The organism is Lactiplantibacillus daoliensis, from assembly GCF_005405005.1.
Lineage (GTDB): Bacteria > Bacillota > Bacilli > Lactobacillales > Lactobacillaceae > Lactiplantibacillus > Lactiplantibacillus daoliensis.
The window spans coordinates 57,672-115,342 of record NZ_BJDH01000005.1 but is presented as its reverse complement, the minus strand read 5'-3'; the positions used below and the strand labels follow the sequence as shown (position 1 = coordinate 115,342).

58 protein-coding genes, 1 pseudogene and 1 other annotated feature (2 of these 60 cut by a window edge) are annotated in these 57,671 nt (G+C 44.2%); of the genes and pseudogenes, 11 read left to right on the top strand and 48 right to left on the bottom strand.

The features are described 5' to 3' along the window. The 6 genes from FFM64_RS07745 to FFM64_RS07720 all read right to left on the bottom strand — a co-directional run. Window positions 1-372, bottom strand: the start of a protein-coding gene (locus FFM64_RS07745) for a HAMP domain-containing sensor histidine kinase (RefSeq protein WP_137607437.1). 1,278 nt of this gene lie to the left of the window's left edge; 372 of the gene's 1,650 nt are visible here — the first part of the coding sequence; its start codon is at window positions 370-372; the stop codon falls past the left edge of the window. Beyond that, complete coding sequence (locus tag FFM64_RS07740) at window positions 372-1,058, bottom strand: response regulator transcription factor (RefSeq protein ID WP_137607436.1); 687 nt, start codon at window positions 1,056-1,058, stop codon at window positions 372-374. Before FFM64_RS07740 ends, FFM64_RS07745 begins: the two co-directional genes overlap by 1 nt. A gap of 211 nt (window positions 1,059-1,269) precedes the next feature. After that, window positions 1,270-2,607: a replication-associated recombination protein A gene (locus tag FFM64_RS07735; protein ID WP_137607435.1), complete on the bottom strand. Its 1,338-nt coding sequence runs from the start codon at window positions 2,605-2,607 to the stop codon at window positions 1,270-1,272. A gap of 65 nt (window positions 2,608-2,672) precedes the next feature. Continuing rightward, complete coding sequence (locus FFM64_RS07730; RefSeq protein WP_137607434.1) at window positions 2,673-3,092, bottom strand: hypothetical protein; 420 nt, start codon at window positions 3,090-3,092, stop codon at window positions 2,673-2,675. Between the two features lie 126 nt (window positions 3,093-3,218). Next, complete coding sequence (locus FFM64_RS07725) at window positions 3,219-4,571, bottom strand: MFS transporter (RefSeq protein ID WP_137607433.1); 1,353 nt, start codon at window positions 4,569-4,571, stop codon at window positions 3,219-3,221. 138 nt (window positions 4,572-4,709) lie between these two features. Beyond that, a complete protein-coding gene (locus FFM64_RS07720) occupies window positions 4,710-4,997 on the bottom strand; it encodes an ArsR/SmtB family transcription factor (protein WP_137607432.1) in 288 nt (95 codons plus the stop codon). Between the two features lie 110 nt (window positions 4,998-5,107). Between FFM64_RS07720 and FFM64_RS07715 the strand changes: the two genes are divergently transcribed. Further along, entirely contained in the window at window positions 5,108-5,410 is a 303-nt protein-coding gene (locus FFM64_RS07715) for a bacteriocin immunity protein (protein ID WP_137607431.1), read from the top strand. A gap of 83 nt (window positions 5,411-5,493) precedes the next feature. Here FFM64_RS07715 and gndA read toward each other — a convergent pair whose 3' ends face one another. From gndA to FFM64_RS07660, 11 genes are all read right to left on the bottom strand, one after another. Then, entirely contained in the window at window positions 5,494-6,930 is a 1,437-nt protein-coding gene (gndA, locus tag FFM64_RS07710; protein WP_137607430.1) for an NADP-dependent phosphogluconate dehydrogenase, read from the bottom strand. A gap of 234 nt (window positions 6,931-7,164) precedes the next feature. Further along, window positions 7,165-7,344 carry a 50S ribosomal protein L32 gene (rpmF, locus tag FFM64_RS07705; RefSeq protein WP_137607429.1) on the bottom strand — a complete coding sequence of 60 codons (180 nt, stop codon included), beginning with the start codon at window positions 7,342-7,344 and terminating at the stop codon, window positions 7,165-7,167. 61 nt (window positions 7,345-7,405) lie between these two features. After that, a complete protein-coding gene (locus FFM64_RS07700) occupies window positions 7,406-7,957 on the bottom strand; it encodes a YceD family protein (protein ID WP_137607428.1) in 552 nt (183 codons plus the stop codon). 124 nt (window positions 7,958-8,081) lie between these two features. Continuing rightward, on the bottom strand, window positions 8,082-9,233 hold the full coding sequence (locus FFM64_RS07695; RefSeq protein ID WP_137607586.1) for a nucleotidyltransferase: 1,152 nt from the start codon (window positions 9,231-9,233) through the stop codon (window positions 8,082-8,084). Window positions 9,234-9,244: 11 nt separating this feature from the next. After that, window positions 9,245-9,982 (bottom strand): class I SAM-dependent DNA methyltransferase, encoded by a 738-nt coding sequence (locus tag FFM64_RS07690; RefSeq protein WP_137607585.1) that lies wholly within the window; start codon window positions 9,980-9,982, stop codon window positions 9,245-9,247. Beyond that, window positions 9,979-10,335, bottom strand: a complete 357-nt coding sequence (gene rsfS / locus FFM64_RS07685) for a ribosome silencing factor (protein WP_137607427.1) — start codon at window positions 10,333-10,335, stop codon at window positions 9,979-9,981. Before rsfS ends, FFM64_RS07690 begins: the two co-directional genes overlap by 4 nt. A gap of 23 nt (window positions 10,336-10,358) precedes the next feature. Beyond that, complete coding sequence (yqeK, locus tag FFM64_RS07680) at window positions 10,359-10,982, bottom strand: bis(5'-nucleosyl)-tetraphosphatase (symmetrical) YqeK (RefSeq protein ID WP_137607426.1); 624 nt, start codon at window positions 10,980-10,982, stop codon at window positions 10,359-10,361. Beyond that, entirely contained in the window at window positions 10,960-11,601 is a 642-nt protein-coding gene (locus FFM64_RS07675) for a nicotinate-nucleotide adenylyltransferase (protein ID WP_137607425.1), read from the bottom strand. The genes yqeK and FFM64_RS07675 overlap by 23 nt, the downstream gene beginning before the upstream one ends. 13 nt (window positions 11,602-11,614) lie before the next feature. After that, window positions 11,615-11,929, bottom strand: a complete 315-nt coding sequence (yhbY, locus tag FFM64_RS07670; RefSeq protein ID WP_137607424.1) for a ribosome assembly RNA-binding protein YhbY — start codon at window positions 11,927-11,929, stop codon at window positions 11,615-11,617. A gap of 9 nt (window positions 11,930-11,938) precedes the next feature. Next, window positions 11,939-13,075: a ribosome biogenesis GTPase YqeH gene (gene yqeH, locus FFM64_RS07665; RefSeq protein ID WP_137607423.1), complete on the bottom strand. Its 1,137-nt coding sequence runs from the start codon at window positions 13,073-13,075 to the stop codon at window positions 11,939-11,941. Beyond that, window positions 13,075-13,602, bottom strand: coding sequence for a YqeG family HAD IIIA-type phosphatase (locus FFM64_RS07660; RefSeq protein ID WP_137607584.1), 528 nt, complete (start codon window positions 13,600-13,602; stop codon window positions 13,075-13,077). The genes yqeH and FFM64_RS07660 overlap by 1 nt, the downstream gene beginning before the upstream one ends. 365 nt (window positions 13,603-13,967) lie before the next feature. On the opposite strand from FFM64_RS07660, the gene FFM64_RS07655 reads away from it, so the two are divergent. The 3 genes and pseudogenes from FFM64_RS07655 (at window position 13,968) to FFM64_RS07645 (ending at window position 16,428) form a co-directional block, all read left to right on the top strand. Then, window positions 13,968-14,486: a hypothetical protein gene (locus FFM64_RS07655; protein ID WP_137607422.1), complete on the top strand. Its 519-nt coding sequence runs from the start codon at window positions 13,968-13,970 to the stop codon at window positions 14,484-14,486. A gap of 3 nt (window positions 14,487-14,489) precedes the next feature. Continuing rightward, window positions 14,490-15,791 (top strand): annotated as a pseudogene (locus FFM64_RS07650) (glycosyltransferase family 2 protein). Between the two features lie 301 nt (window positions 15,792-16,092). After that, the gene (locus FFM64_RS07645; protein ID WP_137607421.1) at window positions 16,093-16,428 is read left to right on the top strand and encodes a ribonuclease G; all 336 of its coding nucleotides are present in this window, start codon (window positions 16,093-16,095) and stop codon (window positions 16,426-16,428) included. Window positions 16,429-16,610: 182 nt separating this feature from the next. Here FFM64_RS07645 and rplT read toward each other — a convergent pair whose 3' ends face one another. The 15 genes from rplT to ytpR form a co-directional block, all read right to left on the bottom strand. Next, a complete protein-coding gene (gene rplT, locus FFM64_RS07640) occupies window positions 16,611-16,970 on the bottom strand; it encodes a 50S ribosomal protein L20 (protein ID WP_137607420.1) in 360 nt (119 codons plus the stop codon). Window positions 16,971-17,005: 35 nt separating this feature from the next. Then, window positions 17,006-17,200: a 50S ribosomal protein L35 gene (gene rpmI / locus FFM64_RS07635; RefSeq protein ID WP_024623797.1), complete on the bottom strand. Its 195-nt coding sequence runs from the start codon at window positions 17,198-17,200 to the stop codon at window positions 17,006-17,008. A gap of 21 nt (window positions 17,201-17,221) precedes the next feature. Next, window positions 17,222-17,722: a translation initiation factor IF-3 gene (gene infC / locus FFM64_RS07630; protein ID WP_171000332.1), complete on the bottom strand. Its 501-nt coding sequence runs from the start codon at window positions 17,720-17,722 to the stop codon at window positions 17,222-17,224. A gap of 43 nt (window positions 17,723-17,765) precedes the next feature. After that, window positions 17,766-17,891, bottom strand: a sequence feature (ribosomal protein L20 leader region). A gap of 44 nt (window positions 17,892-17,935) precedes the next feature. Then, window positions 17,936-19,900, bottom strand: coding sequence for a threonine--tRNA ligase (thrS, locus tag FFM64_RS07625; protein WP_137607418.1), 1,965 nt, complete (start codon window positions 19,898-19,900; stop codon window positions 17,936-17,938). A gap of 324 nt (window positions 19,901-20,224) precedes the next feature. Continuing rightward, window positions 20,225-21,160: a primosomal protein DnaI gene (gene dnaI, locus FFM64_RS07620; RefSeq protein ID WP_137607417.1), complete on the bottom strand. Its 936-nt coding sequence runs from the start codon at window positions 21,158-21,160 to the stop codon at window positions 20,225-20,227. A 3-nt stretch (window positions 21,161-21,163) separates the two neighbouring features. Further along, a complete protein-coding gene (locus tag FFM64_RS07615) occupies window positions 21,164-22,561 on the bottom strand; it encodes a replication initiation and membrane attachment family protein (protein WP_137607416.1) in 1,398 nt (465 codons plus the stop codon). An 18-nt stretch (window positions 22,562-22,579) separates the two neighbouring features. Then, complete coding sequence (gene nrdR / locus FFM64_RS07610; RefSeq protein WP_137607415.1) at window positions 22,580-23,101, bottom strand: transcriptional regulator NrdR; 522 nt, start codon at window positions 23,099-23,101, stop codon at window positions 22,580-22,582. A gap of 46 nt (window positions 23,102-23,147) precedes the next feature. After that, window positions 23,148-23,744, bottom strand: a complete 597-nt coding sequence (coaE, locus tag FFM64_RS07605) for a dephospho-CoA kinase (RefSeq protein WP_137607414.1) — start codon at window positions 23,742-23,744, stop codon at window positions 23,148-23,150. Window positions 23,745-23,752: 8 nt separating this feature from the next. Beyond that, window positions 23,753-24,577, bottom strand: coding sequence for a DNA-formamidopyrimidine glycosylase (gene mutM, locus FFM64_RS07600; RefSeq protein WP_137607413.1), 825 nt, complete (start codon window positions 24,575-24,577; stop codon window positions 23,753-23,755). A gap of 11 nt (window positions 24,578-24,588) precedes the next feature. Continuing rightward, on the bottom strand, window positions 24,589-27,237 hold the full coding sequence (polA, locus tag FFM64_RS07595) for a DNA polymerase I (protein WP_137607412.1): 2,649 nt from the start codon (window positions 27,235-27,237) through the stop codon (window positions 24,589-24,591). Between the two features lie 132 nt (window positions 27,238-27,369). Beyond that, window positions 27,370-28,089, bottom strand: a complete 720-nt coding sequence (locus FFM64_RS07590) for a Bax inhibitor-1/YccA family protein (RefSeq protein ID WP_137607411.1) — start codon at window positions 28,087-28,089, stop codon at window positions 27,370-27,372. 314 nt (window positions 28,090-28,403) lie between these two features. Then, a complete protein-coding gene (locus FFM64_RS07585; RefSeq protein ID WP_137607410.1) occupies window positions 28,404-29,348 on the bottom strand; it encodes a ribonuclease H family protein in 945 nt (314 codons plus the stop codon). A 66-nt stretch (window positions 29,349-29,414) separates the two neighbouring features. Beyond that, window positions 29,415-30,728, bottom strand: coding sequence for a UDP-N-acetylmuramate--L-alanine ligase (gene murC, locus FFM64_RS07580; RefSeq protein ID WP_137607409.1), 1,314 nt, complete (start codon window positions 30,726-30,728; stop codon window positions 29,415-29,417). 61 nt (window positions 30,729-30,789) lie between these two features. Beyond that, a complete protein-coding gene (locus FFM64_RS07575) occupies window positions 30,790-33,363 on the bottom strand; it encodes a DNA translocase FtsK (protein ID WP_137607408.1) in 2,574 nt (857 codons plus the stop codon). A 33-nt stretch (window positions 33,364-33,396) separates the two neighbouring features. Next, window positions 33,397-34,038, bottom strand: coding sequence for a YtpR family tRNA-binding protein (gene ytpR / locus FFM64_RS07570; protein WP_137607407.1), 642 nt, complete (start codon window positions 34,036-34,038; stop codon window positions 33,397-33,399). 167 nt (window positions 34,039-34,205) lie between these two features. Between ytpR and FFM64_RS07565 the strand changes: the two genes are divergently transcribed. Then, complete coding sequence (locus FFM64_RS07565) at window positions 34,206-34,529, top strand: PepSY domain-containing protein (RefSeq protein ID WP_137607406.1); 324 nt, start codon at window positions 34,206-34,208, stop codon at window positions 34,527-34,529. A 165-nt stretch (window positions 34,530-34,694) separates the two neighbouring features. Here FFM64_RS07565 and trmB read toward each other — a convergent pair whose 3' ends face one another. The 4 genes from trmB to FFM64_RS07545 all read right to left on the bottom strand — a co-directional run bounded on the left by trmB (window position 34,695) and on the right by FFM64_RS07545 (window position 38,284). Beyond that, window positions 34,695-35,351 (bottom strand): tRNA (guanosine(46)-N7)-methyltransferase TrmB, encoded by a 657-nt coding sequence (gene trmB, locus FFM64_RS07560; RefSeq protein ID WP_137607405.1) that lies wholly within the window; start codon window positions 35,349-35,351, stop codon window positions 34,695-34,697. A gap of 91 nt (window positions 35,352-35,442) precedes the next feature. Further along, the gene (locus FFM64_RS07555) at window positions 35,443-36,228 is read right to left on the bottom strand and encodes a phosphotransferase family protein (protein ID WP_137607404.1); all 786 of its coding nucleotides are present in this window, start codon (window positions 36,226-36,228) and stop codon (window positions 35,443-35,445) included. 120 nt (window positions 36,229-36,348) lie between these two features. Beyond that, entirely contained in the window at window positions 36,349-37,554 is a 1,206-nt protein-coding gene (locus FFM64_RS07550) for an ABC transporter permease (protein WP_137607403.1), read from the bottom strand. Further along, window positions 37,547-38,284: an ABC transporter ATP-binding protein gene (locus FFM64_RS07545; protein ID WP_137607402.1), complete on the bottom strand. Its 738-nt coding sequence runs from the start codon at window positions 38,282-38,284 to the stop codon at window positions 37,547-37,549. Before FFM64_RS07545 ends, FFM64_RS07550 begins: the two co-directional genes overlap by 8 nt. A 164-nt stretch (window positions 38,285-38,448) precedes the next feature. Here FFM64_RS07545 and FFM64_RS07540 point away from each other — a divergent pair, with 164 nt between their 5' ends. The 3 genes from FFM64_RS07540 (at window position 38,449) to FFM64_RS07530 (ending at window position 40,376) form a co-directional block, all read left to right on the top strand. Next, window positions 38,449-38,901 carry an HIT family protein gene (locus tag FFM64_RS07540; RefSeq protein ID WP_137607401.1) on the top strand — a complete coding sequence of 151 codons (453 nt, stop codon included), beginning with the start codon at window positions 38,449-38,451 and terminating at the stop codon, window positions 38,899-38,901. A gap of 12 nt (window positions 38,902-38,913) precedes the next feature. Beyond that, on the top strand, window positions 38,914-39,252 hold the full coding sequence (locus tag FFM64_RS07535; RefSeq protein WP_137607400.1) for a hypothetical protein: 339 nt from the start codon (window positions 38,914-38,916) through the stop codon (window positions 39,250-39,252). A 227-nt stretch (window positions 39,253-39,479) separates the two neighbouring features. Then, a complete protein-coding gene (locus tag FFM64_RS07530; RefSeq protein ID WP_137607399.1) occupies window positions 39,480-40,376 on the top strand; it encodes a peptidylprolyl isomerase PrsA in 897 nt (298 codons plus the stop codon). A gap of 82 nt (window positions 40,377-40,458) precedes the next feature. On the opposite strand, the gene FFM64_RS07525 is transcribed toward FFM64_RS07530, so the two are convergent. The 9 genes from FFM64_RS07525 to FFM64_RS07485 form a co-directional block, all read right to left on the bottom strand. Next, window positions 40,459-41,433 (bottom strand): 3'-5' exoribonuclease YhaM family protein, encoded by a 975-nt coding sequence (locus FFM64_RS07525; RefSeq protein WP_137607398.1) that lies wholly within the window; start codon window positions 41,431-41,433, stop codon window positions 40,459-40,461. Window positions 41,434-41,448: 15 nt separating this feature from the next. Then, entirely contained in the window at window positions 41,449-43,965 is a 2,517-nt protein-coding gene (locus FFM64_RS07520) for an ATP-binding protein (RefSeq protein ID WP_137607397.1), read from the bottom strand. Continuing rightward, on the bottom strand, window positions 43,955-45,181 hold the full coding sequence (locus FFM64_RS07515) for a metallophosphoesterase family protein (protein WP_137607396.1): 1,227 nt from the start codon (window positions 45,179-45,181) through the stop codon (window positions 43,955-43,957). The genes FFM64_RS07520 and FFM64_RS07515 overlap by 11 nt, the downstream gene beginning before the upstream one ends. A 69-nt stretch (window positions 45,182-45,250) precedes the next feature. Then, window positions 45,251-45,595, bottom strand: a complete 345-nt coding sequence (locus FFM64_RS07510; protein ID WP_137607583.1) for a YlbF/YmcA family competence regulator — start codon at window positions 45,593-45,595, stop codon at window positions 45,251-45,253. A gap of 71 nt (window positions 45,596-45,666) precedes the next feature. Then, window positions 45,667-47,802, bottom strand: a complete 2,136-nt coding sequence (locus tag FFM64_RS07505) for a transglycosylase domain-containing protein (RefSeq protein ID WP_137607395.1) — start codon at window positions 47,800-47,802, stop codon at window positions 45,667-45,669. Between the two features lie 194 nt (window positions 47,803-47,996). Next, entirely contained in the window at window positions 47,997-48,119 is a 123-nt protein-coding gene (locus FFM64_RS12460) for a hypothetical protein (RefSeq protein ID WP_137607394.1), read from the bottom strand. A gap of 98 nt (window positions 48,120-48,217) precedes the next feature. Next, a complete protein-coding gene (argR, locus tag FFM64_RS07495; protein ID WP_137607393.1) occupies window positions 48,218-48,685 on the bottom strand; it encodes an arginine repressor in 468 nt (155 codons plus the stop codon). A gap of 139 nt (window positions 48,686-48,824) precedes the next feature. Next, window positions 48,825-49,946, bottom strand: a complete 1,122-nt coding sequence (locus FFM64_RS07490) for an aminotransferase (RefSeq protein WP_137607392.1) — start codon at window positions 49,944-49,946, stop codon at window positions 48,825-48,827. A 68-nt stretch (window positions 49,947-50,014) separates the two neighbouring features. Then, the gene (locus FFM64_RS07485; protein WP_137607582.1) at window positions 50,015-50,623 is read right to left on the bottom strand and encodes a LysE/ArgO family amino acid transporter; all 609 of its coding nucleotides are present in this window, start codon (window positions 50,621-50,623) and stop codon (window positions 50,015-50,017) included. A gap of 152 nt (window positions 50,624-50,775) precedes the next feature. Between FFM64_RS07485 and FFM64_RS07480 the strand changes: the two genes are divergently transcribed. From FFM64_RS07480 to FFM64_RS07470, 3 genes are all read left to right on the top strand, one after another. Next, complete coding sequence (locus FFM64_RS07480; RefSeq protein ID WP_137607391.1) at window positions 50,776-52,278, top strand: aminotransferase-like domain-containing protein; 1,503 nt, start codon at window positions 50,776-50,778, stop codon at window positions 52,276-52,278. Beyond that, window positions 52,241-52,612 (top strand): nuclear transport factor 2 family protein, encoded by a 372-nt coding sequence (locus FFM64_RS07475; RefSeq protein ID WP_137607390.1) that lies wholly within the window; start codon window positions 52,241-52,243, stop codon window positions 52,610-52,612. Before FFM64_RS07480 ends, FFM64_RS07475 begins: the two co-directional genes overlap by 38 nt. Before the next feature lie 63 nt (window positions 52,613-52,675). Continuing rightward, on the top strand, window positions 52,676-53,140 hold the full coding sequence (locus FFM64_RS07470) for a VOC family protein (protein WP_137607389.1): 465 nt from the start codon (window positions 52,676-52,678) through the stop codon (window positions 53,138-53,140). Window positions 53,141-53,225: 85 nt separating this feature from the next. Here the strand turns inward: FFM64_RS07470 and FFM64_RS07465 are convergent, their stop codons facing one another. The 3 genes from FFM64_RS07465 to argS form a co-directional block, all read right to left on the bottom strand. Beyond that, window positions 53,226-55,220 carry an ABC transporter ATP-binding protein/permease gene (locus FFM64_RS07465; RefSeq protein WP_137607388.1) on the bottom strand — a complete coding sequence of 665 codons (1,995 nt, stop codon included), beginning with the start codon at window positions 55,218-55,220 and terminating at the stop codon, window positions 53,226-53,228. 254 nt (window positions 55,221-55,474) lie between these two features. Beyond that, entirely contained in the window at window positions 55,475-56,545 is a 1,071-nt protein-coding gene (locus FFM64_RS07460; RefSeq protein WP_137607387.1) for a hypothetical protein, read from the bottom strand. 137 nt (window positions 56,546-56,682) lie between these two features. Next, window positions 56,683-57,671 carry the 3' portion of an arginine--tRNA ligase gene (argS, locus tag FFM64_RS07455; protein ID WP_137607386.1) on the bottom strand. Its footprint extends 700 nt past the window's final position, so the window shows 989 of its 1,689 coding nt (coding positions 701-1,689); its start codon lies off the right edge, out of view; it ends in the stop codon at window positions 56,683-56,685.

The following is a 57,671-nucleotide window of genomic DNA, read 5'->3' as shown; positions in this document are numbered from 1 at the left end:
TGTAACCGCTAAATTAGTCCGCGACAACGCTGTTAATTCAGAGTCGGAAAAAATCTTCGTTTGTAAGGCACCATGCTTGCGGGCTTCCATTCCATCCGCCGGTTCAACATTCGCCTCTGGTTGAAGTTTTGCCGCTACCGATTTAATGGTGAGTCCCGTTGATTCAGTGCGCAACGATTGCTGAATCGTAGACACCGCACTTGCAACATCGCGTTGTTCTTGCCGGATCAAGAGGTTCGTGAAGCTCTTATACACCAACAATGAAAAACAAATAAAAATGAGCGCGGTCCCAATTGCGGTCCCGAGCGCCCATTTCCATTTCAACGACCAACGTTTACGTTGCGTTGTGTTCGTTTGATTTTCGTCAGTCATTACGACCGAATCACGTATCCAGTCCCACGAACAGTTTGGATATAGCTCTTTTCACCTGGACGATCAATCTTATTACGTAAGTAACGAATATAGACATCAACGACGTTGGTTTCAACTTCGGATTCATAACCCCAAACTTTATTTAATAAGACGTCACGCGCTAAGACGACGTTAATATTTTCCATTAAGGTCAATAATAATTCGTATTCACGCTTCGTCAAGTTGATGACTTCATCACCACGCTTAACGACTAAGTTTTCTTTTTCAATCGTTAAATCTTTATAAGTTACGGTCGTTTGCTTGGTACTTTGTTGTTCGCTTTCCAAATCGATTCGACGTAGCAGTGCCCGTAAGCGTGCTAACAATTCTTCAATTGCGAATGGCTTAACGATATAATCGTCGGCCCCATGATCCAGACCAGAGACACGATCAATGACTGAATCTCTAGCTGTCATCATGATAATTGGGGTGTTTTTGACTTCCCGTACCCGCCGACAAACTTCCAACCCGTTCAATTCGGGCAACATTAAGTCTAACAGGATGGCATCAAAATCTTCACCTAAGGCTGCGTCCAACCCTTTACGGCCATTGTATTCAACCTGAATGTCATAACCTTCATGCTTTAATTCTAGTTCGACAAAGCGGGCGAGGTTTTTTTCATCCTCAATAATTAATATTCGACTCATTTACTTTTAGTCACTCCTAATATTCAACTTATCTAACAATCGTGCGACACCGTGTTTTTATGAGAGACTTTCTCAACAAACATGTACAACATGTTATTTTAACATGAATACGGTAAATTTCCTACACCCGAAATTTAGCCAAGCCTTCATTTAGCTCTCATTTTAACCGGTTTACACGCAATTGCAATTTTGAAGTTCGGGCACCATCAGATTAGTTATCCTCAGTCTTGGGATGTTCCGCATGCCAACGCTTAATTGCAGCTAAACGTTGCTGCCAAGCCTTTTCTTGTCCTTGGTCGGTTGGATGATAGTAAGTCTGCCCCTGTAACTCTGGTGGCATCGTAGTCATATCTGTCAGTTTATCGTCGGTATCGTGCGCATATTGGTAATGATCACCATACCCTAAATCTTTCATTAATTTAGTTGGCGCATTGCGGATCTGGAGTGGCACGGGTAGATTTCCTTTGGCTTTCACATCTGCCTGAGCCGCAGCTTTAGCCATGTATAACGCATTTGACTTCGGAGCCAAGGCTAAGTAAGTAACGGCTTCCGTCAAATTAACATCACATTCTGGCATCCCAATTAATTGGCATGCTTGAAACGCGGCAACCGTCAATGGCAAGGCTTGGCGGTCAGCCAGTCCAACATCCTCACTCGCAAACCGAATCAGCCGGCGAGCGATATACAACGGGTCTTCGCCACCTTTTAGCATCCGCATCAGCCAATAAATAGCCGCATCCACATCACTATTCCGCATTGATTTGTGAAGCGCTGAAATGACATTATAATGCTCTTCACCATTTTTATCATATCGTAATGATTTGGTATTGATCAACTGATATAAACCAGCTTCGGTCACGGTCACATCATGGCCCTCGCGTTCACCATTTAAGACGGCCATTTCCAACGTATTCAAAGCCATCCGGGCATCACCGTTCGCAAATTCAGCAATCAACTGCAAGGTATCTGCTTGTAAGTGAACGGTTAAGTCTGGAAAACCATTCGGATTATCTAAAGCCGCCTGCAACACACCTTTTAACGCCGCCGTAGATAATTCTTTTAAAACGAGCACTTTACAGCGCGATAGGAGCGCAGCATTAATTTCAAACGACGGATTTTCAGTGGTCGCACCAATCAAAGTAATACTCCCCCGCTCAACGTATGGTAAAAATGCGTCTTGCTGGGCCTTATTAAATCGATGAATTTCATCGATGAAAACCAGCGTCTTCTCACCAAAATCTCGATTAGCTTCAGCTTCATCCATGATCTTACGGATTTCTTTAATCCCGCTCGTGACCGCACTAAATGTGATGAAGTGCGACTTCGTTTGTTGGGCGATAATTTCCGCTAAGGTTGTTTTGCCGACACCGGGTGGCCCCCAGAAAATCAATGAGGGTAATTGATCCTCGGCAATCAATTGTCGTAACATCTTCCCAGGACCTAACAGGTGCTCTTGACCCTTGAAACCGTCTAAAGTTGTCGGCCGCACCCGATACGCTAACGGGCTACTAGCCGCATGTTCTGGATTGAATAGTGATTCTTGGCGCATTCACTCACCTACTCTCAAAAAAATAACTCTTTTAATTTTAACGCAAACGTTTGTTCGTTTCACGTTTAATGCCCCGTCTTAGGTAGTTTTGGTAATTGTTCATTCAAATAATTCAAGAAATGATTAGCTTCTGCTATGGTCAATGGCAAACAATAGTATTGATCTGTGAAACCACCGCCAATCTCGGGATAAAACCAAAATTCACAGCACTCATCAGCATCTGGATTAGGATCTAAATAAATCTCCCAGTACGGCTCAATCATATAAATTTTCACATACTGAGGTAGGTCATGGTTGATCAATCCGGTAAGGTCCCGTTGAAGTTCTTTCAATTCTTGAAAGGTCACAAATGACGGTTCAATCTCAAAATCAAAAAACTCGTTTTTCACACTCATCTTAGCATTCGTCCACGAATTGTCTGGGTCCCAACTGGTTACCTCACTCACTTCAAAAGACAAACTTGTTCCCACTACATCCATTTGCATACCGGCCATCTCCTGTATCGTTCTTAGCCTTATTAAACCACAATTTACAAAAAAGCGGCACAACACTATAACGATCAGTGTTGTACCGCTAACCTTAAATTATCACAAAACCTGATTAACTCATGCTCATTCCTTTTTTAATTGCCTTGACCAAATCATACCCAACAGCGACACCCCTGCAGTGCCAACCATCGTTGCCTGAAAAGCACTGATAAACGTGGAACCGTGAAAACCGTAAAAGATAATTACGGCAATCGTCGTGCCCAATGCGCCACCAAGTAACCGAAAAACATTGTAGATTCCCGAAGCCTTGCCGATCATCAAACGTGGCACTGCACCAATCACCGCCTTTTGCAGTGCTGGCCCAGCCATTGATAATCCCGCTCCAGCGATTATTAGCGGCATAACCAACCAAACGTAACGCTGATAAGCAAGTAAAGCTAACAATATGTATCCTAACCCTTGAAGCAATAGCCCAAGCGTGGCAACATTACGTTCACCAAAATGATCTACCGCCCGACCTGCAAAAGGTGCGACGACCACCAACGTTCCCGTCCATGGTAACAATTCTAGCCCAGCAGTTAAGGCATTGGCATGTCCGCTGACTTGTAAATATTGTGGCAAAAAGAATACCACCCCATACATCGCACCATAAAGACAGGCAGTTGCAAGATTACCACCTGTAAAAGCCTGTTTTTTGAACAGCGCTAATGGCATCATTGGTTCACGTGCTTGCGACTGACGATAAATGAACCAACTCCCACAGCCAAGACTAATCAAACCAATCACAAGTACCATTTGTAGCCGCTTTCCCACTAACGAATCGCCCACAGTTGACAATGCCCAAATTAGCCCTGCTGAAGCGACAATGATCAAACTATTATCCAAAAGACTAATTGGGGCCGCCTTCCCCCGACTTTCCGGTAAATATTGCTGAGATAACCCGATTGCCAATAACCCAATCGGCACATTTATCCAAAAGATCCATTGCCAAGTCAGCTGAGACACGATGAAGCCACCTAATGATGGCCCCACAATTAACGCTAAACCACCAATGCCACTCCAAATTCCCAGCGCACGACCATGTTGTTCTGCTGGCAGCGCAGCCGTCAAAATAGCCATCGACATCGGCGTCATCACTGAAGCCCCCAGCCCCTCGATAATTCGTGCAACAATCAACCAATTGATGTTAGTTGCCAAAGCACAGAGGATTGAACCAATTGTGAAAACAAACATCCCCAAATTGTAAAGCCGTCGTCGTCCCCAGCGTTCCCCTAAGGCAACTCCCACGAGTAGCACAGCAGCAATCGTGATATTATACGCATTCAACGCCCACTGCAACGACTTAACTGAAATGTGAAAATCCGTTCGAATCGCAGTTGAAGCCGTGGTCACAATCATTGTGTCCATCATTGCCATGAAAAATCCCAGCGAAGTTAACAACAATACCCATCGTTTGTTAATTACTTGTCCAGTCATCTTTTTCGTCTCCCCAATGTCGAAAAATAGTTCAAATATTTTTGAACTATTTAAAGATAGCATGCCCATTACTAGCTGACAATACCCAAAATAAAAAAGAGCAACTCTTGGTGAGCTCCTCTTGATTGGTCTAATTGCCTAAATATTTTGCCAAAAATGAGTCAAATAGTGGTCAAAGGTCGACCGGTCTAACTGAACATATTTTTCACGGGCAATCTTCTGAACTGTAATTAGTCCGGCTTCCTGTAAAATTTTGAAATGATAGGAACCAGAAGTTTTGCTAATCTGCATAGCATGACCAACTTCACCACAAGCAACTTCATGGTCCAAACCATTCAAGTAACGAATAATTTCCAATCGAATCGGGTCTGCTAGTGCTTTGAACACTTTCAAGCTGGCTTCATTTTTTTGAATTTGTTTTGTCATAGTCTTTATCCTACTAGAATTTAAATTTTACGCAAGTCTTCACCGCAGTCATTATCGCTGCCCTTTCACAAATGACGGTGCTATACTTTGCACATACAGGGGATGATCGCATGTTAAAAGATCCGAAAGCTGAACACCTGCTACAACAAATTAGTGTCGCCTACGACGATCCAGAAGTTGCCAAAGACCAAGAACTTGAAACACACTTATTGCATTGTGCACAAGAACTAGCAAAATACGAAAATTGTTTATTAACCGCACCGCGCGTCAACGCGCTCATGCTCGATGCTACGCGAAAACACATGCAACAGCCAATTCAAGCCATCAACACATTATATTCCCAAACGACGCGAACCTCTGAATACTACTGGGGCATTGCTGCCGCTACGATTTTAGGCGGCACCATTTGGTAACATATAAATAAATTGGTTTTACAACAAAAAACGAGTCCAAAAAGTTATTTAACTTTTCAGACCCGTTTTTATTTGCCTAATTTTTATTGTTCTTCATACCAAGTGTAATGGAATGATCCTTCACGATCAGTCCGTTCATACGTATGTGCACCAAAATAGTCCCGTTGTGCTTGTAACAAGTTCGCAGGTAAAACTTCGGCCCGATATGAGTCGTAGTATGACAAGGCGGCGCTGAATGATGGCACTGGAACGCCAGCTTGAATCGCCAAGCTTAAAACGTCACGTGTTGATTGTTGATATTTAGCTGCAATATCAGCAAAGTAATCATCCATCAATAAGTTGTTCAAGTCAGGCTTCTTGTCAAAAGCATTGGTAATGTTTTGCAAGAATTGGGCCCGGATGATACAACCGGCACGCCAGATCTGAGCTAATTCGCCATACTTCAAGTCCCAACCGTAATGTTCAGCGGCAAAACGTAATTGTTCAAAACCTTGAGCATAACTCATGATTTTACTGAAGTATAAGGCTTCACGAATTTTTTCAACTAATTCTTCTTTAGCAGGTAACTTGACGTCATTCTTAGGACCAGCTAACTTCTTAGAAGCAGCAACCCGTTCGTTCTTCATCATTGAGATGTAGCGTGCATAAACGGCTTCCGTAATGACAGATTGTGGGACTTGAACGTTCAAAGCGTCTTCGGAACTCCACTTACCAGTTCCTTTGTTGTTCCCACGATCTAAGATCATGTCAACGATTGGCTTAGTCTTGTCCGCGCCTAAATCATCTTTACGAGTCAAAATGTCTGCGGTAATTTCAATCAAGTAGCTACTCAATTCACCCTTGTTCCATTCAGTGAAAACATTAGCCATGTCGTCAACTGATAAACCAGCGACGTTACGCATAATGTTGTAACTTTCATCAATTAATTCTTCATCACCGTATTCGATTCCATTGTGGACCATCTTAACGTAATGACCAGCACCATTTTCACCAATATAAGTGACACATGGTTTGCCGTCTTGAGGGGCTTTAGCAGAAATCTTTTCCAAGATTGGTGCAATTAAGTCATAAGCTTCCTTTTGACCACCTGGCATCAATGATGGGCCTTGCAAGGCACCCAATTCACCACCGGAGACACCCATACCAATAAAGTTAATCCCGGATTTGTCCAAGCGGGCATTGCGGGCCATGGTGTCGTTGAAGTTGGTATTCCCACCATCAACCAAGACATCACCTTTATCTAATAATGGTAATAATTCATCAATCACAGCATCCGTTGGCTTCCCAGCTTTAACCATCATGATAATCCGACGTGGCGTTTCAAGTGACGCAACGAAGTCTTCAATCTTGTAACTTGGAACCAATTGTTTGTCAGCATGGTCCTTGACAACCTTTTCCGTCTTAGCACCAGTCCGGTTAAAGATTGCAACCTTGTAACCACGGCTTTCAATATTCAAAGCCAAGTTCTTACCCATGACAGCCATACCAATGACGCCAATTTGTGGTTTTTCATTACTCATGTTTTGTTTGCCTCCCAAATTTTACTACGTGACTATCGTACCAAAAACGCTTTCGTAATTAAAGCAATTTGCGTTGATTTTAGAAAATAATTTCACATTTTTTCATGAAGGAAGAAATTAGTTTTCACATCAAGACACAAAAAAACTCGCCGAAGCGAGTTTTTACAATCGTTGTGTAAAGAAAATTAGCATGCGCCATGGCCGCGATGCGCCTTTTCATCAACTAAATCGAAATTAGTTGTTTACTTTAACGACTTCTTTACCATTGTAATACCCACAGCTAGGGCAAACACGGTGAGATACACGTAATTCACCACAATTTGGGCATGGTGCCAAATTAGGCGTAGCCAATTTAATATGACCACGACGGTTGCGTTTACGCATCTTTGATGTTCTTCTCTTAGGTACAGCCATCAACGAACACCTCCTTAAAATAATTTCACGTTTGTGATGTTTTTTGATAGGTCTAACTAACTTAATCCTTAGTTTCCTGATCAGGGAACAGGTTTTTTAATTTAGCTAAACGCGGATCAACAGTTTTATGTTCTTCAGCTTGCTTGGCTAAGTCTTCCTCACGAACGACTTCCCAGCCCTTACCAGTTGGCATGGCTTCACCATTGAGCTCAGCTTCAGAAAGAATCTGCATGGGGATGTGAATTAAAATGTTATCCTCCACAGCAACATCAAAATCCAAAATATCATCTTCTGGTAAGAAAATGACCGTGTCGGTTTTTTCGAATCGACTTAAGTCGGTTCCCTTCGGCACGTAGTATTCTGTCATTTGAAACGCCAGTGATGTTTCCACGGGCGTCAGCGAACGACTTGATGGCAACGTTAAGTTGGCATCAACTTTCGCTGAGATTAGCACGCTACCCTTACCATAACTAACGATACCTTTGGCCTGAACGGCTTTGACATCAATAATTTCAGGATAACGCGTCATCAGGGAGTGTTTTAAGTCCAGTGCTTCATCAAACTGAAGTGGCTCCTCACGGTAACTTTTAAGTTGCCCTAACGACCATTTCATTTAAAAACCTCCTAATGCAACGTGATAAATTATACCTGTGTAAAAATCCTTTGTCAATGTTTTTTCCTTGACAGGTCAAAATGCCCGTCAACGTTCATCACCATAACAAGAAAAGCACCCAGGGTCAACCAATATTACCCGAAGACATGATTGGGCGGCGATAAAGATCTTGCGACTGACCGTTGACCATTTCATAGACGCGTCCGGCCCGGTAATCAAGGGCTAACCCGTGTAACCGCAGCGCTTTATTAATTTTCGTATAAAGTGGCAACGTTAATTGCTTCTTCACTTGATGTAAATAAGCTTGTCCCGTCGCGTTGAATCCTAACACCCGCACATAATTGTGTGCCTGCGCCGTTTGAACCTCAGCTGCGGTTAGTTGCAACAGCGCCGCCGTGGCGACCCGTTGCAGGCGCGTATAGGTGTAACGTTTTGACTTAGCACGCCGCATCAAATCTTCAAAACTCGTTGCCGCTTGTGCAACTTCCTTCATCCGATATTCCAAGCCCTCAGCCATCTGATCAATCTGATGGGTCTGTGTCACCGCAGCCGTCATCAATTGGTACTTTAAATAAGGCCAAAAGTCCGCCCAAGTCTGTAATCGCTGTGTTTGTAACATCGCTAATGTCTGTGGCGGAACGACCGGCTGGATCTCAGCCCACGCAGCATTAATGGCAGCCGCTCGAATCGCAGTCCCACTCGCAAAATCACTGGCCGGACGAATCGCTGCGTCATTATGAACCGCAACTTGTCGCTTAATTGGCAGCAAGTTCAACTGATTGCCGAAATGTTGGTTCGCTAAGTAATAGCAAAAGCTCAACATGTCATTGGCTTGCGTCAATGACACTCCCGTCGACTGCTGCAAAGCGGTATTAAACTGCGTTGCATAGGTAGCATTGTAATGTTTAAAGGCCGCCTGAGTTTTTGGCAGTGCCGTCATTAGTTCCTCAAAATTGAGGTCTGGATGTTCAGTGCCAAAAACTAACGATTCGCAACCGAGCGCAGTTAGAATTTCAACCCCACCGCGGGCAAACAAATGCGCCGGCTGGGTGGCATAGAAAACGGGCAATTCAACGATCAAATCCGCCCCCGCTTCAAGTGCCAGCTGAGTCCGAGCCCATTTATCCAGAATTGCTGGTTCGCCGCGTTGTAGCCAATTACCACTCATGACGACTACGCTACAATCAGCCCCAGTCAACTTTTTAGCCTGTTGTAAATGGTACAAATGACCATTATGCAACGGATTATATTCAGTTATCAGACCTACTGCTTGCACGGCTAAATCACCTACTTTTGACACTCAAAAAACCAGCGCGTTGTTTTATCATCGGGCTCATGCTGACCAAAATCAGCCGTCACCTTGACTTGACTGAAACCAGCCGCTGCCAAAGCCTGTTGATAATCAGCCAACACATAGGTCCGTTCACGATGAAGTTCACTGACTTCATCAAATGCCTGCTTATCAGCATTCCAAATGAAGAAACTCAAATCGTGTTCGGCACCATGCACATAGTCTTCGCTCGCATAGCTCGTCCACATGAATGCCCGTTCCTCGTCACGATAGTTATACATATAGCCTGGGTAGACTTCATCCGTTTGATAAGGCGTAATTACATCAAATAGAAACTTGCCCTCCGCAGTCAAATGTTGCGCCACTTGTGTGAACGCGGTTTGTACCTGCGACAACTCTTGCAAATAACAAAATGAATCGGCAAAGCAAGTCACGGCGGAAAATTGACCAATTTCACTCAAATCTAACATATTGCCTTCAATTAGTGGCAGTGGCACATTGGCTTCCTCAGCGTGCTGTTCGGCTAAGGCTAACATGTTGTCGGATAAATCAAGTCCGGTCACGTGATACCCCGCTTGAGCCAACAACACGGCTAGGCGACCAGTTCCGCAAGCAAGTTCCAAGACTTCTCCCGATTGATCTGGTAATTCACGACGCACAAAATCCAGCCATTGCTGGTACATGGCTGGATCGAAGAGTTCGTCGTAAAGTTCGGCAAACGTCTGGTAGATCATGCGTTTACCCATTGATCAACATCTACTAACGGCGCATCTGACCATAATTTTTCAAGATTGTAATGTTGACGCGCATCCTTTTGGAAAACGTGTACAATCACATCGCCGCAGTCGATCAGGACCCATTCACCGGCAGTCCGACCTTCAACACTCTTAACATCTGAACCGGCCTTGCGGATGAATTCCACAACGCTATCAGCAATCGCTTGAACTTGTCGTCTGGAGTCAGCTGAAACAATGAGGAAATAATCTGCCATCAAGCTAACTTGAGCAACATCCAAGGCAACGATATCTTCAGCCCGTTTGTCATCGGCCGCTTTGACCGTTAATTGTAATAATTCTTTACTATCCATGTCATTCTCCCTTTAATCATTCTTTATTTGGTTGGTACGGTCCCAACACCACCAACCCAGGCATTATATGTCGCCAAGGTTTGCGGATAAACTGGGGCGCCCTGACTGATCAAGTAAGTCAGGGTATGTTGAATCTGATAACGCACCCCGTCTGCCAACGACTTACGTGTCACTAGCCGTGCTTCATCAACCCCGGGAAAATCCCGTTTTGGTTCAATAAAGTCGGCCATGAAAACGATCTGTGCTAGCTTAGGCATATATGGCGCGCCAACCGTGTGCAATCGCACAGCATTTAAAATATCTTCATTATAGATACGAAGTTCATCTTTAATTAACTCAGCCCCAACCACACCGTGCCATACGCCGTTACCGTAATTCAACAGTGCCGGATCAAGGCCCCGCGTTTTAATGAGCTTAATGAATGTCTCATCGGAACGTTGTTTGGCGTAGTCATGCAACAAGCCAGTAATCCCAGCTAGTTCTTGATCGACACCATTCAGTGCTGCAAGTTTGCGACTGGTCTGTTCAACCCGTAAGCAATGCTGGAAGCGACTATCCGTCAGCTTTTCAGCAACCTTGGCGGCTAATTCAGCGTGCGTATATGGCACAAGTGCTTCAGTGAATTCAATTGGTTGGTTTTGTTTCATACAAGTGATGCTCCTTTATATACTCAGCAACCGCATCCGGTACGAGATAACGGACCGTATGCCCCTGACTGACTTTGTGGCGAATCTGCGTCGAACTGATATCCACCAGCGGCGCATCAACCCAAATAACTGGATACTGACTCGTCGTTGGATAACCGGTTCGTTTAATGCCAACAAACGTCACTAACTTCACGAGTTCATCAATACGTGACCAAGTATGCAAGTAGTCCACCATATCGCCACCAATAATGAAGTAGTACTGGGTGTCAGGATGCTGAGCCTTTAACGCTTTCATCGTATCATAAGTATAACTTTTACCGCCACGTTTTAGTTCGGCCGTTTCTAGTTTAAATAACGGATTATCAGCAATTGCTCGCTGGACCATGTTCGCGCGGTCTTGCGCTGGAATCGTCTTTTTTTCATCAACATGGGGTGGTTGCGCGTCTGGCATAAACCGAACCTCATCCAATCCCAATTGATCACCCACCTGCTGCGCCATAATTAAATGACCTAAATGCGGTGGATTGAACGTTCCGCCAATAATGCCAACACGACGTTGTGGTAAATCAGTAACAACCTCTGCCATTACTTTCGTCGCGGTTTGACTAACCGTCTTCACTAAAAATCCCTCCCTAGATCTTTGCGACTTCTAATGAAAGTTTTTGAAATTCTTCGTGTGATGATGGTAAATATAAAACTAAAACGTGACCAATCGTTTGCACCACTGTAATTGGCGTTTTGCTTTCAATCGCATTTTTAACTTCTTCAATCGTGACATCTGAGTTTTGTAAAATATTTACTTTGATCAGTTCACGTTTATCCATGGCCCCAACTAATTGTTCAAGCCAGTCGGCAGTCAGACCATTTTTCCCAACTGAAAATAGTGGGCGTAAATGATGTGCCTGACTCCGTAAATAACGTTTTTGCTTTCCTCGTAAGTTTTCCATTAAATTCTCCTAGTTCTTATTAATCATTGCGGGCCGCGTTAACACGTCCACGCCTTTAGGTGCCCAACCGGCTACTCGAGTCTCTGCCGGTACGGTGACCCAACCTAGGCCTTCAAAGACCACATCACTAATTTCAGTCGTTTTAAATTCATGCCGAACTAGTGGTGGAAAATCAGCGACCGCATCACCAGTTGGTGGCGTAATCAACTCGCCAACATGCTTCGTGTAGAAATTATCAGCGTTTTCGGTTCGAGTACGATGCAAGGTCAAATTATTATCGACATAGACGATCCCGGCTGGCTTAACAGTATCCACGATATCTAAACGGGCTACCCCGCCTAAGAATAAAGTCTGTCCATTGCCAAGCTGGTAAGCTTTTGGCCGAATTTCCTTTTGTGGTGAAACCAATTTCAAATCATCGCCACTTAAAACATGGGCCATTTGTGCCTGATGGATGATCCCGGGGGTATCCACCATCTTATGCCCATCATCTAACGGAATCTCGATCTTATCCAAGGTCGTGCCTGGGAATCGCGACGTCGTAATCAAGTCTTTTAAACCGGTGTTATTCGCAATAATCCGGTTGATCAACGTTGATTTACCAACATTGGTTACACCGACAACGTAAACATCACGTCCCCGACGATACTTGTCAATCATCGCCAGCAGGTCATCAATGGCATGACCTTTTTTAGCACTAGTCAATGCGACATCGACTGGTTTAATTCCTTGTGCACGAACTTGTTGGTTCATCCATTCACGCAGCTTGGTCCGCCGTAATTGACGTGGCAAGACATCTTCTTTATTCCCAACTAACAGGACGGGATTATTCCCAACAAATCGTTGCAATCCAGGAATAATACTCCCATTTAAGTCAAAAATATCCACGACATAGACGACCAAGGCGTCAGCTTCACGAATCGTCGCTAACAAACGCCGGAAATCATCATCAGTTAAATTAACTGGCACGATTTCATTGTAATGGCGTAGCCGGAAACAGCGTTGACAATACAAGTCTTGTGACTCATTTTCCAACGATTTCTTGAGGGCTGATGCAGGGGTATACCCAGCTGCATCGGGGTCAGTCGTTTGAATAGCTGCCCCACAGCCAATACAATATAAAGTTTCTTGAGTTGTTTCACTCACTATTTAAGTTCCTCCTGAAAATGCTTTTCTGGATAACGATGGGCAAGCCGAGCTTTAATAAATTGCTCAAAGAAACGGTTAATCCGCGTATTCCAAGCGTCCGTTGTCACCAACGGTTTGACTAACACACTTTGAACGCCGGCTGAATGAGCTGCCCACATATCGGTGATGTATTGATCACCAACCATGATTACTTCACTTTGACGTAGTCCTAGATTGCGACGCGCTTTTTGAATGCCAAATGGTAACGGTTTTAAGGCTCGCGACACATATGGTAGCCCTAAGGCCGTTAAGGCTTTCGCAATCCGTTTTTCTGAATTATTTGAAACGACAACTAAAGGAATGCCGGCATCTTGTAGCCCATGCATCCACTTTTTAAGTTCCGGGGTACCATCTGGATTATCCCAGGCAATCAACGTGTTGTCGAGATCGGCGAACACGGCCTTAATGCCCTTTTCACGGAGTTGCGCTGCGGTAATATTATAGATTGCTGGTATCATCCAAGTTGGTTTAAATTGATTTATCATCGTTTTCCCCTTCACTTCTGTTGTCATTGGTACTGACACTTAGTCAGACCCCACCTGCTTATTTTATCATACTCCGGCACCCTTTTAATAGCGGGGCTTGCTCGCCTTTTTTCGATGACTGGGACGATAAATTCAGTTATCTTTTAATAATAGAGGGTTTTAAATAAATGTGCAACTTTTATTAATCAAGCCGTTACATCAATTGATCACCCCGCAGCAGTTACGGTTCGTCACCAAACCAGTTTTTCGGCCAACCAACGTTTACAAGAATTATACTCAACCACAATTTGCAAGCTTATTCACAATCATTTACTGAAAGCGTATATTTAAGCTGTTAAAAATAAATCTTATAAGGAGAACTTCATATGTCAGAAAAAGAAACGAAACAACCTCTTGATAAAAACGACATCATGAAACAATACGTCATTGATAACTATTTTGACAAAGGTCACTTGTGGACTAAAGTTTGGCAAACAGTCATGGCGATCGTTTTTTGGATTTGTGTCGCAATACCAGTCTACTGGACAATTTCGTCAACCTTACTGATCAACAATCAACGTTTCTTGCATGCCTGGCGCTACGAGGAAGGTCGGACGCTCTTCTACTTTTTTGACCGGTTCTTTATCATCGCTTTTATTATTCTAGCCGTTATTGTTATTATTTCAACGATTCACAATAATCACCGTGTCAAACAGCACGTTGAAAAGGCCATTCAGTATGATGAGCCCAAAATGTTAGCGCGTAAACAACACTTGGAAGCTTTTTATACAGCACGGTTCGGCAACAAGGAATTTCGCGAAAACGTCCGGAGCTATCACGTGAAGCCGGAACAAAATTTGGCAGTTAACGAAATTCACGACTTATACAAAGAGGAGGAAAAGTAGCTGATGGAAGTCCTACAAACCTTAAAACCTTTTGAAAGTATCTGGAATTTCGTCTTGCTGTTACTCGTCTCCTATCCGATTTTAGGCGCCTTCGCCTGGTTCATGGGCGTCATTTGTTACCAAACCGTTTATCGGCATCGGCATACGAAATTCTACGAGTTGGCCCCCAAGGATCAGCCGTTCATCACTATTATGATTCCAGCGCACAATGAAGAGGTCATGATTGCTCACACAATTGATTATTTAATGAACAGTTTGAATTACACCAACTTTGAAGTGTTAGTCACGGATGATGGGTCAACCGATGAAACCCCACAAATCTTAGCGGAACTGCAAAAGAAATACGCGAACCTGCGTGTCATCACAATTGAAAAAAATTAAGGCAAGGCGCATGCCTTCAATGTCGGCGTCAGCTTTGCTAAGGGCGAGTTCATTTTAAGCAATGATGCCGATTCGATTCCAGAACCAGATGCCCTTTGGAAATATATGAATTATTTCATTGGTGAAGAACATACGAACGTCGCAGCGGTCACCGCTAACATGGATGTTCAAAACCGGAGTAAATTAATTGCAAAATCACAGACTGTTGAATTTTCAAGTATCGTTGGGGTCATCAAACGGAGCCAAGTCAGCGCACTAGGTAATATGTACGCTTATAGCGGTGCCAATACCATGTATCGGCGTGATGCACTAATCGACGTTGGTTTATTCCGTCAAGATCGGGCCACTGAAGATATCAGTATTGCCTGGGACCATCAACTTAACGGTTGGACCACCGTCTTTTCACCCGACATTCTCTTTTACATGAATGTGCCAGAGTCACTTAAAGCCCTCTACCATCAACGGAAACGTTGGGCTAAAGGTGGCACCGAAGTCTTACTCACTAACTTCGGACGCGTCATGCGCCATCCAGGCCGTTACTTAAAACAGATGGCCTTCATTACTGATCAAACGCTAAGTATCATCTGGTCATTATTCTTCTTTGTCTCGACTATCTTGTTTGTCCTGTCATTTGTCATGTTTATCTTCACAGGTAATTATGAGCGGTTATATCACATGTTCTGTATGGCCTTTATCTTCGTCACCTTCGAAATGTTTGCCGGATTGCTACAACTGCTTTCCGCACTGATTGTCGATGACCGCGGACGTAAATTCAAATACCTGATTTTCATGCCATTATACATGCTCGTTTACTGGCAAGTTAACGCCCTAGCCTTAGTAATGACTTTAATTCCAGCAATTAAAACAATTATGGGTTATGGGAGCGGCACTTGGGTTAGTCCAGTACGTAAGCACACCACGTAAGCTAACTGATTTTATGGAGCATCCGCTAGTCGGATGCTTTTTTTCTATTTTCAAAAGGTCAGTCAATCACTTCAGTTGAGTGTGTGATATACCTCCGGGTTACCCGATCAATCGGTAAAAAAGAGGCAAACAGCCTTGCTATGAAATAATCCGCCATAAAGTTAACTGCTGGGATTGATTGCTGCCTTTAATAATTAGCCCTACCAATTTGTATAGCTTTCAGGTATACTATTACTCGCTGTGCTTGACCAACTTAACACCGTTAGGCACCAGCGAATCTTATTTTGGAGGAATGATCATAATGGAAGAAAATGGTAAGCAAATCCCTGATGAAGTGAAAGGCTGGAACTGGGGCGCCTTCATGTTCAATATTTTTTGGGGTATCGGGAATAAATCATACCTGCCACTACTTGTCTTAATCCCTATCTTCAATCTCGTTTGGTTCTTTATTGTAGGGTTTAAAGGTAATGGTTGGGCTTGGCAAAAGGGCAACTACACCGACATTGAAACTTTCAAGGCCGTTCAAAAGACTTGGAATCGTGCTGGTTTAGTCTTTTTCATTCTTTGGATTATTGGTCTCTTAGCCTATTTTGCCTTTATCGCGCTTTTCGCTTCACTACTATTTTCAAATTATTAAATTGAAATACGTAAACACGACGCTATTTCAGTTTTAGTTTAATGCAATTATTAACAATAGCGGGCAATCCACGACTTGATTAAAGCAAGCCGCGGGTTGCCCGCTATTTTATTACCCAAACGAAAAGAGCCGTCATCAGCTGATGACGGCTCTACCCTACTTAACGTAGGTTTAAATTCTAATTAAGCAGCAAGTGCTTTCTTAGCTTCTTCAACCAATGCTTTGAAAGCATCAGCATCGTTAACAGCTAAGTCAGCCAACATCTTACGGTTCATATCGATGTTAGCAAGCTTTAAACCATGCATTAATTGACTGTAGCTAATGTCACTCATACGAGCAGCCGCATTGATACGGGCGATCCAGAGACGACGGAAGTCACTCTTACGCTTCTTACGATCGCGGAATGCGTATTCGTATGACTTCATTACTTGGTCCTTAGCAACCTTAAATTGGATATGCTTAGCACCACGATAACCTTTAGCTAATTTTAAAACGCGCTTACGACGTTTGCGTGTTACAGTTCCACCTTTTACTCGAGCCATCTTATTTCCTCCTAGATTTAACTAAAACGTGTTAATTATTTTTGTAATAACTTGTGATATGTTTTGACCATTGGCTTTTCAATTACAGCCGTACCACGTAATTGGCGACGTTGTTTCTTAGTCTTACCATGGAAACGATGACTGGTGAAAGCGTTGGCGCTCTTAATGTTACCTTTAGCGGTTACTTTGAAACGCTTAGCAGCAGCGCGGTTTGTCTTTTGTTTTGGCATAATCAATAATCCTCCTAGAAATTACTTCTCAATTTTTGGTGCTAGCACTAAGAACATGCTTCGGCCGTCCATCTTAGGATAGGCTTCAACTGAGGCAAATTCTTTCGTTGCTTCAATCATTCGGTTCAAGACTTGGCGACCAATATCCTTATGGGTAATGGCACGTCCCTTAAAACGAATCGAAACACGAACCTTATCACCTTTTGACAAGAACTTTTCAGCATGTTTCAGCTTAGTATCAAAGTCATTGGTGTCAATGGTTGGGCTTAAGCGAACTTCCTTAATGCTAACAACCTTTTGTTTCTTACGAGCTTCCCGTTGTTTCTTTTGTTGCTCGAAACGATACTTCCCATAATCCATAATTCTGGCCACGGGTGGTTTCGCTTTCGGTGCAACTAAAACAAGATCTAAGCTCGCATCTTCTGCAATCTGCATTGCTTCTTGTCGTGACTTGACACCTAATTGTTCACCATCACTGGCAATCAAACGTACTTCATGAGCACGGATGCCGTCATTAACCATCGAATCTTTAGCTATGGTAATTCACCTCCGTAAAATTTCGAGAAATCCACAAAAAGAGCGGGCGCATAACACGCCCGCTCACTCCCGTTAATGGGAATAAATTCATTCGTTCATCTGCCCGATAACTTAACGTTACCAAGGCGAGAAGCGGGTGCTTCTGCTTTTTTTCTCAACTCCAATACTATATCAGAATTGAAAACTGGTGTCAACTAATTATTTGCTGGCCCCACGACTATAGTTCTTAACTTCTTCTGAAATAGCGCCGATAAACATGTCGACCCCTTCAGATTCAGTGCGTTCCTCACCGTATTTACGGACAGAAACAGAACCATTTGAAACTTCTTGATCCCCAACCACAAGCAAGTATGGAATCTTCTTCGTTTGTGATTCACGGATCTTGTAGCCCATCTTTTCGTTCCGATCATCGATGCTGACCCGAATGCCGTTAGCAGCTAAGCGACGACGAACGGTTTCAGCGTAGGCACCATGGGCACCATTGTTAACTGGGATAATCGTAACTTGCTTAGGTGCCAACCAAGTTGGGAAAGCACCCTTGTAAATTTCAGTCAAGTAAGCGACGAAACGTTCCATGGTTGAAACTAAACCACGGTGAATCATGACTGGACGATGTTCTTCACCATCAGAACCAACATACTTCAAATCGAAGCGTTCTGGTAACAAGAAGTCCAATTGGATCGTTGACAAGGTTTCTTCACCACCAAGGGCCGTCTTCGTTTGCACGTCCAACTTAGGACCGTAGAAAGCAGCTTCCCCTTCGGCTTCGAAGTAATCCAAGCCCATGTCATCCATGGCTGACTTCAACATCTTTTGGCTTTGTTCCCACATTGCGTCATCATCGAAGTACTTCGCCTTGTTAGCTGGGTCACGATAGCTCAAACGGAAGCGGTAATCAGAAATATCAAAGTCTTTGTATACTTCAACCATCAATGCCAAGATATTCTTAAATTCTTCTTCAATTTGATCCATGGCAACGAAGGTATGACCATCATTTAAGGTCATTTCACGAACTCGTGATAACCCAGTCAACGCACCAGATTTTTCATAACGGTGCATCATCCCAAGTTCAGCAATCCGCAATGGTAATTCACGGTATGAGCGAATGTGATGGTTGTAAATCTGGATATGTGATGGGCAGTTCATTGGACGTAATTCCAATTGTTCGCCATCACCCATGTCCATTGGTGGGAACATGTCTTCACGATAGTGATCCCAGTGACCAGATTGCTTGTAAACATCCAAGTTAGCTAAAACTGGTGTGTAAACGTGTTGGTAACCGTTAGCAACTTCCTTGTCCACGATATAGCGTTCGATTTGACGACGAATCGTGGCACCGTTTGGCATCCAGTATGGTAAACCGTTCCCGACCTTAGGATCAACGAAGAATAAATCAAGTTCATTCCCAATGACCCGGTGATCACGTTCACGGGCTTCTTGGCGCTTCTTCAGATCTTCATCTAAGTCTTTTTGCTTTAAGAAAGCTGTCCCATAAATCCGTTGTAACATTGGATTGCTGGACTTGCCTTGCCAGTATGCACCGGCGACTGACAAGAGTTTGAAGATCTTAACTTTACCAGTTGAAGCTAATTGGGCACCATCTGATAAATCGACAAAGTCACCCTGCTTGTAAACGACTACTTGACCATCGTTTTCAGCAGCCCGGTCGTTAACTAAGTCTTGTTGGTAAGGATCATCGCCAACTAAGGCTAAAGCATCGGCCTTTGATAAGACTTCACGCACGATTGGCAAGTCTTTCTTGATAATAGCTTGCATCTTTAAGCTGATGGCATCTAAGTCATCTTCACTAATTTGCTTGCCTTCAGAATCAGGATTGTCGGTATCGAAGAAGAAGCCGTTGGCATTGCCTTCACCACTCCCAAAATGAACTTTAGGGAAAAGTTGTTTAACGGCATTAGCCAAAACTTGGGCAGCAGTCTGACGCAAGACCGCCATCCCTTCGTCACTGTCAGCAGCGATGATTTCGATGTTACCATCAGTCGTTAAGGGTTGACGATAATCAACAACTTGATCGTTGAACTTCCCAGCAACTGACCGTTTAGCCAATGAGGGACTAATTGATTTTGCAATCTCTTCCGTGGTAACGCCAGCATCAAATTGCTTTTCAGCGCCATCAGGGAACTTTACATTAATACTTGCCATAAATTGACACACTCCTTCAAAATTTACCCACTCACCAAAACACTGCGCCGGGACGACAAAAAAGTCCCTAATACCAGACTTAACTAGTATTAGGGACGTGATTGACGTGGTTCCACCCGATTTTTCAGTGCGACAAGGCACACTGACTCATTAGCGCTAATAACGGACGCGTTCCGGCTCAATTGAGCATGTTCACAAAAGTGGTATCTCAAATAATCTGGTCTCAAGCTTCCAGAACTAGGCTTGGGTCTCTGTAATCCATGAAAATCGAGCATGTCTTTTGCATCTGTTTTTATTAAACCACTTTCGGCCTAAATGTCAATACTAATCAGTCGGATTTAAACGTCGATTACGGCCAATCATTTCAATTTCAGTTGAAAGATACCGGACCCGTTGCATAATTCGTTGGGCTTTGATTGGTTCTTCATCACCCTTTTGCGAGACCGTGAGATAGCCGTCCTGTAATTCCTGCATCGAGAAGTTGGACGAGAAACAGGTCGGTAACTCCTCTTGCATCCGGTATTCCAAAATGACACCAAGGACATCATCCCGAATCCAAGTTGACGACGCATCCGCCCCAATATCATCGATCATCAAGATTGGTGCCCGTTTGATCGCATCAACCTTATCACCGGACGTATTGTTGCTGATTGACCGTTTCATTTCAACCGCAAAACTTGGAAAATGAATCAATGTGGTTTGAAAGCCTTTAGTGGCTAAAGCATTGGCCATCGCCCCCAGTAAGAACGTCTTACCAACGCCAAATGACCCATACAAATATAAGCCTCGGTGGAATCGTTTTGGCGCTTGCGTATACGCGTCAATAAAGTCTAACGCAGACATCAACGCCGTCGCACGATCACCATCTTGGTCGTAAGCTTTCAAATCAGCCGTCTCAATGTTTTTGGGCATGCTAATTGAACGCACCCGGTGTTTCAATTCGCGAGCGGCTTGGGCTTCTTGGTATTGGGCTGTTGGTTGATAAGCAATATCAATTAAATGATTACTCATCACCAATTCTGGTTCATAACCAGGGACCTGCGTCGGTTCATGTCTGGCAATTTTACGTTTTTCTTGGCAAAATTCATAAAGTTTTGTCGCACTGCGTTCCATCGCATCACTAGAAAGCTCTTGCTGATGAGCGGCTAAAAACTGTCGAACATCCGGATCTTGAAAGACAGCGGTCATTAATTCTTGATACTGATGATTTAAATTACGCTTGTTCATCAAAATCTTTAACGTCTCAGAAATATTCTCCATGTTTTAGTCCCCTTTCTCAGAATTTGAATCCAGCTTGGCTAAACGTTCTGCCAGCTGTTTACGTTGCGCTTCAGTAATTTGATTGCTACCAGCTTTGGTTGCGCCATTTGCTTGCTTTTGCGCCCATTTCGGCACGATTTCTTTGCGTGGTGTGCGGCCATTGCGAGCCCGAGTTGACCGTTTTTTAGTTGGCTTGGGCTGCTGACGTTCACGCAAATACGCCAAGGCAGCTTCTGGCGTCATGATATCATGTTGTTGCCAGTCATTTGCGACCGTCTCCAACAAATTTTTATTTAGGGCGGCTAGTTCACGATTCTGTAATAGATAGTAGATGACCATATTGATGACAGCGTTTGGTAACACACCGCGATTGACTAAATCATGCACCAACCGATTTTCACCACTGGTCACAAAACCGTGCTTTTCCTTTTTGAGTGCATCCAAAAATTCATAAGGCGCAGTTTGTTTCGCATAACTGACCAGTTGCTGTTCAGCCGTCGATAACTTCGTCGTTGACGTCGCCGCGGAACTGGCCGCGGTCGCGCGTGCTTCAAGTTGCTCAGCCGTGTTGCCGGTTGGACGTTCATAGCGTCGCGCAATCAGCAATTTGAGCTGACTCTCATCGAATTGACCCGTCGTTAAACTCGCAACTTCACTGATCAGCTTAGCCATTTCGATTTCACTGATACCATAGACGCGACTTTCCGTCATAATCAACTGACGCGCACCGGCGACTTGTTTCAAATCAACATAGTTCTGTTTTAAAATCTGTCCAAGAACTTGCCAGTCAAAGGCTTCATCCGTTAAATCTGGCATAGATGTTGCTGGGGCTGCAGAAGTCGCAAGTTCCGCACGCACCGTCTGAATTTCAGTTGGCACATGGGTCACCTTTTGACTATCAATATGAAAAACGTCCAGTAAATTGGCCGACACATCCGTTGCATTGTCCAGTGACAAAGCTGTAGGTGTAAACTGTTCTGCTAATTGCTGATAACGTGATTCTCCGACCGTATCTAGTAACAACACACTCAACAGATCATCTGCGAAAAACTGCGTTGCCGGTAAAGGACGTTGTAAGTCATAAGTGTAGCTATCGCCCAAATCATCTTGTTGATAGTAGCTCCGCAACAATCCAGTCGCTTCAAGTTTCTGACGCGCAGCCAGCACCGTCGGTAAGTCGACGTTAAGGATTCCCAACAAATCTGCATGACTTCGCCGATTACTCAATTCTGTCGTCGGTGTCTGTAAACTACGTAACGCCGCCGCCAAACTATATGCCAACGGGCCAATGAGCGGCAGATACAGTGCCGTTAAAACTGCCTCATCCGCGGGACTTAACGCTGGCGTTGCCGGAACAACGAAGCCCATTTTGGGCGTTAAACCTGGCTCATTTTTAGGCATCTTGTTCACCAGTTTTCATTAATTATCTTTTTTTGCTTTAGGCGCACGATGAGCTGGTTTTGTTGGTTGTTTTGCCAACTTAACCTTATCACGTTCCATCATATCTTGAAGCTCATTTAAGAAGACGTGCATATCCTTAAATTGCCGATAAACACTGGCAAAGCGAATATAGGAAATTTCATCGATATCTGCGAGTTGTTCCATGACGTATTTGCCAATGACCTGGCTAGAAATTTCATTTTCACCCAGCGAGCGAACTTTATTTTCAACGTCATCAACCACGCCGGTCATCGTTTCCATGCTGACTGGCCGTTTTTCTGCCGAGCGAATAATCCCCCGCAAAATCTTTTCACGATTGAATTCTTCACGGGCACCGTTCTTCTTGATGACTAATAATGGTGTTGCCTCGACCCGTTCAAAAGTGGTAAAACGAAAGCCACAGTTTTCGCACTCACGCCGGCGTCGAATAACGCGACCATCATCAGTGGGCCGACTATCAACTACTCGCGAGCCATTATGATGACAATGTGGACATTGCATAGACTTCTCACCTCATTTTTACTTAACATTCTAAATCACATAAGTTTTAATTTATAATCGTTTTCAGCCATTTTAACACGGCCGTTCTTGTTTTATCAACGTTTTCCCCGTTATCAATCACAAAATCTGCCCGTTTGACCTTTTCAACCAGTGGTAATTGACTCGCCATGCGTGACTGAGCATCGGCTTGTGACAAGTGATTACGTGCCATCAAGCGAGTCAGGACAACGTTTTCAGGAGCGGTCACGACCACGACCTGATCGCATAGATGATCCCAGCCACCCTCATAGAGTAACGGCACATCTAAAATCACCGCCGCTGGTTTGGTCTGAGCAGCCGCGATAATCGCCGCCAGCATTGCCCGTTGAATCGGCATCCGGGTCAAACGGGTCAAGGTTGCTAACTTCTCTGCGTCATTAAAGACTTGTTGTCCGAGCCAACGCCGGTTCAACTGACCATCCGCAAGCAGCGTTTGCGGGCCAAAAGCTGCCGCAATTTTTTGCGTGGTTGGCTGACCCGGTCCTTCAACTTGCCAAGCAATTTTATCAGCATCGACAATGGGCAAGCCGGCTTCGGCCAGCATGGCAGAGACCGTTGATTTGCCCGTGGCAATTCCACCAGTTAATCCAATCAATTGTGTCATCGCGCCACCTACAATCGTTGATCGTGTGGACAAAAATGTGTTCCACGTTGCGCGACCTTTATTTTTTCAATTAGCGTCCCACAGCGTTCACAAGGTTCCCCTTCACGACCATACACATGTAATTGATTTTGAAATTGACCAGTTTCACCGAACGCGTTAGAGAAAGTATGCACGGTTGTCCCGTGCCCCTTTATCGCCGCCGCCATCTCATCAATAATATTGTGCCGAAGCAACTCAATTTCTTCAATGGTCAGCGAATTAGCTGGCCGCATCGGATGGATTTTGCTTAACCAAAGCACCTCATCCGCGTAAATATTGCCAATACCAGCAATTTTACTCTGGTCCAATAAAAGTGGTTTGATCATTTTTTTCGACTTTTGGAAAATTTCAGTTAAATAGGCCACGGTCAGGTCACTCGCCACCGGCTCGGGGCCGATCTTTTTCAGGCCACCAACTGTCGTTTCTTCACCGGTCGGCACTAACGTCATGCGACCAAATTTACGCGTGTCGTTATAGAGCAGGTCACGATCATCCTTTAAATGGAACACCACATGTGTATGTTTAGTACGGCCTTCATCTTTGGGCATGACAAAGTAATTGCCTTCCATTCGTAAATGCGACACCATTGTTAGGCCACCGCTAAATCGGAACAACAAATATTTTCCGCGCCGATCAACGGTTTCGATGGTGTGATTAGCAAGTCGCTGTTTAAAACTAGCCACATCATTGTTGATGATTTTTGGCCAATATACGTCAATACTGGCGATCGTCGCACCCTTAACTAACCGATTCAAGCCGCGCCGAACCGTTTCTACTTCTGGTAATTCTGGCATGTGATCACTTCCTATTTCGCATCGTACCAAGTGTCGCCGAAGTGACTCTCGACCTTCAATGGTACCTCGAGTTTGATGGCAGAATCCATCACGGATGGCACTAACTTTTCAAGGACCGGAATTTCTTCCTTGGGTGCTTCAAAAATCAATTCATCATGCACTTGGAGCAACATGGTTGCCTTCAAACCGGCTGATTTTAATTTGGCCTGCATCTTGATCATGGCAATCTTGATAATATCGGCCGCACTACCTTGAATCGGCGTATTCATCGCTGTTCGTTCCGCAAATGACCGCTGATTGAAACTCTTGGCATGAATATCTGGCAAATAGCGACGGCGATGGGAAATCGTTTCAACATAGCCCAATTCATGCGCTTGTTTGACGATATCGGTCATATATTGCTTAACCCCAGGGTATTCCTTGAAATAAGCATCAATAAAGGCTTTAGCCTGTTTCCGCGTAATGCCAATATTTTGTGACAGGCCATAGTCACTAATCCCGTAGACAATCCCAAAATTAACCGCTTTGGCTTGGCGTCTGATATTCGGTGTAACTTCGTCAGCCGACTTCAAGTTGAAGATTCGCATCGCTGTTGCAGCGTGAATATCGTCGCCTTCCTTGAAAGCCGCTTGCAAATTCTCGTCGTGCGTGATGTGTGCCAAAACGCGTAATTCGATTTGAGAATAGTCTGATGAAAAGATCTGCCAACCTGTATGACTTGGCACAAAGGCTTGCCGAATCTTCCGGCCTTCCTCTAAACGAACTGGAATATTTTGTAAATTAGGATCCACAGAGGATAAACGACCAGTTTGCGTCAACGTCTGCAAATAACGAGTGTGGACCTTTTGATCAGTTGAGTGAATGGCATCTAACAAACCGACCACGTACGTCGACTGAATCTTTGAAATTTGTCGATATTGTAAAATATTTGCAACGATTGGGGCTTCTGGGGCTAATTTTTCCAACACATCGACTGCCGTCGAATAACCGGTCTTCGTCTTTTTGATAACTGGTAACTTCATGTCTTCGAATAAAATCTTGCCAAGTTGCTTAGGAGAATTAATATTGAATTCTTGACCAGCTTCATGGTAAATTGTCTGCTCAATTTCGCTAAGGCGTTCCTTAAACTGACTTCCCATGGCCTGTAACGTGGCACTATCAACTTTAATCCCGGCAATTTCCATCTGTGCGAGGACCACTGCCATTGGCTTTTCAATATCGTCATATAAAGGGTCTTGTTCGTTCTCATCCAATTTGGTCATTAATTCGACATGTAAGGCAGCAATGGCGGCCAATTTACGTGCTAAATGGCTGAAGAAAATCGTATCATCATCTGGAATCGCCCGTTTAACGCCCTTCCCATAGACTTCCTCATCGGTTGGCAAATCGGTGTAACCGTGCTGTTCCGCTAAATTGCCCAAATCATTACTATTATCATTCGTATCCAATAAGTATGAGACCAGCAACAAATCAAAATCAACGGCGTTCAGACTGAGACCCAAGCGATTTAGCCCGACAATCGTTCGCTTCATATCAAAGACATTTTTTTGAATCGTCTGACTGGCCAAAAGCTCAGCCACAGCCGGCTGCATCAGCAACTCAACGTCACGACTGATAAACCAGTGGCCACCATGACCGATCGCAAAGCCAGCAAATGCCGACGTATGATAATTCGCGGTAGGCATCTCTAGATAAAATTCAACTGCCGTCTTAAATTGAGCCAGCTCATCTAAGTTGTCCTTGGTCAAAACGGTATAGTTGATTGGGGCAGCAGGTTCAGCGTTGGCGATTTTTAACTTTTTCAAGAAAGATTGAAAATCCATCGTTTGATAGAATTCTGCGAGCTGCTCAATATTGGGGCCATCATAAGTTAAATCGGCAATGCCAACGGTAATTGGCGCATCCCGTTTGATCGTTGCCAGTACTTTAGCCCGCGTCGCCAACTCATGGTCTTCAATAAGGTGTTCCTTCATCTTGCTCTGTTTCATCCCGTCAACATTTTCGTAGACGCCTTCAATAGAGCCGTACGCTTTCAATAATTTTAGCGCAGTCTTTTCACCGACTTTGGTGACGCCGGGATAATTATCCGAAGTATCGCCCGTAAGACCCTTCATATCAATGATCTGTGTTGGCGTGATGCCCAATTTTTCTTGGACATGCTCGGGCGTATAACGTTCCACTTCAGAGACACCTTTGACCGTCACCGCCACGGTGGTGTGATCAGTTGTTAGCTGTGTCAAATCCCGATCTCCGGTCACAATCGTCGTGGTATAGCCAGCGGCGTCCGCTTGACCAGCCAACGTCCCGATAATATCGTCAGCTTCATAGTCTTTTAATTTGTAATGTTGAATGCCGTAAGCATCTAGCAGTTGCTCAATATATGGCATTTGTTCCGAAAATTCACTCGGCGTTTTAGCGCGACCACCCTTGTAATTGTCAAACATGGCAGTCCGGAAAGTCGTTTTACCAGCATCAAATGCCACCAACATATCGGTTGGTTCTACGGCCTTGATCATATGATCTAGCATCGTATTGAAACCATAAACCGCATTCGTATGCAGCCCATCTGCATTCACGAAGCGGTCAAGTTGATTATGCAACGCGAAAAACGCCCGAAATGCAACGCTATTGCCGTCAATCAATAATAATTTTTTTGCCATTAATTTGCGCACTCCTTCAAGTCGAGTTATTTATTCAATTGTACCAAACTATCGCTGTCAACGGGACTCAGACGATTAAAAACGAGTACCGACAACAATGTCAGGTACTCGTTTTAAAACGCGATTTAAAAATTAGTTCCGGTTTGACCCGCCGGCAAAGATTTGGACAAAGTATAAGAACAAGTTAACAAAGTCCAAGTAAAGTGACAAGGCACCACTGACAGCTAAACCAGTCGATGAAACCTGATCACCGTATTGAAGATACATATCACGCATCTTGTTGGCATCCCACATGGATAATCCAGCGAAGATTAACACGCCAATGTATGAGAACACGTAACTGATCATGGCACTTTGTAAGAACATGTTAACCACTGAAGCCACTAACAAGCCAATCAAAGCGGCAAACAAATGTGTTCCCAAACGTGACATGTCACGTTTGCTGGTCGTCCCAATAACCGCCATCGTTGCAAACACTGCGGCAGCTGAGATGAAAGCTCCCGTAAGAACCGCACCAGTGTACAATGCCAACATTACTGACATTTCAACACCGAAAATGACGGCGAACAACATCAGTAACGTAAAGCTCATGCCTGGATTCCGAGTCGCATTCTTTTGAATTCCACCAATCATGGCAAACATGCTAATCATAAAGATAATTAGCGTGATGAATGGGTGTTGACCAAAGAGCGCATTAATTTGCGCCGCAAACACGTTAATTGATAAATAAACTGAAACCGCAGATACTAATACGGCTAAAGTCATGAAACCGTACATCTTAGTTAAAAAACTCCGTAACCCAACTTGCGTATTAATTGTTCTTGGTTGCGGTTCTTGTTGAAAATTATTCATAGAATCCCTCTTTCACCTAAAATTTGAGTCAATCAGTCAATTTCCCGAGTTGACAGTGCCGGTTGCTGTCCATAGCATTCCCAGTCACAGGCGTAAGCCAGTGACCACCCTCACGCTAATTTTTCAATTGCGTGGTGTAACCACAATCTCATAGACATGCCAATCAGTCACCTCAACTTTCTTGTCACCTAGTGTATCAGATTAGTCAAAGAAGGTAAAACAGTTTGGTCATGAGAAAAATATAAGTTTTTCTTAGGTTTTGAAAGCGAATTCAATTTTGGAAAATTAGGCGGTCAATAATTTGATCAATCTCGTTAGTCATTACGCCAGTTTTTAGCAATCTCCGACATCGCATCAATGGACGCCTGCTGCGCATGTTCACTGTTGAAGTGACCTAACTCAGCTGTATCCGCGGGCTTAGCCTTTGGCGTAGTTGGCCGCTTAATAGCAGCCGCTGACGTTGATGTCCGTGTCGTTGCAAACAAATCCCCTTGAAGGGCGGTCACCGGACGACCAGGTAATTTAGCGGTCGCATTTTTAGCAGGAATTGGCTGACCGGTTTTCATTTGATCCATCGTTTGATTAAGCAATTCATCAACTAAATTATTTCCAGTAGTTGTCGCATGACCCTTAACCCACTTGAACGATAACTTAGTAAATTGGGTTAACTCACCATCAATTATTTTCCAAAGTTCGCTGTTAGCGAGTGGTTTATCACCAGCTCGCCGCCAACCACGTTTTTTCCAACCGCTTAGCCAGCCTTTTTGAATGGCGTCCAAGACATACTTTGAATCCATAATCACTAGAATCGTGGTATTGGCTTGTTGCGTTTCCAACAAGTAATTCAATGCTTGCAGCAATGCCATGATTTCCATGCGATTGTTGGTTGCGCCCCATTCGCCAGAAGTCCCGGTCACGGTTTGACCCGCCGCGCTCATTTGAAACGCCCAGGCCGAACGATCAGTTGGTTTAACTTGCCCTCCTTGAACATTCCCCGTATTCCGATTACCACCGTCAGTATAGACCACAATGTCAGCCTTAGTCTCTACTGCCGCGGTGCTCGGACTCGACTTTGTTCGGTGCGGCCGCCTTGCCGTCGTGGTTGACCCAGTTAAAAATGCTTCCGCTTCTGCACGGGTCGGAAAACTCTTATACTGTGCCCCAGAATAGTGGTTAATTTGTGCCTGACAATCCGCCCAAGTTAAGTACACCCCGGGGGTTTGACCAACGCGAACCGCATAGAATTTACTTTTTGCCATCTGGTCCTCACTTTCGACTAAAAAAGCACTTAGATGAACACCATCTAACCGCTTTTTTAAATCACGTTACTTAGTTTTTAAATCTGTATAAGTTTTTTCATATTTTTGAATATCACCAGCGCCCATGAAAACGGCAACCGCATCATGATATGCAGTCAGCGCAGACATATCGTCTGTCGTAATAATCTCGCCACCATTTGGTAGTTTGTCCGCCAAATCTTGCGACGAAACATCGCCACTCTTTTCACGTGCAGAACTAAAAATATTCGTCAAGAAAACGTGGTCTGCCTTGCTTAAACTAGCCGCAAAACCGTCCATCAACGCTTTCGTCCGTGAATAAGTATGTGGTTGGAAGACTGCCAAGATTTCCTTATCAGGATACTTTTGACGAGCTGCATCCAAGGTAGCCTTGATTTCAGAAGGATGATGCGCATAGTCATCAATCATAACCATGTCGCCGACTTTAGATTCTGAGAAACGCCGTTTAACTCCGCTAAAGTTTAATAATTCGCGACGAATTTCATCCAAATCAACTTTTTCAAAGTAGGATACGGCGATGACTGCTGTGCTGTTCAACACGTTATGTTCACCAAACAATGGGATTTCAAATTCACCTAATGAGTCATTACGATAGGTCACTTCAAAGGAAGAACCCTTCGTTGTCCGTTTGATATTGATTGCTTGGAAATCATCGCGATCTTTCGTCCCATAGTAATAAATTGGTGTCTTGATGTCTAAGTGACGTAAACTTTCGTCGTCACCCCAAGCGAAAATCCCCTTCTTAACTTGACTCCCAAATTGTTCAAAAGCAGACTTCACATCAGCCAAGTCTTTATAATAATCGGGATGATCAAAGTCAACATTGGTCATAATAGCGTAATCGGGATGATAAGCAACGAAGTGTCGACGATATTCATCCGCTTCAAAGACGAAGAAACGTGCATCTGGTGTACCTTTACCAGTCCCATCACCAATCAAATAACTGGTTGGGGCAATGTTACTCAAAACATGCGACAATAAACCAGTCGTTGAGGTCTTGCCATGCGTCCCAGCAATACCGATACTCGTATAGCCAGCCATCAACTTACCTAAAAATTCATGGTAACGGTAAACAGGCAGTCCCATTTCACGAGCCTTTTTGATTTCAGGATGATCATCGGTGAAGGAATTCCCAGCAATCACAGTCAAACCTTCATGAATATTATCGGCTGAGAACGGCAACATTTTAATCCCAGCTGCCGCCAAGCCCTTTTGCGTAAAGGTATATTGTTCGATATCAGAACCTTCAACTTTGAACCCTTTATCATGCAAAATCAAAGCTAATGAGCTCATCCCTGAACCCTTAATTCCAACAAAATAATAAACCGTCTCTTTATCCATTGTTCTAATAATCTCCCATATTTAAGATTCATCAATCAAATGGTGAATCGTTTATTTTTAGTTATGAATTAGCTTGTAATTTAGTTAAATCTTCTGCCGTGAAATATACGTCGCGTGGCTTAGAACCCTTCGCTGGTGACACATAGTTGCGTTGCTCCAAGTCGTCAATAATATTGGCTGCACGGTTATAACCCACTGAGAAAGTACGTTGTAACTTAGAAGTTGAAACCGTATCTTCATCTGCCAAGTAGGCCAAAACCTCAGGCATCAATTCATCTTGATTACGGGCCGCTTCTTCATGTTTCATCAACCGATCTGGCTGAAACTCATAGTGGGGCGCCGCTTGTTCGCGGACAAATTGGGCAATGTCATCAATTTCACTTTCGACATAAGTCCCTTGTAATCGGATTGGAGTACTTTGACCGTTGCCAAGATACAACATATCCCCACGACCGAGCAATCGCTCAGCACCACTGGTATCCAAAATCGTGCGTGAATCAATCTGACTCGCAACCATAAAGGCAATTCGAGTCGGAATATTATTCTTGATCAACCCAGTCACCACATCGACACTTGGTCGTTGGGTGGCAACTAGCAAATGAATCCCAGCTGCCCGCGCCTTTTGCGTAATTCGGGCAATGTAATCCTGAACCTCACTGGAAGCGACCATCATTAAATCAGCTAATTCATCAATAATAATCACGATATACGGCATTTTCAGCCCGTCCTCATGGTGTTCAACAGCCATCGCATTGAATTGTTCAATATTGCGGGCACCACCTGCCGCTAATTTTTCGTAACGGTTGTCCATTTCATCAACGACCCATTTCAAGGCTGCCGAAGCCGCCTTAGGTTCCGAAATAACGGGTGCCAAAAGATGTGGTAATTTATCATAAGGTGCTAATTCTACCGCCTTGGGATCAATCAGCAAAAGTTTGACCTCTTGCGGATTGGCCTTATAAAGCAACGAAACGAGAATGCTGTTGATGAAAACTGATTTACCAGAGCCGGTCGCCCCAGCAATCAGCCCATGTGGCATCTTCCGTAAGTCAGTCACTTGTGGTTGGCCGAATAAATCGACCCCTAATGCCACAGTTAGTGGCGACTTGCTGTCTTTGAATTTTTGTGAATTCAACACTTCTGATAACATCACCGGTCGTGACTTTTTATTGGGGATTTCAATCCCAACGGTATTACGACCAGGAATTGGTGCTTCAATTCGAATATCTTTAGCAGCCAAGGCTAATTTCAAGTCATCATTCAAATTAGTGATCTTGCTGACCTTCACACCACGTTCAAGTTTAACTTGAAATTGTGTAACGGTGGGACCAACTGTCCAATCAACAACATTGGCATTGACTCCGAAGGCATCTAACGACTCATCTAAGGCACTTGCCTTGCTCTCAATCCAATCATCCATTTCAGACTCATCAGGAATCACAGGAGCCTTTAAGAGGTCTAATGGCGGTAAATGATACGCCGCCAAGGCTTTGTCAGCTAAGACGGGAGCCGCCGACGTACCAGAATGAACCGCAGAAGTTGGTGCTACTTCAGACTGCACGGCACTCGTTGGTGCGGGTGCAACTGACGGCGTTTGTGAGACGACCGGTGCTGTCGACACAGCTTTAATGACCGGCGTCGTGGTTGCTTGAGACTGTGGGTGTACCCCCACCGGCTGATAAAGCTCTTCGTCATCAGTATCCACCGCACTCGTTTCCTCAGTGGACGACTGATTTTCAGCTTCAGCACTAGTCGTTGATTTTTCTTTAAACAAAGCCAAATCCGCTTGAGCGTTGTGTTCTTCAGTCATAATCGCATCCAAAGAAAGGCCGAGGCCATGACTTGGTTTGACAGCAGATTCATCCACTTCATCGGCCTCACTGGTGTCAGGCGTTCCCGCCAAGCTTGCTAATTTCACCGCCGCAGAATGTTCCGCTGAGTCATCTTTGTCCGGTTCAGCAGTGGCAATACTGTCCGCTGAGCCAGCCGCTGAAGGGACTGTCGCAGCAACTGCCGATTCAGTCTGCGCCACGGGTTCAGCCGCACTAGTCATCTCATTAGTCACCGACTGTTCTGACGTCGTGACATCATCAACATTACTGCTAGGTTCAAAGACCACCGTTGGCGCCGCAGAAACCAGCGATTCAGGCTCATCAATAGGACTTGCCACTGGCTCAAAGACAACTGTTGGTGCCGAGCTGACTGGCTCATCCTTGATCGCCAGCGACTCAGCAGCTGGTGTTTCAGTTGCTTTCGCCGCAAATAAAAAGTACGACTCGATGGGCTTATAAAGACTAGTTTCAACCTCTAAATAGTTCGTATCATCCGGTTGCAACACTACGCCAACAGCGGTTTTTGAACGTGTCAATTGTGCTGGAATATGCGTTGGATGAAAGTCACCATGCGTCACGCCATTAAAGGGTTCAGCTGAGGTCGCCACCGTACTCGCGGCTGACCGTGCTTGCGACGCAACTGAATAAGCCTCCGCGCCAACTGAACGCGGTGCTGATGATCTGGCTGCCGATGCCGGTTGCGCGGACACACTAGTTGCTTGACTGGTCGCGGCTGAAGTTGGTTCTTTTTTTATATACTTTCGATATTTCCGGTAAAACGCCGGGCCATCATAATGGTTCATTTTCAATCATCCTAATTTTTAGTGTGCACTAGCTTAAGCGGTAAATAATCCTTGCGCCCGGTCAAAATCGAACGGTTCGCCGACTTTTTGATAATCAGCCGGTAAAATTAACGCCCCTGGACGTTGTGGTGCATTGGGCAACTGTAATTCTCGACCAGAAACAATCATGCCATCACTTTCGATGCCACGAAGTTCGCCGGGCCAAATAATCAAACCATCTGGCATCATTGCACCGACCTTAGCAACGACCACTAAGATATCAGCTTGCATATTTGGTGAGCCACTCACGATTTGTAAGCTTTCGCCCTCCCCCACTTGCGTCTTAGTCACCAGTAAATGATCCGACTTGGGATGTGCTTCGGCGCTTTCAACATAGCCGACCACGAATTTATCAGCAGTATCTAAAACTAAATCTGGTTCAAAATTTGTTGCAGTTAATAATTTATTTAATTGGTCGACCTGCGTTTCCGTCAACTTAACTTGACCATTAACGTCTAATTTTCCAAGGGTCTTCGAAACTTCAAAGAAGTTGTAACCGAGCGTTTCACCGGTTGCCGTATCACTGATTCGAGTGACATTTTGATGTGTTTCAATTTTCTGATCAGCAGTGTCTGGTCGTAAGATAGCGATCAATGTATCGCCTAATTCGGTTGGATTATAACTTGTAATTAACATTTGAAACCCCTTTACTCTCATTCTAAGCGTTCAATTAAACATTATAGCCTATTTCTGATGATTCTTACTGATTAATTATGACTTTTATTTGTTTTATCGTCAATCATTGGTATACTGATTTTGAACAAAAAAATCCCACGATTAGTTGGTCGAAAGGAGCACGCAACATGAATAAACAATTACAATACGGCGGCTTATTAGCTGTTGGGATGGCCGGTCTCGCCGGTGGATTTTCCGTTGGCGGGCTATTGAAGCGGTTGCGCCGACCAACACCCAATCAGATCTTAAACCAAGTTAAGCGAGCTTTTCTTAAGGAAGCACCCATTGAAGGCTCTTGGATTGAAATGAAAAAAGCCCCATTACAGAAGTTCGCTTTACGAACCGATGTCTATTATGGCGGCATTACCCGTTATGAAGATGGTCAACTTGTTCAATATGAATTTTTAGCAGATGCCAATACCGGTAGTATTTTAGATATTTATCGTCTTTAATAAAAAAATTGTTCATGCTAGTTTCACTAGTGTGAACATTTTTTATTTTGACAAGCGAAAACTTCTGGCACTGTAACAACAAGCTAGTTTTACTCGCACGCCTACAAATAAATGCCATAAAAATAGACTGCCAAATCTAGGTTGATTTGACAGTCCAATTTTTTACTATTTTTTCTCAGTTTTAACTGGGAACGTGGCGATGATTTTGTAGATTGGTCCGAATTGACTGAATTTTTGCTCGTATTCCGTCTCAACATTTTCTTCAGGTGTCACGACGGCATGCAAATCCAACCAAACCTGTTCGAATTGCATCCCAAAGTTATTCATACTCGTCAATGAAAATTCAAACAAGCCTCGGTTATCAGTCTTAAATTCAACTTGGCCATTGGGCTTCAAGACTTCTGCATAACTTGCCAAAAATGACTTATAGGTTAGGCGACGCTTGGCATGCCGACTTTTAGGCCATGGATCGGAAAAGTTTAAGTAAAGACGATCAATTTCGTTTGGTTCAAAAAAGGCGGTGACGGCTTGGCCATCTGCATGTGCTAATTGCAAATTAGGTAATGGTTCTTCAACTAACTTGCGTAAAATTACAGCAATCACAGATGTTTGAATCTCAATCGCAATATAATTGATCTCTGGATGCCGTTTAGCCATTTCGATGATAAATTGGCCCTTCCCACTCCCAACTTCAATCTGGAGTGGCTGAACGGCCTTAAAACGGCTCTGCCATTTTCCTCGGAAATCTGTTGGGGTTTCTGTAATCAGTTCTGGATGGGCATCAATTAATTTTGGTGCCCAAGGTTTATTCCGTACACGCATAGTCTAAATAACTCCTCTATTTCTTTATCTCAACAAAATAGCTGCGAATTCCGCTTGGGACTCGCAGCTACCAATTTTAAACTTCCAAATTTTACAGTTGATACTGAGACAACTCTTCTAAGAAAATAATCTCATGATTCATTTTATGATATTGATTGCGATAATAATTATCTTTGATATTCAATAATAAATTGATCTTAGCATACCAGATCACACGCTTTTGTAGCTCAGCCGTCATGGTCTCACCGTATTCAGCAAACCAATCTTGCCAAGCATCCAAGGGCACATACTCACAGAGCAGCATGCTAATATCAGAAGCGGGATCAGCAAACCGCGCCGAGTCCCAATCAACCAAGTAGAGTTGCCGATGATCAGACAATAACCAATTCTTGTGGTTTAAGTCCCCATGACAGACACGGTAATCCGCGACTGGCAATGTTGGTAACGTCCCCTTTAAGCTAGCCAAAACATCGGCCATTAATGGATGATGACGTAAATCATCGGGACAATCACTCAAATACTGGCCAATAAAATCATGTGGCCGGACCACTTGACCGCCAACTTTAGTTAACATTCGATGAAGCAACTTGGAATTGTGCACACGTGCCAATAAATGCGCCACTTCAGGCAGCCGCATTTGTTGCTTCGTTAAAGTTTGACCATTGAGCCATTCTTGAGCGGTCAAGGTATCCCCACTCGATATTCGTTTAGTCCAGATTAACCGCGGGGTAATTTCTTCCATCGAAAGCGCCGCTAGAAACGGTGACGCGTTTCGTTTCAAAAATAATCGTTGTTGATTTTTTTTGCCCATGAAAGCTTTATTGGTATTGCCATAAATTGGATAGACATCCCAGCCATCATCAAGTTCGAAATCCATCAGCCCCACTCCTCTCAAAAAATTGTTTAACTCGCTTGACCTTAATTCACTTAACAATCACATTCTAAAGACCAAACTCGGTCACGTCAAGTCCTTTTTAAGTCTTGTGCCAGCAACGTTTTATCCCAATCGAAGCTTGGCATACCAAGCAACTAAGAGATAGATTTCAATCACGTTGATGACCAACAAAATGCCGACTTGAACTAACGATGCGTTGCTTAACCAAAATGCAATTAAAAAGACAATTCCGGTCACACTCAGTATAATTGCCAACAACCGTTGAAAGTTTTTTAAACGCTGCTTGAAGTCAATCGGATAAATGTGCGTAAAAACTATATTATCGTATCGCTTAAAAAACGGCAACAATTGAAACCCAATTAAATAGATAAAAATGACATCCAGTCCGATTGCCAACCAACCATGGCCGATAAAATACAACAACACCGCACCTATAACGGTTAACCGTGCCACTAAGCCACTGAACTCAGTGCCACGAATCATGCCACGCGCAAACAAGTAACTAAACGCGTGTTGCTGTTTTTTAGGCACCCAGTTGAAGACCCAATCCAAGTAACGACGGCGTTTGACCGTGCCTTGAACCATTGGGACATCGGTGAACAAGTTAAAGAAACGATAGATGCCAAGCATCCGGTTCGCTTCTAACTTGATATCATCACGCCAGGCTACGACCGTCATCGGCCAAACCCGAGTCTGCCACCAACGCTGCCCGGCCGCCAGAGCAACCGCAAGCAGTAGTCCCAACCACGGTGACAGTAACAAACTTAACGCCAAGATAATTAGGGCACCACCCCAGTTACTCAGCTGAATCCAGCGACGTTGCGTGCCGGTTAGGCGATACAGACGTGTCACATACCCGGTCAGTTGACTGTCCTTCAACGCCAATTGTGTTACTAACAGTGCAATCAAGCTCGCACCGGACAGTTGATCAACTAACATCAGCACTGGCACGGTTAACCCGACCACAATCACCTGAACTGCTTGTGCCAACCACCAACTGTAACGCCAGGCTTTCACTAAATACCCATGCAGATCATGTTCACGCGGCAACAGGAAGACCACATCAGCTGGTTCGAGCAACGTTGCGACCCGTCCAATCCCCAGACACAGCCATAAAATCAGTCCGACGACCACCACGATCCAAGTCTCATGCGGTGTCACCGTTTTTAACCAGCTGGAGTAAGCCAACCCTAAACCACCGACAAAAAACATCAGTGCAATCACGAAATGGTCATTGAAGACTAAGCGTAAATACCGCAACATTTGGCGTAAATGTCGCGATAGACGTTTTTGGTACAACTCATTCATTACGGGTCACTCCCGTCAGGCTAAGATAAATATCATTCAGAGAATCACCAGCATCTGGATAATTGGTTTTGATTTCGTCAAAAGTCCCTTGTGTTTGAATTTCACCAGCATGTAGCAAGACAAAGCGGTCACAAAACTTCTCGGCTGTGTCTAACACATGTGTCGACATCAAAACGGACGCACCTGCCTGTTTCACTTCACTAATCAGTTGTAATAAGTCATGTACCGCTAAGGGATCCAGTCCTAAAAATGGTTCATCAATGATATATAACTTTGCGTTAGTGATGAACGCGCAGACGATCATGACTTTCTGTTTCATCCCTTTAGAGAAGTTAGCTGGAAACCAATCTAATTTATTATCTAACCGGAAAATAGTCAGCAACTGATGTGCGCGTTCCCATGCTTGCTTCTGGTCTAAGCCATAGGCCAACATGGTCATTTCCAAATGCTCTTTTAAAGTTAATTCTTCATATAATACGGGTGTTTCTGGAATATAAGCCAACTGTTGTTTATAGGCCTGTGCGTCGGACGCTAACGTAACGCCGTTCAACGTAATTGTCCCTTTCATCGGGGTCAATAACCCAATAATATGATTAATCGTGGTCGACTTACCGGCACCATTTAAGCCAATCAATCCGACCAACTCACCCGGTGCCACATCAAAACTAATATCTTTTAAAACTGGGATTTGTGAATAACCACCAACTAAATGGCTGACTGTTAATGCCATTAATCTAACCTCTTTCTGTATGAACTAAGTGTGCTCTATTATAGCATAGCCCCCTAGTCGCGCTGCTTAACTTTCCAGTAAAGTCTTCCACCGAATTAAAGCGCCGTCATTTTCAAATTGGTTAGTGTATAATGGAACTAAATTTTAGAAAAGAAGGTTATCCTATGGCTGCTTTTGAACCAAAACTCGATGATGATTGCATTTTCTGCAAAATTATTAAAGGTGATATTCCAAGTTACACGGTCTATGAAGACGATATGGTTAAGGCATTTCTTGATATTTCACAAGGCACTCCTGGTCACACTTTAGTCATTCCAAAAACACATGTCCCCGACCTATTCGCCTATGATACTGATCTTGCCAGCGCCGTCTTTGCCCGGATTCCCAAGATTGCCCGTGCCATTAAAGCTTCAGATAGTGCCATTATCGGAATGAACGTGGTTAACAATAACGGTGCGGTCGCTTACCAATCCGTGTTCCATTCACATTTTCACTTGATTCCACGGTACAGCGATAAAGATGATTTCCGGATGATTTTCAAAGATAACACGAAGAAGTATGACGAAACCGATTACACCCGGCTACAAAATGCCATCAAGGCACAACTTAACGATTAGGAGCGCGCGACTATGGCAAAATTTTTCCGTCGCAGCATGGCTGGTCTCGGCCTAGGCCTTGCTGCTTACATGATAATCAATCGTAAAACACCCAAAGCTGTTTATACGGATGTTAAGGACTATGTCCAGGACGTTTTAGACGCGGCTGATCATTTACAGTCCGCTGGCGAAGACTTCACCGATGCCTCCTCAGACCTAAACGTCCAAATGGCGCACGCTGGCGAGGTCTTAAACGACATCTCAACCGAAGTCGACAAGTTTCAATTCAAACTTGAGCCCCATTTAGCCATTATGCAAAAACATGCGGATCACTTGCAAAAAACATTGGATGATCTCGCACCTAAAGATTAAGATCAAATCGTTGAGTCGTTACGACACCCAACGATTTTTTGTTAACTTTACATTCGCTTTTCAACAATATCCCCCTATCTTACAAGGAACTTTATGAAGACCGTGTGAATTGTCTGAAAATTTTGTAAAGATTTCCATCACCCTGCAGAAGCTAACGGAGTTATGGTATAGTAGTCTGGTAAGTCTGCTAGAGCAGAACTATTTCAAGAATGGGATGTGTTATAGGAATGAAAAAATGGCTTATTGCGCTCGCCGGCGTTTTAATGATGTTCACCTTGGCCGGTTGTGGTAGCAAGACAGTTGCATCGACCTCTGGTGGTAAGATCACCGAAAGTCAATATTACAGTAGTATGAAAGGCACTTCATCTGGTAAGCAAGTCTTACAACAAATGATTTTAAACAAAGTGCTTGAAAAAGACTACGGTAAGAAAGTTTCAGACAAGGCAGTTACTAAGCAATACAATACTTACAAATCCCAATATGGGACTTCATTCTCAACCGTCTTATCACAAAACGGTTTGACGACTAAGAGCTTCAAAGAACAAATTCGTTCGAACTTGTTATTGAAGGAAGCTGTTAAAGACAAAGCAAAGATTACCAACGCTGCTTTAAAGAAGCAATGGAAGTCATACGAACCTAAAGTCACTGTTCAACATATCTTAGTTGCTAAGAGTGATACTGCTGACACGGTCTTAGGCGAATTGAAGAAGGATTCTAGCGAAGCTAACTTCACTAAGTTAGCCAAGAAGTATTCAACTGATACCAACACTAAGAACGACGGCGGTAAGTTATCAGCCTTTGATAACACTAACACCAGCTACTCATCTAAATTCTTAACGGCTGCTTTCAAGCTTAAGAATGGTGAATACACCACTTCTGCTGTTAAGACAACTGATGGCTACGAAATCATTCGGATGATCAAGAACCCTGGTAAGGGTAAGATGTCAGATCACACCGCTGATTTGAAGAAGCAAATCTTAGACAACGACATGAGCGACTCAACCGTCTTGCATAGTGTTGTTTCTAAAGTGCTTAAAGATGGTAATGTTTCAATCAAGGACAAAGACTTGAAGGATATCTTATCTTCATACCTTTCAACTTCAACATCATCAAGTTCTAAATAAGCATTAACTTCAGTACATTAAAAGGCTTGAATCCTGAGAATTGGATTCAAGCCTTTTTGATTGTCGCTTAATTAGTTAACACTTATTCTGAAGGTAGCTCACCCTTAGTATCATCATGCGTCGGTCGATAGAAATTCCGACCATCCATTGCGAAGATCCGTTCCGTAAAGCTCCCCGGTTCAGCATGATTGATCGAGGTTTGCATCATTTGAATGGAAGCATCTAATTCATCCAACTCATGCAAAATTTCGGCTTCCATCACGTGTGGCCGAACTGGCGACCCATATTCCATCAAACCATGATGGGCTAAGATCATGTGTCGTAAAATCAACACTGACTCTGCTTGATCATCAATTTTTAACTGCTGGCAAGCTTTAACGATTTGTTCATCAATCAGGACAATATGTCCGACTAAATTACCGGCTAAAGTATAGGTCGTCGAAACTGGACCGGACATTTCAATCGTCTTGCCCATATCATGCAAAATCGCACCAGCATATAGCAATGGTCGATTAACATGTGGATACTCATCCGCGACAGATTTCGCCAGTCGCAAAATCGATAACGTATGGAATGCTAACCCACCAGCAAAGGCATGGTGGTTCTTCTTAGCCGCCGGATAACTGAAAAAGGCATCATGGAAATGTGCCAGCAAGTGGCGGACGATCCGATTCCAATTAGGCTCCGTGATTTCAAAAACAAACTGATTGAGTTCTTCTTCCATTGCAGCTGTATTCATCGGCGCATGTTCCACAAATTGTTGTACATCTTGCGGTTCGCCAGGCTGAGTTAACCGCATTTGTTGAATTTTAATCTGCGGGTTGCCCTGGTAATTTTCACGTTTTCCCTTGAGATGTACCACTTTTCCTGGTTGAAAATGCTCAACATCCTGATCACTCGCATCCCAAAACTTACCTGAAATTTCACCAGAAGTATCTTGAAAATTAATTGCTAAGAACTTTTTACCATTTTTAGCAATGCGAACTTCAGAGTCTTTTAATAAGAAGAAACCATCAACCGCTTCATCAAGTTGATAGTCAAATAATTTTTTTGCCATTAGAGTTCCTCCCGTTTAAGTCAATTGTTGGATTTTATCGGCTGGCAATTGCGTCAACGCCGCCGTTTCATTGGTAAAGTACAAGATTTGATGCTCAGCCGACACAGCCTTGAGTAAGTCCCAGGCCACCCGGCGGCGTTGATCATCAAAATTCACGAAACCATCATCAATCATCAACGGTAATGTGGCTTGTGACCCCAACGAAACGATTAGCGCCAGTCGAATCGCTAAGTACAATTGTTCCTTAGTGGCAGTCGACAGTTCAGCAACTTCAAAACTCGTCCCAGCAGTGGTCACGAGCTTTAGCTCGTCTGCAACTAATTTGATTTCATTATACCGCTGTCCGGTCAGTTGCGCGAAATAGGTCGTCGCCTGAGTCAGAATCGTAGGCAGCTGCTGATTAGTCAACTCACGCAATGCCTGCTCAATCCAAGTCGCTCCCAGTTGACGGGTTACCCATTGTCGGGCCATCACCGTAATTTCAGTTTGCTGATTGGCCTGTTCTTGTCGTAAAGCTGTGTAGCGGCCATCTTCAGTTAGCCGCTTCAACTGCGTTTGGGCTGTCACTAGTGCTGCCGATTGTTGGGTCAACTGCGACTGCCCGCTCGAAATCGCCTGCCGCGTGTCTGTAATTGCAGCCTGTAAATCAGTCAACGACTCGTATTGGCGTAGGTTACTTAACTCGGTGGCACTCAATTGCGCAGTAAGTTGTTCTAAACTTGCGGCATTTTTCGTCACGGTTGCTTGCGCTGTGACAGCAGTTGCCAATTCATCCGTGGTCGCATACCCCGCTGAATTCGCTAATTCTTGTAGCTGATCATTAATCGTGTGGCTTTGAATCGTCAACTGCTTAACTTGGCGCTGCGTGTAGGCAAAGTCGGCCCCTGAGAACTGTTCAGTTTGACGTTTTTGACGCATCGTCTCATAAAATTCAGTGACCCGTTTCACACTGCTTGCCAATTGTTGTTTATTCAGTGGGAGCCAATCTGCTGCAAACTGATAGGCTGACAAGGCTTGCCAAACCGTCGCCGCTTGCGCAGCTAGTTGCTGTTCAGCGGTCGTCAATGCTGCTTGAGCCTGTTGTAACGCCATTAAACGGGTTAACTGTGTTTGCGCACCGGTCACGTCTAAATCTGGTGAAAAACCAGCGGCAATTAATTTTTCAGTTAAGCCTGACGTTTCCGACTTTGGTGTTGTTGAAACCGATCCGTTGAGTTGTTCCCAACCAAACCAGCCCAATAGCCCCAGTCCCGCTAACATTAAGAACCATTTGAACCCGCCTAACGGTAGGATCACACCAGCCACTAGGCCAATACCACCAACCATCAATCGCCAATCAATCCCAGCGATTTTACCTTGATTTGCTGCTGGTTTTTCTTGCTGCCTGGACCCAGCAACCATTGTTCGCTTCGCTAAAGTGGCCTTCAAGGCTGCCACTGCGGCTTGCCGATTTGGTGATAGACTGGCGTTTAATTCGGGGTGTGCTGCCAACTGGTCGTCATACTGCTTTTTAGTGGTGGCAACTTGACTGTCCAAGACCTGATAACGGCCCAGATTTTGTTGTAACGTAGGTAATTGCGCTTCCAGTTGATCGAATTGGTCTTGATGGGTGACATAAAAGCCCACAATTCCCTTTGATTCCGCGTCCACCGGTTGTTCAGTCAATTGGTGGCGAGCACTTGCGAGACTGTGTTGCAAGTCTGTTTTTGTTTTTGAAAGCTGTGTAAATCGTTGTGACACTGCCGCTGGCAACTGCGTCATGGTGTCCTGAGTCGTTTGTAATTGCAACAATTGCTGATACACCGGCCATTGATTACGCAGATTCGCTAATTGCTGCTGTTGATCTGTCCATCCGGCCAACTGACGTGTCAATTGACTCTTTTTAGCTGCTAATTGTTCAATAGTTGTTTGCAGTTGTTGATATTCAGGATAGCGCTGCTGTGCCGTCTGAAGGTGTTGTTTAAGTGTCTGATACCGTTGTAACGCTTCATTAAGGGCCGGCTTACGTCCACGTGGTTTATACAAGCTATCCGCCGTCTGTCGCAATGCCGCTGCGGTTTCCCGCCAAGCAGCACTGCCACGCGTCCCAGCTTGTTGTAATTGAAGGTTCAAGTCCTGCGCGCTCAAAGTTTTCAACGCGGTCAGTTCTGCCTGATTAAAGGTAAATAATTGTTTATAACTCTTTTCATCATATGGCGCTAGCCATTTTGCCAATAAGGATAGTGGTTGGGGCTGTTGTGCCTTAACTGCCAGCAAGGTTGCTGGTTGGTCACCTAATCGAGTCAGACGATAGGTCTCTCCGGCAACCACAAGCTCTAAGGTACCACCATACTGAGCCGTTTGTTTGGGCTCATAACGTGCCAACCGCTGTCGCCGTGACGGGAAGCCAAACAACATACCTAAGATAAATGCACGTAAAGTAGATTTCCCGGACTCGTTGACGCCATAGACCACTTGTAACCCAGTGGTGAAGTCAAAGGTGGTATCTTTAAATTTACCAAACCCCACGATTTCAATTTTGCTAATCTGCATCCGCTGCCCCATCCTTTTCCCGCGTTAATTGATATTGGTCGGTCAACAAAGTCATAATTTGTTGTTGCCATTGATTGGCCGTCATATCATCCAGCAAGGCACCATTTAAGAAATCTTCATCCAATAATCGATCAGCTAAACTAGCTACCGACTCGGGAGTAATTACCGACTGACCAACGCGTTGCCAAGTTGCTGCCGCATCGCCAAATTCCAAGGTTGTGGGAGTTGTCGCGGTAGCCATTTGCAAGTCAACCGGCCACCACATTCCACCCGTCGTGGCTTGCTGCAGTTGACGCAACAAACTTCCTTGCGCCACCGCTAAGCTGGCGCCTTCATCTAACTTGGCCTCGCTCGGCAACTTCAAACTCACTAACTGAGTTGGTGTCGTCATCGTTTTACCTAATTGATCTGTTAGCTGTGCCAACAACGCAGAACGAGAGAATTCACCCGCTAGTTTCGGCTGCCACTCACGCCAAACAATCGTGGCAAGTGGCTTGAAATCAACCTTTAATTGATGATCAGTCGTACTCGTCACCAATAAACACCCCTTCGCCCCGGTCTCATTCCGTTGACGGCCTTGCAAATTTCCGGGGTATTCAATTGGTGGCTGCACATTGAGTGCTTGCCGTTGATGGATATGACCTAACGCCCAGTAGTCATAATGTTTACTCAATAACTCACCAACACTAAACGGCGCATAATGGTCACCGGCCACCCCGACCTGACCATGCCACATGCCAATCTGATAATCAGCCGTTGCTGACTTTAGTGGAAATTGATCAATCATGGCAGCCGTTTGCCACCGTTGAGCATAGCTAAACCCCGTAATTGCCACTTGAGTTTGTTGCGCCGTCGTCAACGTAACCGTCTCAACTTGAGAACCGAAGGCATGCACATTGGCTGGAAAATGCCAATCAGCGTCATCGGGTTGAAAGTCATGATTTCCGAATGACAAGACAACCGGAATCTGGGCTTCATTCAAACGTTCTAGTTGCAGCATGAGTGCGGCTTGGGCTTGCACACTTTGTTCAGCTTGATCAAATAAATCACCAACTAGTAAGACAAAGTCAACCGTTTCATCAATCGCTAAATCGACTAACTTACTGAGACTGGCTAACGGCGCTTGCAATAATCGTTGTTGTAAGTCCGCAGGTAAATCACGTAATCCCTGAAAGGGCGTATCTAAATGTAAATCCGCAGCATGAATAAATTTCATTTTTTCTCCTTACGAAAAAAGAGACAATCACGAAAAGTTTCGCCATTGTCTCTTCGGACCTTAATTGAATTAGTCGCGGTATAATTCTTGAACAGGTTTCGTGATGATTTGGTTCAAATCATTCATTAACTGATTCAAGTTACGTTCCTTACCCATCAAGGCTTTAATTTCATCGACATTGCCAACCTTATCCGCTAAATCGTGGGCTTTTTGAACTTCTTCATCTGTAAGTTCTTCACCATTCATTTGCTTTTGTGACAATTGCATTTGAATTTCTTGGAAGTCTTTGAACAAGTCAAAAGCGGCTTTGTTCGTCTTCATAGCTTCATAGCTGGTTTTTAATTCCTTGAATTCTTTGGTTTCACGTAATTGTTGTTCTAAAGTATTTGCAGTGTCATAAATATTTACGGCCATCATTAAGTTCCTCCTCAAATATGTGTCCTAGTTATTTTATCATTTTTGAAAGCCCTTGAATAGCACAAGCACTAGTTCCCAAGTAAATTCTTTGCCTGTGAGAACCAATTCTTAGCAGTGTCCTTAACAGCTTGACCAACTTTATTCGCGCCATCTTCGACACCCTTCCAGACAGAAGAACCGCTGTCGGATGAGCTGTTGTCTGAACCTTGTTGAGCCAATGTTGAAGCATCCTGGGTATCAAAACTCGTCCCCTTGGTGTTAGGCAAAATATTACCCATTTCATGCTTAAACAGGGCCGATAATTGATTTTCAGATAAACTCTTTAAATAATGAGTACTATTGGTATTATCAAACCCAATCCAAGTCGTCACCACGACATCTGGGGTATAAGCAATCATCCACTGGTCTTTTGTTCCTGAACCGGTCGCATAATCAGCTTGCGTACTCCCAGTCTTACCGGCGATTGTGTAACCATAAGGCTTAGCCGCCGCACCAGTCCCGCTGTTGTAGACGCCAAGCATCATACTCGTCATCTCTTTGGCGACACTAGCGGACATGATTCGTTTTGACTTCGGGGCAGTATTATCCACGATCGTCTTACCACTCGCATCAACAATCTTCGTAATAAAATGAGACGTTGTCTTTTGACCACCGTTAGCAAAAGCCGTGTACGCACTAGTCATTTCAGATGGTGAAACCCCAGTGGTCAACCCACCAAGTGCGAGGGCAAGATTGTCATCTTTTTTACCAACCGTCAGGCCAAATTTCTTCACAGATTTATAACCCTTATTCACGCCAATCTTGTTCAACAACCAGACCGCTGGAATATTCATACTCTGTGACAAAGCGGAGTACATTGGCACAGAGGTCGTATAAACCGCATTATAGTTTTTAGGCGCATATTTATTACCACCAAAGGTCTGCTCTTTATTCGATAATTTGGAATCGTAGGTATAACCGCTCTCCAATGCCGGCGTATAGACCGCTAACGGTTTAATCGTCGATCCTGGTTGCCGTGAAATCTGAGTTGCGCGGTTAATGCCCCGGAAAACATGGGTCCCACGACCACCAACTACGGCCAACACACCACCAGTTGAAGGATCAACGGCAATCGATGCACCTTGAACTTTCGTACCGTCATCCGCATCTGCTGGGAACAAACTACTATTCTTAAACGAATTTTGCATCTGGGTTTGATCATCCTGATTTAAGGACGTGTAAATTTTATAGCCACGGTTCATAATTTCTGCTTCGGTCAAACCATATTTTTTGATAGCTTCACTAATAACCGCATCAAAATAGTAGGGATAATTATAGCCACTATCATAATGATAATTATCTGTTAACGTCATGGCTTTTTTCGAATACAACTCATAATCAGTTTGACTTAACTTCTTATTATTAACCATGTTATTGAGGACAATATTACGCCGCTTCGTTGAGGCCGCGGGATGTGTAATCGGATCGTAACCACTTGGCGAACTCAACATTCCGGCTAAAGTCGCGGCCTGATCAACACTCAACTCAGAAGCGTGCACGCCAAAGTAACGCTCTGCCGCATCTTCTGCCCCCCAGACACCATGCCCGAAGTAAGCGTTATTCAAATACATGGCGAGAATTTCACTCTTGCTATAAACATTTTCAACTTCAATCGATAAGAAGATTTCACGCAATTTACGACTAAACGTCTGTTGCTGCGTCAAGTAAGCATTCTTGACTAACTGTTGGGTCAAGGTACTCCCACCACCACTAATATAGTCGCGGCCTAACACTTTATTCAACACAAACAGGACGCCTGCACGGCCAATCCCCTTGACCGAAAAACCATGTTCGTGATAAAAATTACGGTCTTCAGTAGAAATCACGGCATTTTGTAAATTCGTTGAAATTGAGCTTAGATGAACATAGGTCCCTTTTTGGGAGTACAACGAACCTGCTTTTTGATTATCTTTATCGAAGATTTCGGTCGTTTTTTCTAATTCAGCCTGTAAATTACTGACCTTCGCTGTTTTAGCCTCAAACGTCAAATAAGCACTAACTACTAAAATCAAGCTTAAAATAGCAATAATTAGCCATCGCGTTAATTGTAGTCGATGCCACTGACGACCAAAAACAGCTGAAAATCTTTGCCAGTAAGGCTTTAACCATTGACCAACGACGTGAAACCCATCTTTGATCGTGGCCCAAAAACCATTTTTTTGCATAATCTTCCCCTTGTTCAGTAATCGGTATCAAACTTGCAAGCTGGCATCGTCGTTCAGCCGCAATCACCGGTTACTTGTCTTAATCGTTGCAATTATTGTATCATAAATCCGATTAAACCAAGTGACTGAACGAAACCTTGACCAAATCTTCAAAAATCAGACTAAAAAAGCCCGAGACCAATTTGTCTCAAGCTTTATTTCCGACGCACGCCGCGCCGATTGGCATTCAATTCATTTTGTTGCTTCTTGAACTTTTCGAAAGTTGCATCTCGTTGCTTCTGATTCTTTCGTTCGGCTTGCTTTTTCGTATACTTCATTTAAGACACCTCCCACCATAACCAATTAGATAGGTCAACTATACCCTCATACATTGACAATTGCAAAAAAGGCACCTGTAATAAGGTGTCTTTTCATATTATAGGTCGTCATCCGTTTGAACATGAGCCATTAGCAACTTGTGCAGTGATTTGGCAACTTCCACACTTGGGCTCACTATAAAAATCGTGTCGTGCCCAGCTAATGTCCCACTCACTTCAGGCAAATTTAAATCATCAATAATTGCAGCTAACAAATTCCCGTTACTGGGCAGGGTATGTATGATCGTCATAAATTCGACCCGATCTACCCCAGTCACGACATCATGTAAATTTTCGAAGAGTCGATCCTGTTCATTTTGCGTGCTAGCTTTAAAAATCGTATACCGTGCGCGACCGTGATCGTCCGGTGACTTAACGATTTGCATTTCACGAATATCTCGCGAAATCGTGGCCTGCGTCGCGGCAATGCCTTCAGCCTTTAAACGGGCCATCAATTCTTCCTGTGTAGCAATTGGGACCTGATTGATCAATTGTTCAATGGCTGCCTGCCGATCAGTCTTCTTCATTCGCGAAACCTCCCCTGATAAATTATGAGCCTATTATAGCAAATATTCACTCGGTAAACTACGATTCCACGCAAAAAAAGCCGATTTATACCTCATATGATTGTATAAATCGACTAACAAATTGCATAACTATTAATTTTTAAGCATCAAACCGGCGCAAGTAAGTACTCAGTTTCGTTAGCCCACGTTCAAGTGTCTCGGTCTGGGTACAATAACCCAGACGCACATGTCCGGGAAGATCAAAGCGTGATCCTGGCACTAACAACACCCCAGTTTCGGACAAGAGCTGCCGGCAAAACGTTTCATCATCTACCGGCAAATCTAATTTCAAACAAGAAACCGAAATCCCATGAGGCACAATCAAGCTAGCTCGTGGTTCTTGCATGACCCAATCAGTGTAAATTTTAAGGTTGCGCTTAACAATTCCACGGTTACGCTGCAAGATTTCTGGCCGATGTTGCAAAATAAGAATCGCGAGCTGATCGTTAAACACCCCACCGCAAATCATGGTGTAATCTCGATATTTGCGAAATAAGTCCGCTAACACGGTTGACTGCGTGGCAGTCCAGCCAATCCGAACACCTGGTGCCGAATACGTCTTTGACAGACTATTGACTGCAATTCCTTTTTCATATAAATCAGCAATTGAAACGAACGGAGTACCGTCTAATGGCTCATAGACCTCATCCGCCAAAACATAGGCACCGACTTCTCTGGCCAACGCGACCACTTGTTTTAACAGCTCAGCATCGAGCAAGCTCCCGGTCGGATTAACCGCATTGTTCAACAAGATCATTTTGGTCTCTGGGCGAATCAATTGCTTGAATTCTTCGATATCTGGTAGCCACTGATTGGATTCATGTATATGCCAATAATCAACCGTCGCACCAAGTGACTTAGGAATGTCGTATAGTTGCTGATAACTTGGATACAGAGCAATCACCTGGTCTCCAGGCTCAATCAGACTATAAATTGCTAATTGATTGGCGCCGGTCGCACCATTCGTTTGCAAGACGTTGGTTGCTGGGACGTGCTGATACAACTTGCTCACCAACTTTTTAAAAGTGGGCGACCCCTCAATCCAACCATAGTCTAGTCGCAATTGATTCAACTGCTGATAAAAATGCTGCCCGTGTTGCCCATCCAGATCAACAACCTCTTGCATCGTTAACGCGGCAATTGAGCTCTGACTGATGTCGGTGGTTGCAGTTCTCTCATTTTCATTTAACCAGGCTTCTACGCCAAAACCGGCAATTTGCATGTGCTAATCGTTCCCTTCTGCTAAAAATCCAATACGACTAGCATACCGATTGTGACGCCACTCTGCAACTATATTTTTGTCGCGAACGTTGCCAATAATTTAACACCGTACAAAATAATTACCACGCCACAGATTCGATTTACCCACAATAATACTTTCGGCTGCATTAAGTGTTTGAACTTACTAATCAGCCCAGTTAGCCCAATAAACCAAATAATAGAAGCAATAATCACACCTAACATAAAGAAGTGCGTCAATTCAGACGGCAATGACACCCGAAAAGCCCCAAGTAACACGGAACCATCAATCAAGGCTTGTGGATTTAACCATGCGACTGAAAATGCTGTGACGACCGTCGCCTTATAGGAAAAACTCGTCGCCATAGTTCCCATTTCTACCGCTTTCTGACGAACCAACCCCCAACCAATGTAGAAAACAAGTAAGCTTCCGACCAGCAATACGGCTAACTCTAACCATGGCGTTGTTTGTAACAACTTGCCAACACCATAGAAACACGCTAGCGATAATGAGGTATCGAAGAAAATGACAATCAGTGCCACTTGTAACGCCCGCTTCAGAGGTTGTTCAATCGCAGTTGAAACCACGAATAAATTCTGCATACCAATTGGCGCAATATACGCCACCCCAAATAACAACCCTTGCAAAAATACCCTCAGCAATTCTTTCAACTCCCATCCAACCAATTAAGTCACAAATAAATTAATATCACTTGACTGGCTTTAAATCATGAGATGATTATAATGGAATCAAGATTAATTGTCCCCAACCAATTCAGACTTTTTCAACCAACCATTTAGGAGGGTTACAGATGACCGAACTCAAAATTGACTGGCATCCCGATAAAACAGCGGCGACACCAATCTATCAACAAATTACCAATTATTTTCAACAAGCCATTGCTAGTGGTGACTGGCCAATGGGTGCTAAACTTCCGGCCCAACGCAAGCTAGCCGCGCAATTTGGCGTGAATCGTAGTACCCTGATCACTGCCCTTGACGAGTTAATCGCCGTTGGTTTGATTACGAGCAACCAAGGCTCTGGAATGATGGTTTCTGGGAATCATTGGTCGAGTTTACTCGCTGAGCATGTCAATTGGGCTCAATATGTGCATGCCGGGCAGTTCAAGCCCAATACTCACGCGATTCAAAAAATCAATCAATTTGAAACTGACGATGTGATTCGGTTGAGCACTGGAGAACCTGCCCCAGAACAGTTTCCGCGTCGCCTATTTCAAAAAGCCTTTGCTAAACTGGGCGCTAACTTGACTAGCCTTAACTATACCGAGCCAGCTGGTATCCTAGCACTGCGGTCTCAAATCGCCCGACACCTAGCAAAGGTCGGTATTCAGACCCAACCAGAAAATATCTTAATTACCTCTGGCTCATTGCAGGCACTGCAACTCGTCTCGGTATCACTTTTTCCAAAAAATGCGACGATCTATACCGAAGCACCAACTTATGTCAAGTCGTTGCAGGTCTTTCAATCAGCCAACACCCACTTGTCTGGTGTTCCCATGGATAATCAAGGAATGGCCTACTGGCAATTAACGCCCCCAGCCGCCGATTCACAAGCAATCATGTATACCATTCCGACCTTTAACAACCCGACTGGAATTGTCATGAGCGCTGAACGCCGTCAACAAGTTTTGGCCTACGCACAAGAACATCAAATGCCAATTTTGGAGGACGCCGCCTATCAGGATGTTTGGTTCGAAGAACAGCCACCACAACCACTCAAAGCACTGGACACGACAGGTAACGTCATTTATTTTGGCAGCATCTCTAAATCATTAGCCCCCGGCCTTCGACTTGGCTGGACCGTTGCGTCAAAGCCCGTGATCGACCGCTTAACGGATGTGCGCATGCAAACTGACTACGGTGCCAGTTCGCTTTCCCAACTCGTCTTAGCAGAAATTCTAGCTGATCCTGATTATGAGACTTATCAAGCTAATTTTCGGGCGGTCTTGGCTAAAAAAGCTGCGGCTGCGCAAGCCATTTTGCAAAAGTACTGGGGTCACGGCATTGCGACCTGGCAAGCGCCGACTGGTGGTTTCTACCTTTGGATACGTCTGGCAGACCAGATCAACATTCCAAAATTATTCGATATGGCAACCGCACAAAATGTCTTATTTAACCCTGGCAACATTTATGATTTTCGACCGAACCAATTTATTCGGTTGAGTTTTTCTTATGAATCGACCGTACGTTTTGAGCGTGGCATTCGAATTCTCACACAATTAATTGAACAAAACTTTCCGGTAGGAGGCAAAACTGATGTCACCAAACGAACACCTGATTCGTCAGTATTTTAATTGTTGGCTCACCAGGGACTTTCCAGCACTGACAACCTTCTTTACAGCTGATTGTGCCTATCGCGAATGTTACGGTGCAACTTATGAGGGACTTACCGAAATCCAGCCGTGGATCGACCATCAACTGACCGTCCAAACAGTGTTGGCTTGGGATATTCAACGAATTTTGCCCGTTAATGACCACTGTGTCGTGGTAACGTGGTTTTTTAAGGCTAAGACACAAACGATCTCTGCCTTTGACGGTGTTTCAGTAATTGATTTTAATGCTGGAAAAATTGCCAAGCTAACTGAATACGAAACCAAGCACCGGACTTATCGACCTTACGCGCGCTAATCCTTGTATTCGTTTTCAATTTCCGCTACACTATTTAAAAATCGATACCATTGGAGGATTCTAATGAATAAAATTGTCCCAAGTCTCTGGTTTGCTGACAACAATTGTGAAGCAGCCATCAATTACTATGTTGACGTTTTTCCAAACGCCTCAATCGACTCGATTACCCGTTATCCCGACAGTCAGCTTGACGACCATTTCGCTGGCATGACTGGGAAAGTCCTGACCGCCGTTTTCACACTAAATGGTCAAAAGTTCACGGCCTTAGATGGCGGTCCCGTTTTTAGAATCAATGAGGCCGTCTCGTTCACCATCGAATGTGCCGATCAAACTGAAATTGACTATTATTGGGATAAGCTCTCACATGTTCCTGAAGCGGAACAATGTGGCTGGGTTAAAGATCAATTTGGGGTTTCGTGGCAAATTGTTCCTGAAAATATGGCTGAATTAACACAAACACCCGGACAAATACAAGCGATGATGAAAATGAAAAAGATTGATATCGCGGCGTTAGTTGCGACGAAATAGACTCAAAAGAAGACCATGTATCGCCAAGTTGGTAGGTACATGGTTTTCTTTTGAGTCTATTTGACTAACACAATCTTCAAAAAAACTATTCGGTTGCTAACGCGGTAATTGGATTCAATCGTGCGGCGCGACGAGCAGGTAGAATGGCTGCTAACCAGGCAATCACCAGCGCAATTATAAAAATACTCATCACATTAGTGGCTTTGATCTGAACTAAATTATAACCGGCAATACGGTAAAGGACGTGATTTAACCAAAAACCAAGCCCGTAAGCTAGTCCAGTTGCTAACGTGGCGCTGAACACGCCGAGCATCAACGCTTCACTCGTAAATAATCGCCGAATATCACGCCGACTCTCCCCCAGTGACCGTAAAATTCCAATCTCTTTCATCCGCGCGCTGACAGACATAAACATCGTGACGATAATCATCAAGGCGGAAACTAAGAGTGAAATCCCAGCAATTGCTGCCAAAATAGCCGTTGCCAAGTTGACATAGGTGTTCACATTAGTCAGCGCTGATGAAATGCTGGTCGCGGCAAATTGTTGTTTGCCACCAGTCTTCACATGATTAATTGCGCTAACAACGTCTTCATTTTGCTTGCGCCCATTGATACGGACGGTGACAAAAGTTGGCTGGGTCGTAACTTTGGCGGCTGCGCGCATCGACTGCATCGTCGCATAATTGACCGCATTTAGTCCCTCGCCAGTGGGCGAATCAGCAATTCCAGCAACTGTTAGCTGCCGTTGAACGGTGACTAACTGATTTTGACTATTCAACGTCTGATAAGCCACATTGACTTTTTGACCAAGTAAGCTCCGCCAATCTTTTGGAGACCATTTCTGCGCAACCGATCGTTTATCAAGCACAATCTGGTTATCACCCGCAACATGCCCTGCTTTTAACGTTGAAACTTGCTCCGTACTCGTCCAAGTCGTCAACTGTGGCGCGGAATAACTCGTCTTACCAATCGTAATCATTGCATCGCTCGCCGCAATTCCAGGCTCCACCTTCACCACATGAGCGAGTTCTCGAAGGGCTGTGACCTGACCCACAGAAAAAGTCGGCATGTGGGCAGCCACACTCCCTGCTTCACCGGGATCGGCTTGAGCTGCGAACTGTTCTTCTTGGGCCTTCGCACTATTCACATAGCGCATAACCGTAATCGACTGCGGATCAACAATTGAATTAATTTGATGATTGATATAACCCTTTAATCCATTACCCAAGCCATTGAAAAGCATCACCGCAAATAAGCCAATCGCGGTTCCTAATACAATCAGCGTGTTCCAACTCCAGGTATGCCGTAAATGTTTAAAAGCAGTCGTCATTGAAATTCGCCACGGTAACGGCCGCGCTAATAACTTCGTGCGTTGCGACTTGGTCGGCTTTGACACCGCCTGAATCACCTGGTCGTCCGTTATTTTGCCATCCGTTAACTGAACAATCCGCGTCCCTGCCTGAGCGACCGTTTCTGAGTGCGTCACACAAATGACCAAACGGCCGTTAGCAGCAATCCTTTTCAAAATAGCTAAAACTTCAATGGTATTCTGCGCATCCAAAGCACCGGTTGGTTCATCCGCGATAATAATTTGCGGATCACTCGCCAACGCCCGTGCGATCGCAACCCGCTGCTTTTGCCCACCAGAAAGCTGACTGGGATATTTTTTTAGCTGATCCGTTAGTCCGACTTGATTAAGTAATCCTCGCGCCCGTTTCATTCTGGCCTGATGTGAAAGCTTGGTCATATCAAGCGACAACATGACGTTATCTAAAACGGTCAAATGACTAATTAAATTATAGGCTTGATAAATATAACCGACCGTTTCACGGCGATACCGATCAAGTTGGCGGTCATGATGATGATCCAACACCTTGCCTTGCACACTCACTGTCCCGTCAAAATCACGGTCGAGTCCACCAATGATGTTCATTAACGTGGATTTACCGCCACCTGATTCCCCCAGAATCGTGACAAACTCACCCAGTTCAAAGGTTAAATCAATCCCTTTTAAGACTGGATAGGCTGTTTTACCGATATAATAAGATTTATGAATGTCATTTAATGCTAAATAGCTCATATTCACGCCCCCACCAAATTACGGACTAACCCAACTTATCGTCAGCTTAGCACCCAACCGCTAAAAAGTGGTTGGCGACGTTTTAGTCTTGAAAGTTGCCAAACAAAAAAGCCCACATTGCGTGAGCTTGGGTTATCACATCATCTGTTTAGCCTTAATCTGACACGATTGGAACGTCTATTTTGGCTAAAAAAGCTCGGAAACATTGAGTTAATTTCCGAGCTACGATTGTGAGTGTCGTCAAAATTGATCTGTTAAAAAGTAATCTCATAATCAAACTGAACTTTTTTATAATAATCGAGTTCAATAAAATCTGTCGGTCGAACTTCACCAGGTGCTTTGTCAAAATACGCCACGCCAGCTAATTTCAACATCGTATAGACAAACTGTGAGCAGAACATAATGTTGGGTCGATAAGAGTGTTTTGCGACTAGTCCGACCATATTATAAGCACTGCCTTCACGGTTAATTTCGGCAATTTTGTCAATCATGGCTTGTTTCTGAGAGCGGGTGACCGGCAAGCGGTAGACTAAGACCGATGCATCTGGTTTCTGATGAAAGAAGGCCAAGTTCTCGGCATTCATCCCCGGTGGATAAACATTGTCGCCACCGTTGTAACTCAGAATCGTCGCCAAATCGTGATCAAATGCTAACGACACATGATTGTACTGTTTTTGAGTAAAAGACGAGATAATTTCACTCGCAGGACTCCCAGTATTGGAAACCACGATATAGACACCTTCATCAACTAACGTGGCCGTTGCATCTTCAAAATAGGCCGGTGTTAGCGTTCCGTGGTTAATATAGCGGGTGGCACTATGCCGTGGTAAATCGTTCAGGACAGTTTTCAAGTGGTCCATCGACATACTCTGCGACATTTTTGACATTTGTCGCAAACTCTTTTTAACCCGATCCCGGTTGCGTCGTAGTTCTGCAAAGCTAATGGCACTAACATCTGCGGCGGATGGCATATAAAAATCGTCTTGATGCTGTACAATCACAAACCGTTCCACCAACAATGGTAATAATAGCAGTGCTAACGCCACTAGCTTAGTTGGATAATATAACGCCGTCCAACCGCGCATTGGAAATAATACCATGGCATTAAACACTAACTGAAACACCATCACACCGATATAAGCAGCACTCAGCCCTAACTTGACCTGCCGTTGTGAATTCGTGAGCCACGTGCGCACGATCAGGCCGCCAGCGAGACCCACACTCACCAAAGTCATCAGCGGCATCTTAGCAAAGACATATAATAACCCTAATAGCGCTACGACAATCCCCCGATTAACCTTAACTCGATGCAAAATATCGTTCATCGTTTCATCGCGTCGCTTTCCTATTACTCTCCAGGCAATTACACCAAGGTGATTCAACTATACGTAAGCGATTGCAACCTGTCAACTCAAAAAAAGCGACCTCGTCAGTTAAGACCAAGTCGCTCTAATTTAATGACCTACATTTCGTCAGGTGCTTTAACCCCTAACAAACGTAATGCTTCCTTCAAGACGATGCTGACACTCTTAACCAAAGCTAAACGAGCGTTCAACTCATCATCTTCAACTAAAATCTTGGTATTTCCATAATACTTGTTGAAAGCCTTTGCTAAATGAATGGCATACTTCGCGATCACTGATGGTTCGTATTCGTCACTAGCTCGAACAATCGTTGCTGGGAATTCGCTCAATAACTTCAAGGTGTCCCAAGCAGCTGGATCACTCAATTGATGACCGTCAGCAGCTAAGTCTGGGTTGCCAGCCTTACGCAAGATACTTTCGGCTCTGGCATGGGCATATTGTACGTAAGGCCCAGTCTCACCTTCGAAGCGCACCACTTCTTCCAGGTTGAAGTCAAAACTATTCATCCGTTCGTTCTTCAAATCATGGAAGACTACCGCGCCAATCCCAACGGCATCAGCAACCGTATCTTTGTTGGCTAGATCAGGGTTTTTTTGATCAATTTGTTGATGAGCTAAAGCAACCGCGTCATCTAACACCTTGTCCAACAAAATAACCCGGCCACTCCGAGTCGACAACTTCTTACCATTAGACGTGATCAAACCAAATGGAATATGATGAATTTCATCGGCCCAGTCAAAGCCCATCTCAGTTAAAACAGCCTTGAGTTGCTTGAAATGGTTAGTTTGTTCGTTGCCAACCACGTACAAGGATTGGACGAAATCATACGTCCGTTTCCGATAAACCGCAGCCGCTAAGTCACGGGTAATATACAACGTTGCGCCATCAGATTTTTTGATCAAAGCAGGATTCAAGTCATACTTGCTTAAATCAACAACTTCGGCTCCTTGGCTTTCGTGTAACAAGTTCTTTGATTCCAAGATGTCCACAATTTCAGCCATCTTATCATTATAAAAGGCTTCCCCTTTAAAGGAATCGAATTCAATATCTAATCGTTTGTAAATCTTCTTGAACGCCTTCAATGATT

What these genes read in the sequence shown, in the direction of transcription:
- FFM64_RS07740 (WP_137607436.1), bottom strand. Translation starts at nt 1,058, where the DNA reads ATGAGTCGAATATTAATTATTGAGGATGAAAAAAACCTCGCCCGCTTT.
- FFM64_RS07735 (WP_137607435.1), bottom strand. Translation starts at nt 2,607, where the DNA reads ATGCGCCAAGAATCACTATTCAATCCAGAACATGCGGCTAGTAGCCCG.
- FFM64_RS07730 (WP_137607434.1), bottom strand. Translation starts at nt 3,092, where the DNA reads ATGCAAATGGATGTAGTGGGAACAAGTTTGTCTTTTGAAGTGAGTGAG.
- FFM64_RS07725 (WP_137607433.1), bottom strand. Translation starts at nt 4,571, where the DNA reads ATGACTGGACAAGTAATTAACAAACGATGGGTATTGTTGTTAACTTCG.
- FFM64_RS07720 (WP_137607432.1), bottom strand. Translation starts at nt 4,997, where the DNA reads ATGACAAAACAAATTCAAAAAAATGAAGCCAGCTTGAAAGTGTTCAAA.
- FFM64_RS07715 (WP_137607431.1), top strand. Translation starts at nt 5,108, where the DNA reads ATGTTAAAAGATCCGAAAGCTGAACACCTGCTACAACAAATTAGTGTC.
- gndA (WP_137607430.1), bottom strand. Translation starts at nt 6,930, where the DNA reads ATGAGTAATGAAAAACCACAAATTGGCGTCATTGGTATGGCTGTCATG.
- rpmF (WP_137607429.1), bottom strand. Translation starts at nt 7,344, where the DNA reads ATGGCTGTACCTAAGAGAAGAACATCAAAGATGCGTAAACGCAACCGT.
- FFM64_RS07700 (WP_137607428.1), bottom strand. Translation starts at nt 7,957, where the DNA reads ATGAAATGGTCGTTAGGGCAACTTAAAAGTTACCGTGAGGAGCCACTT.
- FFM64_RS07690 (WP_137607585.1), bottom strand. Translation starts at nt 9,982, where the DNA reads ATGATCTACCAGACGTTTGCCGAACTTTACGACGAACTCTTCGATCCA.
- rsfS (WP_137607427.1), bottom strand. Translation starts at nt 10,335, where the DNA reads ATGGATAGTAAAGAATTATTACAATTAACGGTCAAAGCGGCCGATGAC.
- yqeK (WP_137607426.1), bottom strand. Translation starts at nt 10,982, where the DNA reads ATGAAACAAAACCAACCAATTGAATTCACTGAAGCACTTGTGCCATAT.
- yhbY (WP_137607424.1), bottom strand. Translation starts at nt 11,929, where the DNA reads ATGGAAAACTTACGAGGAAAGCAAAAACGTTATTTACGGAGTCAGGCA.
- FFM64_RS07660 (WP_137607584.1), bottom strand. Translation starts at nt 13,602, where the DNA reads ATGATAAATCAATTTAAACCAACTTGGATGATACCAGCAATCTATAAT.
- FFM64_RS07655 (WP_137607422.1), top strand. Translation starts at nt 13,968, where the DNA reads ATGTCAGAAAAAGAAACGAAACAACCTCTTGATAAAAACGACATCATG.
- FFM64_RS07645 (WP_137607421.1), top strand. Translation starts at nt 16,093, where the DNA reads ATGGAAGAAAATGGTAAGCAAATCCCTGATGAAGTGAAAGGCTGGAAC.
- rplT (WP_137607420.1), bottom strand. Translation starts at nt 16,970, where the DNA reads ATGGCTCGAGTAAAAGGTGGAACTGTAACACGCAAACGTCGTAAGCGC.
- rpmI (WP_024623797.1), bottom strand. Translation starts at nt 17,200, where the DNA reads ATGCCAAAACAAAAGACAAACCGCGCTGCTGCTAAGCGTTTCAAAGTA.
- infC (WP_171000332.1), bottom strand. Translation starts at nt 17,722, where the DNA reads ATGGTTAATGACGGCATCCGTGCTCATGAAGTACGTTTGATTGCCAGT.
- thrS (WP_137607418.1), bottom strand. Translation starts at nt 19,900, where the DNA reads ATGGCAAGTATTAATGTAAAGTTCCCTGATGGCGCTGAAAAGCAATTT.
- dnaI (WP_137607417.1), bottom strand. Translation starts at nt 21,160, where the DNA reads ATGGAGAATATTTCTGAGACGTTAAAGATTTTGATGAACAAGCGTAAT.
- FFM64_RS07615 (WP_137607416.1), bottom strand. Translation starts at nt 22,561, where the DNA reads ATGCCTAAAAATGAGCCAGGTTTAACGCCCAAAATGGGCTTCGTTGTT.
- nrdR (WP_137607415.1), bottom strand. Translation starts at nt 23,101, where the DNA reads ATGCAATGTCCACATTGTCATCATAATGGCTCGCGAGTAGTTGATAGT.
- coaE (WP_137607414.1), bottom strand. Translation starts at nt 23,744, where the DNA reads ATGACACAATTGATTGGATTAACTGGTGGAATTGCCACGGGCAAATCA.
- mutM (WP_137607413.1), bottom strand. Translation starts at nt 24,577, where the DNA reads ATGCCAGAATTACCAGAAGTAGAAACGGTTCGGCGCGGCTTGAATCGG.
- polA (WP_137607412.1), bottom strand. Translation starts at nt 27,237, where the DNA reads ATGGCAAAAAAATTATTATTGATTGACGGCAATAGCGTTGCATTTCGG.
- FFM64_RS07590 (WP_137607411.1), bottom strand. Translation starts at nt 28,089, where the DNA reads ATGAATAATTTTCAACAAGAACCGCAACCAAGAACAATTAATACGCAA.
- FFM64_RS07585 (WP_137607410.1), bottom strand. Translation starts at nt 29,348, where the DNA reads ATGGCAAAAAGTAAATTCTATGCGGTTCGCGTTGGTCAAACCCCCGGG.
- murC (WP_137607409.1), bottom strand. Translation starts at nt 30,728, where the DNA reads ATGGATAAAGAGACGGTTTATTATTTTGTTGGAATTAAGGGTTCAGGG.
- FFM64_RS07575 (WP_137607408.1), bottom strand. Translation starts at nt 33,363, where the DNA reads ATGAACCATTATGATGGCCCGGCGTTTTACCGGAAATATCGAAAGTAT.
- ytpR (WP_137607407.1), bottom strand. Translation starts at nt 34,038, where the DNA reads ATGTTAATTACAAGTTATAATCCAACCGAATTAGGCGATACATTGATC.
- FFM64_RS07565 (WP_137607406.1), top strand. Translation starts at nt 34,206, where the DNA reads ATGAATAAACAATTACAATACGGCGGCTTATTAGCTGTTGGGATGGCC.
- trmB (WP_137607405.1), bottom strand. Translation starts at nt 35,351, where the DNA reads ATGCGTGTACGGAATAAACCTTGGGCACCAAAATTAATTGATGCCCAT.
- FFM64_RS07555 (WP_137607404.1), bottom strand. Translation starts at nt 36,228, where the DNA reads ATGGATTTCGAACTTGATGATGGCTGGGATGTCTATCCAATTTATGGC.
- FFM64_RS07550 (WP_137607403.1), bottom strand. Translation starts at nt 37,554, where the DNA reads ATGAATGAGTTGTACCAAAAACGTCTATCGCGACATTTACGCCAAATG.
- FFM64_RS07545 (WP_137607402.1), bottom strand. Translation starts at nt 38,284, where the DNA reads ATGGCATTAACAGTCAGCCATTTAGTTGGTGGTTATTCACAAATCCCA.
- FFM64_RS07540 (WP_137607401.1), top strand. Translation starts at nt 38,449, where the DNA reads ATGGCTGCTTTTGAACCAAAACTCGATGATGATTGCATTTTCTGCAAA.
- FFM64_RS07535 (WP_137607400.1), top strand. Translation starts at nt 38,914, where the DNA reads ATGGCAAAATTTTTCCGTCGCAGCATGGCTGGTCTCGGCCTAGGCCTT.
- FFM64_RS07530 (WP_137607399.1), top strand. Translation starts at nt 39,480, where the DNA reads ATGAAAAAATGGCTTATTGCGCTCGCCGGCGTTTTAATGATGTTCACC.
- FFM64_RS07525 (WP_137607398.1), bottom strand. Translation starts at nt 41,433, where the DNA reads ATGGCAAAAAAATTATTTGACTATCAACTTGATGAAGCGGTTGATGGT.
- FFM64_RS07520 (WP_137607397.1), bottom strand. Translation starts at nt 43,965, where the DNA reads ATGCAGATTAGCAAAATTGAAATCGTGGGGTTTGGTAAATTTAAAGAT.
- FFM64_RS07515 (WP_137607396.1), bottom strand. Translation starts at nt 45,181, where the DNA reads ATGAAATTTATTCATGCTGCGGATTTACATTTAGATACGCCCTTTCAG.
- FFM64_RS07510 (WP_137607583.1), bottom strand. Translation starts at nt 45,595, where the DNA reads ATGGCCGTAAATATTTATGACACTGCAAATACTTTAGAACAACAATTA.
- FFM64_RS07505 (WP_137607395.1), bottom strand. Translation starts at nt 47,802, where the DNA reads ATGCAAAAAAATGGTTTTTGGGCCACGATCAAAGATGGGTTTCACGTC.
- FFM64_RS12460 (WP_137607394.1), bottom strand. Translation starts at nt 48,119, where the DNA reads ATGAAGTATACGAAAAAGCAAGCCGAACGAAAGAATCAGAAGCAACGA.
- argR (WP_137607393.1), bottom strand. Translation starts at nt 48,685, where the DNA reads ATGAAGAAGACTGATCGGCAGGCAGCCATTGAACAATTGATCAATCAG.
- FFM64_RS07490 (WP_137607392.1), bottom strand. Translation starts at nt 49,946, where the DNA reads ATGCAAATTGCCGGTTTTGGCGTAGAAGCCTGGTTAAATGAAAATGAG.
- FFM64_RS07480 (WP_137607391.1), top strand. Translation starts at nt 50,776, where the DNA reads ATGACCGAACTCAAAATTGACTGGCATCCCGATAAAACAGCGGCGACA.
- FFM64_RS07475 (WP_137607390.1), top strand. Translation starts at nt 52,241, where the DNA reads ATGTCACCAAACGAACACCTGATTCGTCAGTATTTTAATTGTTGGCTC.
- FFM64_RS07470 (WP_137607389.1), top strand. Translation starts at nt 52,676, where the DNA reads ATGAATAAAATTGTCCCAAGTCTCTGGTTTGCTGACAACAATTGTGAA.
- FFM64_RS07465 (WP_137607388.1), bottom strand. Translation starts at nt 55,220, where the DNA reads ATGAGCTATTTAGCATTAAATGACATTCATAAATCTTATTATATCGGT.
- FFM64_RS07460 (WP_137607387.1), bottom strand. Translation starts at nt 56,545, where the DNA reads ATGAACGATATTTTGCATCGAGTTAAGGTTAATCGGGGGATTGTCGTA.